Origin of the sequence: Nonomuraea sp. NPDC050556 (assembly GCF_044457355.1) — a bacterium.
Classification (GTDB): Bacteria; Actinomycetota; Actinomycetes; order Streptosporangiales; family Streptosporangiaceae; genus Nonomuraea.
Genome location: NZ_JBITGU010000001.1, coordinates 1,120,826 through 1,175,969, shown reverse-complemented (window position 1 = coordinate 1,175,969; position 55,144 = coordinate 1,120,826). Strand labels below are relative to the sequence as shown.

The window sequence follows — 55,144 nt, the reverse complement described above, 5'->3', positions numbered from 1 at the left end:
TACGCGCTCGCCATGACCATGGGGCCCCTCGCGCTGCTCCTGGTCGCCCTGCTCGGCGTGGCGCTCTTCGTGCGCGTCGAGGGTCGGGCGGCGTCGCCGCTGGTCAGGCTGTCCATGTTCGGCGACCGGGTGCTGGGGGCGAGCCTGGTCATGAGCGCGCTCGTGTCGACCGTGCTCATGGCGACGCTGGTGGTCGGGCCGTTCTACCTGTCCAGAGCGCTCGGGCTCGACGCAGCCCTGGTCGGGCTGGTCCTGTCGGCTGGGCCGCTGGTCGCGGCGCTGACCGGGGTGCCCGCCGGGCGGGTCGTGGACCGGTTCGGCGCGCGCCGCATGACCCTTCTGGGACTCGCCGGGATCGCGACCGGCTCCGCCGTACTGGCTCTGACCTCCGGGCTCCTGGGTTACATCCTGCCTATGGTGGCCATCACGGCCGGATACGCGTTGTTCCAGACGGCCAACAACACCGCCGTGATGGCCGGGCTGCCGCCCGACCGGCGCGGCGTCACCTCCGGGCTGCTGAACCTGTCGCGCAACCTCGGGCTCATCACCGGCACCTCCGTCATGGGCGCCGTGTTCGCGTTCGCCTCGGGGACCGCCGACGTCGCCACCGCGCCTCCCGGCGCCGTGTCGACCGGCATGCGGGTCACCTTCGCCCTGGCCGTGCTCCTCATCGCGGTCGCCCTATGTGCAACCCGCAGGTTGCGCGTTAGGGTGGAGATGTGCAACCCTGAAGTTGCACGTCTCGACGACAGTGAAGGAGTATCCCCATGAGTGTGGATCGGATCGAGCGCGAGACCCTGATCGCGGCGCCGCTGGAGCGCGTGTGGACGCTGGTGACCCAGCCGGGCTTCTGGGTGACCGACGACGAGGCGCGGCTGGAGGGCACCGTGGCCAGGGAGGGCGAGTCGACGCTGGGCAAGCACTCCCAGTACGGCGAGTTCCCCGTGCGGGTGGAGAAGGTCACGCCGCAGACCTACGTCGCCTACCGCTGGGCGAGCGCCTTCCCCGGGCAGGAACTGCGTGAGGACAACACCACCCTGGTGGAGTTCACGCTGACCGAGGAGGGCGACCAGACGCGGCTGCGCGTGGTCGAGAGCGGGTTCTCCACGCTGGCCGGGCCGGAGGAGGTGCGTCTGCAGGCGCACAAGGACAACACCGGCGGCTGGCCCGAGGTGCTCGACGCCTTCAAGAAGCGCGCCGAGTCATCCGTGTGACCGAGACCGACCCGGTCGACAGCGTGCTCGTGGCGCTGGCCGACCCCATGCGGCGGCGGGTGCTCGACCTGCTCGCCGCGTACGGCGAGGCTAGCGCGACGGCGCTCGCCGAACGCCTGCCCGTCACCCGGCAGGCCGTGGTCAAGCATCTCGCCGTCCTGGACGCGGCCGGGCTGGTGTCGGCCAGCCGGGTGGGGCGCGAGGTGCGCTATGCCGTACAACCCGCAGCCCTGGACACGACGGCGCGGTGGATGGCCGCGCTCGCCGCCGACTGGGACCGGCGCCTGGCGACCATCAAGCGGCTCGCGGAAGGCGATTCGGCCTAGCCTTCGCCCCGATTCTTGTTCGATCGGACAACGCTTTCGAGGTGCGGCCACCCCAGAGTGGTCGCATGGACAAGCCCCTGCGGTGGTATCCGGTCACCGCGCTCGGACTGCTGGCGATCACCGACATGATCGCCAGCCAGGCGCTCAGCGTCCTCGCCCCGGACATCACCCGCGCGCTCGGCGTCTCCGCCGGGGCGTTCGCCTCGCTGCTCGCCGTCCAGCTCGTGGCCGCCGTGCTGGCGCCCATCCTCATGGCGGCCATAGCCGGCGGCAGGGCGGTCAGGGCGGTGATCGCGATCTCCACCGGGTTCGTGTGGAGCGTCTGCGTGGCGGCGCTCGGGCTGGTCCAGAACATGTGGATGCTCGGCGTCCTCATCCTGATCAACGGCCTGGCCAACGGCAGCGTCAACGCCCTGCACACGCCGCTGCTCACCGACCTGTACCCGCGGGAGGTGCGCGGCCGGGTCCTGTCCCTGTACGGCGCGGCCGGGCCGACGGCCAGCGTGCTCGGGCCGCTGGCCGTGGCCGGGCTCACCGGATGGCTCGGCCTCGACTGGCGGGTGGTGTTCTTCGTGCTCGGCGCGGTCTCGCTGGCCGGATGCGTGGTCGCGCTGCGCCTGCGCGACCCCGGGGTCGGTGCGCGCTCCGAGGGGATGTCCGGGTCATCCATGGCGTTGTTCCGCGTCCCCACGATCCGGCGGATGCTCGCCGGGTTCGCGGTGTTCGGCATGATGCTGCTGCCCGGCGCCACGTTCATGGCCATCCACCTGGAGCAGCGCTGGGGGCTGCAGGCGGAGGCGCGCGGCCTGTTCATGACCAGCTACGCCATCGGCGCCGTCGTCATCCTGCTCACCCTGGGACGCAGGCTCGACCGGCTGTTCCAGAGCGACCCGCGCAGGGTCGTCGTGGTCTGCGCCGTCATCGTGGCCACCTCGGCCGGCGGCATCGCGCTCGGCGCCGCCGCGCCGTGGCTGGTGTTGTGCCTGGCGGCGTTCTTCGTGGCGATGGCGGCGACCTCGCTCATCGTGCCCGTCGTGGCGCTGGTCGGGCTGTCGGTGGCCGCGCCACGCCAGCGGGGGCACTTCGCCGCGGTGTTCACCGTGACGCTCGCGGGCGGCGGGCTGCTCGGCGCGGGCCTGCTGACGGTCATGGAGCGGGCCTTCGGCCCCTCGGGCGCGATAGCGTCGGTGGCCGTGCCCGGAGCCATCGCCGCCTGCGTCATCCTCACCGCGGTCAGGACCGTGCGCGCCGACCTCGAGCCCGCCTATGTTTGAGACCTTGCCGGACGGCCGGCGCCTGCACTACGTGAGCCGCGGGGCGGGCGAACTGGTCGTCGTCTTCGAGTCGGGGCTCGGCGGCACGCGGCTGGACTGGGGGCTCGTCCTGGACGGCGTCGCCGTCCACACCAGGGCCGTCGCCTACGACCGGGCGGGGCTGGGCCGCAGCGACCCCGACCCGTCCCGCCGCGACGTCGCCCGGCTGGCCGAGGACCTCGGCCACCTGCTCGACGGGCTCGGCGGTTCCCGCTTCGTGCTCGTGGGGCACAGCCTGGGCGGGCCGATCATCCGCGCCTGCGCCGCCCTCCGTCCGGAGCGGATCGCCGGGCTCGTGCTCGTCGACCCGGCCGACGAGAGCCTCGACATGTACTACTCGCTGACGCACCGGCTGCTGGTGCGCGGCATCTGCCTGGCCGCCGAGCTGCTGTCGCGCGCCGGGTATCGCACGGTGCCCGGCGGGCCGCGCCCGGCGGTCCCCGCCGCCCAGTGGGCCGGGGCGGAGCGCGAGCTGACCAGCCCGGCCGCGCTGCGCGCCGCCCGCCGCGAGGCCTCCGCGCTGGCCGGCGGCCTGCGCTCGTTGCGCGACCACCCCGTGGCGCTGCCGCCGGTGCCGGTCACGGTCATCAGCGGCACCCGCAGCCGCGCCCCGCTGGTGGCCGCCCACCGCGCCTTCGCCGCAGCCCTCCCCCACGGCCGCCACGTGCTGGCCCAGCGGTCGGGCCACATGGTCCACCACGACCAGCCTGACCTCGTCCTCGCCGAGATCGCCAAGCTCACCGGCCAGTGACGACCAGGGCGGCCAGCATCCACCGGACCAGCTCGATCCACGCCCGCCCCACCCTGCACCCTCCACCCGCTGGAACCTCGAGCCCCACCCTTTGGGACCGTCCGTCTGCACCGGTTTCGGCCCTTTTGGAGCGTGCCATTTCTTGTGTTCCCGCGGTCCATGGGAGAGAAGTGAGGTCGGCATCGAAGGAGGCGCCCATGAAGCGCAGCAGGACGGACATCGTCGTCCAGTCCACGACCGGCGACAAGACCACAGGACTCCAGCCCCGCCAGCACCCCGACCTGCCCAAGGGGGCGATCGTCCACCTCCGGCCGGCCGTACTCCTCAGCGGGGACAAGTCCCGCGTGACCCGCGTCGGCATCAGCCCCAAGCCGCGCACGCCCTCGCCCTTCGGCAACCGGATGGGCGACCACACGATCGCCTGGCAGGTGCACCTCGACGCGATCAAGGCGATGTTCTTCGGCCAGACCCCCAACGCGGCCCACGACCTGCTCAAGTCCCTGCACACCGAGGCCACCCACTGGATGCCCGACGTCAACTCCGACCAGGCCGTACGGCTGAGCTGGCTCGACGACGCCGACGCGCGGGCCGAGCTGCTGGAGGACGCCTCCTACCACACGCTCCACCACCTCACCGACGCCGAGCGCGAGCTGCTGAACGGCCACGCCGACCAGGGCGCGGCCGCCCTCAGCGCGGCCATCGCCCACCACCTGGCCTACGTCAACTACCTGCCGTTCTCCACGGTCCGCAACCTGTCCTCGCGCGGCTCCATCGGCTCGGCCGAAGGCCACCAGCGCAGGATCGTCATGACCTACGAGCGCCACGTCCTCGCCCAGGAGACCAAGAAGCCCGACGAGGGAATGGTCGTGGAGGCCAAGCCCAAGCCCACGCTGCCCAGGAGCGACACGGTCGTCATCACTCCGGAGCAGCAGCCGCCCGTGGAGCTGCCGCCGCAGCCGCCGACGGCCGGCGAGGTGAAGCAGGCGCTGTGGCGGCTGTTCTCCTTCGACGCCGCGCTGCGCGAGACCGGCCTCGACTACCTGCTCGTCCCGACCAAGGTCGCGGCCATGCGGGCCGAGTACGACGAGCTGTCCAAGATGAGCGAGAGCCTCACCAAGCACATCAGCAAGCGTCTGTCCTTCATCCTGGACGTCGACGCGATCAGCACCAAGGCGGACATGATCTACAACGCCTACAAGGAGTCGACCGAGAACGAGCACATCTTCGCCGCTGCCAGCGCGATGCGGAACGCGATCAGGGCGCTGAGCTTCCGCGCCCTGGAAACCCCCGCCCAGCGCCGCACCGCCACCTCCAGCGAGCAGCGCTCCATCGGCGTCCATCTGGGCCTGGCGCTCACGGCCGTCACCGACGCCGAGGACCTGGTCAAGCAGGGCGACAAGCGGGTCGTCTCGGTCATGGCGGCGCTGCTGCACGAGCACCAGCGGCTGTGCTGCATCGCCTACCCGCGCAGCGTCGTCCACTCCGGCTTCGTGCAGCCCTCACCGGCCGACGCGGGCGTCGAGGCGCTCAGGGCGTACCTGGCCACGCGCCATCCGGCGCTCATGGCGGGCGATACGGTGAAGAACCTGCTCACCAACCTCAAGACCGAGCTCGACCGCGCCCCCGCCCTGCCGGGCACCGGCCACTCCAACGCCTGGGTGGGCGTCGACACCGGCGACCCGCTCGTCGTCACCTTCCAGCCGCCCCAGGCCATGGTGATCAACGGCCGCGCGCCGGCGCCGGGCGGCGTGGCGGGCATGGGCTGCCACACCACCGCGTGGATCATCCAGAGCACCGCGGTCAAGAGGCTCCTGGTCCACGCCGCTGACGAACCGAGCGCCCTGGACATCCTCCAGCAGGCCGTCACGGCGGACCTGGCGTCAGAGGTGATGAAGCTCGACGCGCTGCTGCCGCTGGCCCAGATCGAGGCGGGCCAGCTCGACGCCCTCTTCGACGCGGCGGCCGCCACGATGGCGGCGACCTCGGCGGGCGAGGGCGCGACGGCCTACCTGACCTTCCGCAACCTCCTGCCGTACGCCACGGTCGACGCGGGCGACCGCGGCGGGCACGGCGAGACCCTCCAGGCCACGCTCAGGGAGACCTTCGACGACGACGCGCTCGACCAGACCATCGGCCTGCACGTCGCCGACCTGGCCAGCAGGAAGGACGTCTACGTCAAGCGCCTGCGCACCGCCGCTGCCGCCCTGAGGAAGCAGATCAAGGACGGCAACGAGGACTGGACCGCCTACGGCGTCGTACGGCAGGCGGTCCTGGACTCGGCCAAGCGGCTGGCGGCGACGGCCGTGAAGATCGACAAGGGGACGGCCGGCGACGTCGGGGCCGCCATCAGGAAGGCGCGCAAGGACGAGCACGCCGTCCTCTTCGCCAGGGCTCACTCGTAGTAGCGGTAGATCGCCTGGGTGACGCAGGCCGGCTTGTCGCCACCGTCGACCTCGACGGTGAAGTCCATGGTGACCTGCACCCCGCCCTTGACCTCCTCGACCTCGCTCACCCGCCCGGCCAGGCGGATGCGCGAGCCGACCGGGACGGGGGCGGGGAACCGCAGCCGGTTCAGCCCGTAGTTGACGCCCATCGCGATGCCGCGCACCTCCAGCAGCTCGTTGAAGAGCGGGATGAGCAGGGCGACGGTCAGGTAGCCGTGCGCGATCGTCGTCTTGAACGGGCCGTCCTTGGCGCGCTCAGGATCGGTGTGGATCCACTGGTGGTCGTGGGTGACCTCGGCGAAGCCGTTCACCTGCTCCTGCGTGATCTCCATCCAGGCACTGGTACCCAGGTCGGTCCCGGCCAGGGCCTTGATCCCGTCGAGGCCTTCAGCGGTCACGGTCATTTCGCATCCAATCCGAGCAGTCGGGCGGCGTTCAGTTTGAGGATCTTGGGACGGACCTCGTCCTTGATCGGCAGGTTGGCGAAGTCGGCCAGCCAGCGGTCCGGCGAGATCAGCGGGTAGTCGGAGCCGAAGAGCACCTTGTCCTGCAGCAGGCTGTTGGCGTGCTGCACGAGCTGCGGCGGGAAATACTTGGGCGACCAGCCGGACAGGTCGATGTGCACCAGCGGCTTGTGCAGCGCCACCGACAGCGCCTCGTCCTGCCAGGGGAACGACGGATGCGCCAGGATGATCGGCAGGTCGGGGAAGTCGACGGCCACGTCGTCCACGCACATCGGGTTGGAGTACTTCAGCCGCACCCCTCCCCCACCGCGCACCCCGGCCCCGATCCCGGTGTGTCCCGTGTGGAACAGGGCGATCAGCCCCTCCTCCTGGATCACCTCGTAGAGGGGGTAGGCCATCCGGTCGTTGGGGAAGAAGCCCTGCACGTTGGGGTGGAACTTGAAGCCGCGCACCCCGTGCTCCTCGATGAGCCTGCGCGCCTCCCGCACCCCCGCCCTGCCCCGCCAGGGGTCCACGCTGGCGAAGGGGATGAGCACGTCGGCGTTGGCCGCACACTCGGCGGCGACCTCGTCGTTGGGCACCGGCGGCTGGCCGGTCGCGGTCTCTGCGTCCACGGTGAACACCACCGCCGCCATGTTCCGCTGCCGGTAGAAGGCTGCCATCTCGGCGATGGTAGGACGATCGCGCGCGGCTTTGAAGTAGCCGTCCGCGCCTTCCTTCAGCTCCTGCGACAGCGACTCGCCCGTGGAGGAGACCTCGGCGTGGGTGTGGACGTCGATCGCGACGAGCTCCGACAGGTCCATCATGCCGGGATCCCGTACGTCTCCGGCCGCGCGCCCACCGACGTCGGCCAGGCGGTGGCGATCGCGTCGGCGCTCCAGCCGCCGTCGGCGTAGGCGGCGCTGATCTCCTGCGGGTGCGACCACAGGGTCAGCTTGTCGCCGCCGATGCCGATGCACTGCCCGGTCACCTGGGCGGAGGCGTCCGAGGCCAGGTAGACGACCAACCCCGCGACGTCCTCCGGCGCGCCGAAGCCGTGGCCCTTGCGCAGACTGTCGGGATAGGGGTGACCCGCCTCGATGTACGGGGCGAAGGCGGGGATGGTCTTGGTCATCTCGGTGGCCGCGTTGGGCACGACGGCGTTGACGGTGATGTTCGCCCGCGCCAGCTCCATGGCCCAGGTGCGGGCCATCGCCGCGATGCCCGCCTTGGCGGCGGCGTAGTTGGTCTGCCCGAAGTTGCCGCGCTGACCGGCGGGCGAGCCCGCCAGGATGATCCGCCCGCCGTCCCCCTGCTCTCTCAGCTGTTGTACGGCTGCGCGCACGCAGGTGAACGTGCCGCGCAGGTGCACGTTGATGACGGCGTCGAAGTCGTCGTCGGACATCTTCCACACCACCCGGTCGCGCAGGATCCCGGCGTTGGTCACCATGACGTCCAGCCGTCCGAACTCCGACACGGCCCGGTCGACCAGCGCCTGGGCCGTCTCCGCCGACCCGACCGCGCCCGGCTGGGCCACCGCCCCGACTTCCTCGGCCGCCGCCTCGGCCAGCTCCGCGTCCACGTCGTTCACCACCACCGACGCGCCCGCCGCCGCCAGCGCCCTCACGTACGCCAGGCCGAGCCCGCGCCCAGCGCCGGTGACCACTGCAACCTTGCCGTCAAGCCTCATGTGAGCTTCCATTTCGTGATTTTTCCTGAAGCCGTGCGCGGTAATTCCGCCACGAACTCCACATATTTCGGGATCTTGTAGCGGGCCAGCCGCCCGTCCAGGTGGGCCAGGACCTCGGCGGGTTCCACCGGCCGCCTGGCGACCAGGAAGGCCTTGCCGACCTCGCCCCACCTGTCGTCCGGGACGCCGACCACCGCGCAGTCGACGATGTCGGGGTGGGTGAGCAGGGCGCTCTCGACCTCGGCCGGGTAGATGTTCTCCCCGCCCGAGATGATCATGTCCTTCACCCGGCCGACGACCCGGTAGAAGCCCTCGTCGTCGCGTTCCGCCAGGTCGCCGGAGCGGAACCAGCCCTCGTGCGGCGGCTGCCCCCAGTAACCGGCGAACACGTTGGGGCCGCGCACGAGGATCTCGCCCTCGTCCAGGGTCACGTCGGTGAAGAAGGCGGGGACGCCTGCCGTACCCGCCTTGCGTACGGAGTCCTCCGCGCCGAGGTAGAGCACGCCTGGAGCGGCCTCGGTCATGCCGTAGCCCTGCAGGAACGTCAGGCCGCGCGCCTGGTAGGCGTGGATCAGCGGCTCGGGCACCGGCGCGCCGCCGCACTCCAGCAGGCGCAGGCTCGTCAGGTCCGCGCCCGCCCAGTGCGGCGACTGGGCGATGAAGGAGAACATCGCGGGCACGCCGAACATCGCGGTGACCCGCTCGCGCTCGACCGTCTCCAGCACCCGGTCGGCGTCGAACGCCGGGAGGATCACCGACCTGGCGCCCTTGATGAAGGCGGGCAGGAACGACTGGGCGAGGGCGGCGATGTGGAAGAGCGGCGCGGTGACCAGCACCACGTCGTCGCCGCGCAGGTCGATGTCGATGAGGTGGTTGAAGACGTTCCACGTCAGGTTGGCGTGGGTGAGCATCGCGCCCTTGGGACGGCCCGTGGTGCCCGAGGTGTACATGATCAGGCAGACGTCGTCCGGCGGCTTGACGCCTCGCTCCACCGCGGGGAGGTCGAGGTCCTCGTAGCCCGGCCCGGTGACCAGCGCGGACGGGGTGGCGTCGGCGAGGATGTGGTCCAGCTCGGCCCGCGTGAGGCGGGCGTTGAGCGGGAGGTAGACCGCGCCGGCGAGGGCGGCGGCGAAGAGGGTCTCCACCGCCGCCGGGTGGTTCTGGCCGAGGTAGGCGACCCGGTCGCCCGGCCGTACCCCTTGCTCGCGCAGCCGTACGGCCTGCTCGTTGACGCGCTCGGCCAGCTCGGCGAAGGTGACATCGACCCCCTCGTAGGTCAGAGCGACCTTGTCCGGGGACATGCGGGCACGCCGGGCCGGCCACGATCCGATGCCTTGGTTCACCCCTTAAGTTAGGCACATTCATGACTGCCGACACAAGAGTGTCCAATACTTTATGATGGTTCCCATGAGCGACCCGCGCCCCCAGACCCTGCTGCTGACCTTCCTCGGCATCCACCTGCAGGGCAGGCCCGTCGCGGTCGCCTCCTCCAGCGTCATCGACGTGCTGGCGGGGCTGGACATCTCCGAGGAGGCGACGCGCTCCACGCTGGCCAGGATGACCAACAAGGGGCTGCTGGTACGGCACCGCCGGGGGCGTCAGGCGTACTTCGAGCTGACCCCGCGCTCGCGGCTCGTGCTGGAGGAGGGGGCGCGGCGCATGTGGGAGTCCAGCCCGGTCAACCGCGACTGGGACGGGCGGTGGACGCTGATCGGGTTCTCGCTGCCGGAGTCGTGGCGTCAGCAGCGGCACGATCTGCGGTCGCGGTTGATCTGGGGCGGGTTCGGGCCGCTGCAGAACGGGTTGTGGATCGCTCCCGCGGTCGTCGACGTGCCCGAGCTGCTGGCTGACCTGCGGCTGGACGAGCACATCAGGGCCTTCGTGGCGGAGACGGTGAAGCCGACCGAGGCCAGGCAGTTCGTGCGCGAGGCCTTCGAGCTGGAGAGCTTGGAGGCGGGTTACCGGGGGTTCCTGGAGCGGTGGGACCGGCGGCGGCCGCTGCCGGCGCTGCGTGACGATCTGGTGCGGGAGCTGTTGTTGCAGGCGGAGTGGCTGCAGTTGCTGCGTCTTGACCCGCGACTGCCGCTGGAGCACCTGCCTGCCGACTGGCCGGCGCCGCAGGCGGAGGAGGTCTTCCACGATCTGGCGGCGGCGTTCCGCGAGCCCGCCGCCCGTGCGGCGGGCTCGCTCCTGGACCTCATCGAGATCACCCCCTGACCTTCTGGGTTATGGGGTTATGGGGTTGCGGCGGTTGTTGCCGGTTCCTCCGCCAGCGTGGTGCGGCTGGTCTCGCTGGTCAGGACGATCGCCACGACCGTCAGCAGGCAGCACCCCGCGATCACCGCGGACACGGCGACCGTGCCCGCCCCACCCGCGATCAGCCCGGCGAACACCACCGGCGCGAACCCCGCCCCCGTGGCCGAGATCTGGTACCCCAACGACGCCCCCGTGTACCGGGTCCGCGTCCCGAACAGCTCGCTGTACAGCGCCGCCAGCGGCCCGAACATGGCCGGATGCGCGATCGACTGCCCCAACACCACCGCCACCGTGAGCAGCACGAACGACCCGCTGTCCACCAGCGGGAACAGCACGAACGCCACTAAGGCCATCAGGACCGCCCCACCGAGCACCACAGGCCGCCGCCCCACCCGATCCGACAGCGCCGCGAACAGCAGGATCCCCGCGATCGCCCCAGCGGACGAGATGGTCAGCGCGTTGAGCACGGTAGGCCGCGGAAAGCCCGCCCCCGTCGCATAAGCCAGCAAAAACGTGGTGAGCGTCGCCTGAGCGACGAACGCCCCGAACCCCACCCCGACCGCCCGCAGCAGGTTCCCCGGATGCCGGCGGAAGACCTCCACCAGCGGCACCCCCTCCCTCTCTGCGGCCGACGCCTGGGCGAACACCGGCGTCTCCGCCACCTTGGCCCGCACGAACAGCCCCACCGCGAGCAGCACGACGCTCAGCAGGAACGGCACCCGCCACCCCCACGCCAGGAAGCCCTGCTCCCCGGCGACGGCCGCCGTGACGGTCATGGCCACCGTGGAGAGCAGCTGCCCGCTGGGCGCGCCCGCGTTGGTGAAGCTCGCCCACAACCCGCGCCGCGAGGTCGCGTGCTCGGCCGACATCAGGACGGCCCCGCCCCACTCGCCGCCGATCGCGATGCCCTGCAGCACCCGCAGCGCCACCAGGAGGATCGGCGCCAGCACCCCGACCTGCGCGTACGTGGGCAGCAGCCCGATGAGTGCGCTGGCCAGGCCCATCACCGTCATGGTGATGACCAGCATGCGCTTACGGCCCAGCCGGTCGCCGAAGTGGCCGAACAGGATGCCGCCCAGCGGCCTGGCCAGGTAGCCGGAGGCGAAGGTGCCCAGGCTGGCCACGGTTCCCGCAGCGGGGTCGAGGCTGGAGAAGAAGACCTTGTTGAAGACGAGGGCCGAGGCGGTGGCGTAGAGGAGGAAGTCGTAGAACTCGATCATGCTGCCCAGGTAGCTGGAGAGCACGGCGCGTTTGAGCTGGGGGTTGGACATAGCTCTGCCTTGTCTGTGGCTCAGGTCACACTGTTGCTTGAAAGCTAAGCACTTTCCATACTGTCGTCAACAGTCTGCCGAATATTGAGTGCCCCAGAGAGGGTACGGCGGCGCATGTTCGGTCGGCAGATCAGTGCCGGGCGTCGATGATGTGCTTGAGCCGGGCCGTGTCGTCCCGCGTCCAGCCGGGTGGCGGGATGATCGCGACCCACCCGTCCACGACGTTCGACCCGAACCGGTGGCCGTGTCCAGGCGGCACGTCGTCGGAGAACATGAGGTCGACCACCACCTGCCAGAACGTCACGACGGGAAACCACCGCATCGCCGGGGTGACGTCGGGCCCGTACGGGTCGTCGAGCCACCCCGGCCGCCGGTAGAGGAGCTGCGGGTTCCACCAGGTGATGGGGTCGGAGGCGTTCTGCAGGTAGACCACCCGGCACCCGGGCCTGGCCAGGTCGGCGGGGAACTGGGCGAAGCACACGTCGGCGCCGCCGTTGTAGACGGGCCGCCACATCGGGCTGCCCGGGTCGCGGCGGGCGGTGAGCGCCGACCAGATGGGGTTCATGTTGGGCGGCCCGACCAGGAGCGCGCCGTCGACGGTGGCCAGGACGTCGGTCACGTCGGTGAAGGCGGCCTCGGCCGCGTAGGAACCGAGGCTCTCACCGAAGAGCACCAGCTTGGGGCGGTCACCTGCGGGAAGCGCCGCCCAGCGGGCGTGCACGGCGTGCACGAGGGCGGTTCCCGCCTGGGCGGCCTTGGTCCTGTCCACCAGGAACGACACCCAGCTCGGCAGGTAGGAGTACTGCATCGCGACCATGGCGGTGTCGCCGCCGCGCAGGTATTCGAGCGCGTCCGCGACGTTCTCGTTGACCCACCCGGTGCCCGTCGTGCCCATGATCGCCAGGACCGACCGGTCGAAGGCGCCCGTACGCTCCAGTTCCCGCACCGCCAGCCGCGCCTGCTCCTCGAACGAGCCGGCTGACCGCAGCCCGGCGTAGACGCGGATCGGAGCCAGGGCGGGACGTCCGGCGAACGCGCCGATCGCGGCGGGCGTCAGCGCCGAGCCGACGAAGTCGCGTCCCTTGCTGCCGAGGCCGTCCCAGTCCATCAGCGAGCCTGGCCCGCCGGACAGCAGGTCCGAGGCGGGCCGCGTGATGCCCTCGCTGGTGCCCCTGTCGGTCAGCGCGGCGGTCTCGTTCATGAGGCCCAGGAACCTGGAGTAGAGGAAGTCGTTGACGAACAGCAGCGTGAGAAGGGCCGCTACCACCAGCCCGGCTGCGACGGCCGCCCACCGGGGCACGAACCGCTCCAGCAGGCCGATGAGCTTGCGCGTCCCCAGCCGCATCGACCGCGCGAGCAGCAGCAGGAGCGCGAAGGTCACGACGGCGACGATCACGATGAGCGGCAGGTGCCACTCGACGTCGGTGTCCATGCCCATCAGGCGGCGGATGTCGCGCTGCCAGCCCGCGCTGGCCAGCAGCGCGACCGCGCACAGCGCCGCACCTGCCACGGCGAGCACCCGCCACGCGATCCCGCGTCCGCGCGGCGTGAGAACGGGGCCCGCCCAGGCGCTGAGCAGCGCGGCCACGCCGTACCCGATGGCGGCCGTGACGCCGGCGACGACGCCCTGCAGCAGCCAGTGCCTGGGCACCAGCGACGGCGACAGCGCCAGGCAGAAGAACACCACCGCGCCGGCCAGCCCGCCCAGGCTCGGAGCCCGCCGGACGACTCGGCTCACGACGGCTCTGGCGTGCTCACCGGCAGGACAGGCACCCGTACGGTCACCGACCCGGCGGTCGGGAAGCGGAAGGTGACCGCGATGGGCGCCGCGCCGAGCTGCCGGTTGACCCCCACCAGCTCCAGATACGGGCGGCCCTGCCCCTTCTGCAGGGACAGCTCCCCCTTGGGCGGGATGGTCAGCCGCATCTGTTCCACCGGGGGCGCGGACCCGTCCCGGTAGACGACCTTCCTGGCCTCGACCGTACTGACCGCGTCGAGCACCTGCTCCACGTCGCTGCTGTTGAACAGCGTGACGTACAGCGGCAGGGTGCCGCCGGCCGCCTGCTCCTTCATCGGCGGCGCCTCGATGTTGACGTGCGCGAGCCCGACCGGGCCCACCTGCGCGTCGGTCTGGTTGGTGCGCCACCAGTCCGGGCGGTTGCCCGACGAGCACGCGGTCAGTACGGCCAGGCACAGCACCGCGGCGAGCACGGCCCTCATGAGACGGGGTCGCGTTCGATGGGACAGGTCATGCAGTGGGCGCCGCCGCGGCCCTTGCCGAGTTCGAAGCCCTCGATCTCGATGACCTCCACCCCGTGGTCGCGGAGCTTGCGGTTGGTGAACTGGTTCTTGTGGTAGCCGACCACCACGCCGGGCGACAGGGCGAAGAAGTTGTTGCCGGAGTCCCACTGCTCGCGGGCCTGCTGGTAGTCGTCGCCGCCGGTCGGGATGACCTCCAGGCGCGACAACCCCAGGGATTCCTCCAGTGCGGTGACGAACGAGGCGTCCTGCCGTACGTCGAGGGTGGCCGGCTTGTCGCCGGGGCGCAGGGAGTAGGTGGTGGCGGTGTCCAGGAAGGGCGGGTAGGCGGTGGCCTTGTCGGCGTCCAGGAAGGTGAAGACGGTGTCGAGGTGCATGTAGGAGCGGCGTTTGGGGATGTTGACCGCGATCACCCGCTCGGCCGCTCCTGCGGCGAACAGCGACAGGGCGATGTGCTCGATGGTGCGGGCGGTGGTGCGCTCGGACAGCCCGATGGCGACGCTCTTGTTGCCGATCGGCATCATGTCGCCGCCCTCCATGGCGGCGGTGCCGTAGTCCTCCTCATGGAAACGGTCGTCCTCGCCGGAGTCGGGGTACCAGTAGGCGAACTCCTCGCCGGCGAACATGGGGTGGTGGTGGTAGATGGTGGACTGGTTCATCGTCTCCAGCAGGCGGGCGTGGTAGAACATCGGGTTCAGCGACACCCCGCTGTACAGCCAGGCCGAGGGGTCGCGCTGGTAGAGGGAGTTGGGCAGAGGCGGCAGGACGAACTCGCTGGGACCGCCGGAGGCGGCCACCAGGGAGCGGCCGTCGAGCTCCGCCACGCCGTACTCCTGCTTGGTCAGCCCGCCGATCAGGTGCTCGGCCAGTTTCGCCCCGCTCCATCCGGCGAGCGTCTCGCGGATCGTGTCGACCAGGGCCGGGCCGACGGTCAGATGGGTGACGGCCTGCTCGATGGCGTGCTGCTTGGCCTCGAAGCCGGAGTCGAGCGCCTCGGCCAGGAGTTGCTGGTGGTAGAGCACCTCGATGCCGCGCTCGCGCATCATGGCGACGAAGGCGTCGTGCTCGCGCTGGGCCTGCTCGACCCACAGGATGTCGTCGAACAGCAGCCTGTCGTTGTTGGTCGGGGTGAGCCGTTTCATGCTGAGCTCGGGCCGGTGCACGATGACCTTGCGCAGCGTGCCGACCTCGGAATGTACTCCCAGAGCCATGATCTCTCCTCAGATGGTGATCCAGCCGGTGGCCAGGCCGATCACGCCCACCACCGCCCCGGCGGCTACCACGGCGAACAGCGCCAGCTCGGCCGGTGAGAACACGCGCCGTCCGTGCTCGCGGCGGGTGATGGCGAACAGGATCGTGCCCGGCGCGTAGATGATGCACGACAGCAGTAGGAACTCCAGCCCCGCCGCGAAGATCAGGAACGCCGTGTAGACGACCGCCAGCGCCGCGACCACCCCCTTGGTCAGCTTCAGCGCGTAACCGGCCGCCAGCAGATACGGCACCAGCGACAGCGAGCTGCACAGCTTGAGTGTGAAGGTGAACGCGTCGTCGGAGAACAGCGTGACCGCGAGCACCGCGGTGATGAGCACGCTGGTGATCACCAGCGCGGCGACCGGCGCGCCCTGGCGGTTCTCCCTGCGCAGGAAGGCGGGCATGTCGTTGTCGCGCGCCGCGACGAACAGCACCTCGGCCGCCATGAGCGTCCAGGCCAGGTAGGCGCCGAGCACCGAGACGATCAGCCCGACGCTGATGAACACCGCACCCCAGGAGCCGACCACCGACTCCAGCACCCCGGCCATGGACGGCTGGCGGATCTTCGCGAGCTCCGCGCGGGGCAGCACGCCGTACGACAGCAGGGTGACGGACGCGAAGAGCGCCAGCACGCTGACGAAGCCGAGCACGGTGGCCTTGCCGACGTCCTCGCGCCGGCGCGCGTAGCGCGAGTAGACGCTGGCCCCCTCCACACCGAGGAAGACGAAGACCGTCACCAGCATCGTGGCTTTGACCTGGTCGAAGAGGGCTTCGTCGCCGCCGTACCAGTTCATCGAGAACACCCCGCCGCGCATCGCCACGGCCAGGATGACGATGAACAGCACGATCGGGACGAGCTTGGCGACGGTCACGATCCTGTTGATCGCGGCGGCCTCCTTCACCCCGCGCACGATCATGAAGTGGAACGCCCAGACCCCGACCACGGAGACCAGTACGGCCAGGATCGTGTCGCCCTCGCCGAACCCCGGCACGGCCGCGCCGAGCGTCGACTTGATCAGCACCCAGTACGACACGTTGCCCACGCAGGCGCTGGCCCAGTAGCCGAAGGCGGAGTAGAAGCCGGGGAACTCGCCGAACCCCGCCTTGGCGTAGGCGTAGACGCCCGCGTTCAGATCGGGTTTGCGTACGGCGAGCGTCTGGAACACGAACGCCAGCATCAGCATGCCGACCCCCGCGATCACCCACGCGATCAGCGCGCCGAACACCCCGGTGGCCTGGGCGAAGTTGCGCGGCAGCGAGAAGACCCCCGCGCCGACCATCGACCCCACCACCATGGCGGTGAGCGTCGGCAGCGACAGTTTTCCCGTGCTCATGAGTCCACCTTCTCGATCTTGAATCCGGTGAATCCGTAGACGACGCTCAGCAGGGGGCTGAAGATGTTGAAGAAGCAGAACGGCAGGTAGGCCAGGGTCGAGACGCCGAGCACCGCGCCCATGAAGGCGCCGCACGAGTTCCACGGCACCAGCGGCGAGGTGACCGTCCCGCTGTCCGCCGTCAGCCTGGACAGGTTCGTCGGCGCCAGGCCCCGCCTGGCGAACTCGGCACGGAAGACGCGGGCGGGCAGCACCAGGGCGATGTACTGGTCACCCGCGATGACGTTGAGCCCGAAGGCGGCGGCGAACACCGTGAGGAACAGCCGCCCGGTGCCCTTCGCCGCCGCGACCATCGGGTCGATGAGCCGGCTGATCAGCCCGAACTCCTCCAGCAGGGTGCCGAACGTCACCGCGCCGATGATCAGCCACAGCGTCAGGAGCATGCTGTCCATGCCGCCGCGCGACAGCAGAGCGTCGATGTCGGCGATGCCGGACGACTTCTGGAAACCGGTGGCCATCGCCTGCCAGATCGCCTTGATGCCGCCTCCGGAGAAGGTGCTGTAGACGGCGGGCTGGGTGAAGATCCCCAGCACTCCGGCGAACAGCGCGGCCGCCATCAGCGCCAGCGAGGCCGGCGCCTTGCGCACTGACAGGAACACCAGGAGCACGAGCGGCAGCAGGTTCAGCGGGGTGATCCAGTAGATGTCGCCCAGCGCCTTCAGCTCGATCGCCTGGGTGGCCTGGGTGGCCTGGCTGGCCGGTGCCGGGCCGTTCAGCCCGAGCAGCAGGAAGATCACGAAGCCGAGCAGGAAAGCCGGGATCGACGTCCAGGCCTGTCGCTTGATGTGCTCGTACACGTCGACCTTGACCAGCTGCGCGGTCAGCACCGTGGTCTCCGACAGCGGCGAGAGCTTGTCGCCCAGGTAGGCGCCGGAGATGACGGCTCCGGCGGTGATCGCCGGGGAGACGCCGAGCATGGTCGCGATGCCCACCAGTCCCACGCCGATCGTGCCAGCGGTGGTCCACGAGCTGCCGATCGACATGGCGATGACACCGCAGATCAGCGCGCAGGCGGCGTAGTACCAGCCCGGCGACAGCACCTGGATGCCGTAGTAGACGAGCGTCGGGATGGTGCCGGACAGGTTCCAGGTGCCGATGAGCGCGCCGACGGCCAGCAGGATGAACAGCGCGCTGGTGATCGAGGAGATGGCCCGCTGGCTACTGGCCTGCACGTCGGCCCAGGTGTTGCCGTTCTTCAGGACGACCAGCGCGGCGACCATGGCGCACAGGACCAGGGCCACCTGGATGGGGCCGTCCAGCGCGTCCAGCCCGAACAGGGCCAGCGAGCCGCCGATGAGCACGATCAGGGTGACCATCGGAAGGACGGCGTCGCCCAGCGATGGTTCCCTTGGCTTTCGCACCCCGGTCATCACGACGACCCCCAGCGCTCTAGAGCGACATATGCCATCTTTCCGCCCATAGGCGTGGAAAAGCGGTCATAGGCACATCCTTTGTCGGGGGCTGGCGATATGCGGGGGTGGGATCAGCCGTCCGTACAGGGTCGTGATGGTTCGCGGGCCTCGCTTTGGGTCCCGACCGACATACCGAGCGGTATGACAATGTAGGGTCGGCGCATGAACGCCGGTGACACCGTCGAGGACTTCGAGCTGCCCGACGAGACGGGCACGCCACGCAAGCTCTCCGAATTCCTCGCCCACGGCCCCGTGGTGCTCTTCTTCTACCCCGCCGCCATGACGCGCGGCTGCACCGCAGAGGCGTGCCACTTCCGCGACCTGGCCGCGGAGTTCGCCGAGCTGTCGGCGCAGCGTGTGGGCATCAGCACCGACGAGGTCGCCGCGCAGCAGCGGTTCACCGGCGCGCACGACCTCGGCTACCCGCTGCTGTCGGACGTCGGCGGGGCCGTCAGCAGCAGGTTCGGGGTGCATCGCGGCTTGGGCCCTGATGCCCACCAAGCGCCAGACGTTCGTCATCGGCACGGACTCCCGCGTGCTCGGCGTCGTCAAGTCGGAGGTCCGCATGGCCGTCCACGCCGACAAGGCGCTGGAGATCCTTCGCTCAGGCGTCCAGTCCTAGCTGGGTGAGGTAGGCGACGACCGAGGCGCGCATGTCGACGTTGTCCGGGTCCAGCAGCCATTGGGTCTGCAACCCGTCGACCAGGGCGATCAGCTGCTGGGCCACCGCGTCGGGATCGTGCTCGACGGGCGGCGTCGCCTGCGCGAACAGGGTACGCAGCAGCTCGGCCGTACCTGCTCGCAGTGTCCTGTAGCGCTGCACGAAGTAGTCGTGCGCGGGGTGCGCCGGGTCGCTCGCCTCGCCGGAGACCTTCACGAACAACCCGACCAGGCCGGGCGTGCGCATGTTCAGCGCCAGCTGGTCCAGGTGCTTGGAAAGGGTCAGCGCCGGCGGGTCGTCCGGATCGTACGCCTGGGTGAAGGCCAGCTCCTCGCGGCGGGTGAGCACCTGGATGAGCAGCTCGTCCTTGCCAGGGAAGTGGTGCAGCAGGCCGGCGTGCGTCATGCCCGCGTGGGCGGCGATGTCGCGCAGCGACACGGCGTGGAAGCCGGAGCGGGAGAACAGCTCCATGGCGGAGTCCAGGATGCGCGTACGCGTGCGCTCCCCCTTGGTCCCCTTGCGGACAGACACGGCGCTAAATCTACCACCTGGTTAGATTTGCTCAGGAGGAACGGCGCTGAAGCCACTCCTCGAACCCGGCGGCGACGATGCGCTCGTCGTGCACCCCGGCGGCCTCCGGCGAGGCCAGCCACACGATGGGCGGGCCCATCACCTCGGGCTGGAGGAACGCCGGGTTGGTGAGGCCGGGCGGCATCATGCCGGTGACGGTCGCGCCGCCCGGGAGCAGCAGGTTCACGGTCACGCCCGTGTCCCGCAGCTCGGCCGCCATGATCCGGGACAGGGACTCGCTCCCGGCCCGCGACGGCCCGTAGGGGACGAATCCCGCCCGCCGCATCGTCGCCTCGCTCACCGCGACGTTCACGACGCGGCCGCCACCCGCTGCCAGCATCCGGGGCACCACCTCGCGCGCCACCAGGAAGTACCCGGTGAGGTTCGTGTCGACCACCGCGCGGAACGCGTCGACCGGCACCTCCCAGAACCTCGCGGGGTGGGTCATGAACGCGGGATTGACGTCGATCATCCCCATCCCGGCGTTGTTCACCAGCAGGTCGATGCCGCCCATCCGCGTCCACGCCTCGTCGACCGCCCTGCGCACCGACGCCTCATCACGCACGTCCAGCTTGATCCCGATCGCCCTCGGCAGGGTTTTGGCGATGTCGTCCGCCCTCGACCTCCCGGTCAGCGCGACCGTAGCTCCCGAAGCGGCCAGGGCCGACGCCATCGCGCGCCCGAGCCCGCTCGTCCCGCCCGTCACCAGTGCTCTCATGCGGTTGACGCTAGGAATCAGAGCGCACTCGAAGTCAAGAACTCCGCGATCAGCGGCGCGATCTCGGGCAGGTGGGTCTCCAGGGCGAAGTGCCCGGCCTCGAACAGGTGGAGCTGCGCGTCGGGCAGGTCGCGCAGGAACGCCCGCGCGCCGGCCTCGGTGAAGAACAGGTCGCCGGTCCCCCACACGACCAGCGTGGGCGGGGTGTGCTCGCGCAGCCACGCCTGCCAGGCCGGGTAGCGTTCGACGTTGGAGTGGTAGTCGAACGCCAGCGCCACCTGCGCCTCCTTGCGGCCGGGCAGGTCGAGGAAGTGCTGGTCGAGGGTCCAGGCGTCGGGGGCGAGCAGCGAGAGGTCGGCGACGCCCGTCTCGTACTGCCCTCGGGTGCCCTCCAGGGTGAGCAGGCCGCGCACGATGTCCTCGGCGCCCTCGGTCGCCGGGCGCAGGGCGACGAAGTCGCGGGCCATCGGGGACAGGCCGTCCTCGTAGGCGTTGCCGTTCTGTACGACCAGGCCGGTGATCCACTCGGGGTGGCGCTCCGCGAGGCGGAAGCCCACGGGCGCGCCGAAGTCGAAGACGTACATGGCGAACCGCGACAGCCCGAGGGCCTGCACGAACCCCTCGGTGACGTCGGCGAGGCGGTCGAAGCTGTAGGTGAACCCGTCGGGCGCCTGCGTGTGCCCGAACCCCGGGTAGTCGGGGGCGATCAGGCGGAAGCGGCTGCCCAGCGCGTCCATGAGGCGGCGGAACTGGTGCGAGGCCGTCGGAAACCCGTGCAGCAGCAGCAACACCGGAGCGTCCGCGTCGTCCGGCACCGACTCCCGGTAGAAGACCTGCACACCGTCGACGTCGACCTGGTTGTGGGTGATGCGAGCTACATGCGTCATGGCGTCAGTTGTAGTGGGTCATGCCTAATGCGTCAAATCCACGATGTACCATTAGGTCCATGAACGACGCAGTCCCCCTGACCGGGGAGCCCTTGGCCCTGGACCTGGTCAACACCCGCCCCCAGCAGGGAGACCTCCTGGCCACGCCCGCCGACCTCGAAGCATGGCTGGCCCTGGAGCCGCTCCCCCCGGTGGGGCCCCTCGTGGCGGCCGACCTGGCCGCCGTGCACGCCGTCCGCGAGCACACCGCACGAGCTCTCGGTGCTGTACGCCAGGGCCTGCGCCCTGCGGCTGCCGATCTCGACGCCCTCAACCAGGCCCAGCTCGCGGCCCCTGTTCTGCGCGAGCTGAACTGGACGGGCTCCGCCCTCACCGCGACCCGCACCCGCACCGGTCCTGCGGGGGCGCAGTTGGCCGCCTGGCTGGCCGAAGCGGCGGCCGAGCTGCTCACCGACCCGGGCGTGACCAGGATCAGGGAGTGCTCTGCGGACGACTGCGTGATGGTGTTCCTGCCCGCGAATCCCCGCCGGATGTGGTGCTCCCCCACCCGCTGCGGCAACCGCGCCAGAGTCGCCCGCCACTACCAGCGTCACAGGTCCGGCTGAATGTTGTGGTTGAGGTGGAAGACGTTGTGCGGGTCGTAGGCCCGCTTGAGTGCGACCAGCTTGGCGAGCTTCTCCGCTGAGTAGGCCCGGCGGACGCCCTCCGCGCCCTCGTCGGACAGGGCGTTGACGTAGACGCCGCTGGCGAACGGCGCCATCGCGGCGGCGCTGCGCCGGGCGGCCGCGATCCTGACCTCGTCCTCGGCGCGGTCGGTCCAGCTCGTGCCGGTGCCGAACTCGAAGAGCGTCGCCCGATGGGAGAACGCCGCGTCCTCGTCAGGCACGTCCGCGATGGCTCCGCCGTACGCCTGCAGCCCCACGCTGGGTCGCGGGCCTGACCCGCCGCGGTCGGCGAACGCCTCGATGGCCTCGTCCGGGAACTGGCGCAGGTAGTGGCCCTTGGAGTAGCGGCGCAGCGAGTGGCGTTCGACGGTGTCCTCGCGGCTCTGGAGCTCCACATAGGACATCTCGCGGACGCTGGTGGCGCTCGGCCGGCCGAGGGTCTCGAACCGGCGCAGGAGGCCGCCCGCCCGCTCCGGGTCGCCGACCCACACGAAGCCGAGCGTGGCCACGTCGTCCTTGCCGATGCTCGCGGTGAACGTCGCCTCGCGCGGGGCCTCAGCGTTGAGGTCGCGCCACGCCTTGAGCGCGGGAACGACCCTGTCCAGGGGGAAGGTGTACTCGGCGACCAGGGTCCTGGTGCCGACCGGGTGCAGCACGAACTCGAACTCGGTGACGACGCCGAAGTTCCCGCCGCCGCCACGCAGGCCCCAGAACAGCTCGGGGCGCTCGGTCCTGCTGGCCCGCACGACCTCGCCCTCGGCGGTGACCATCGTGTAGGAGGCCACGTTGTCGCAGGCCAGGCCGTACTGGCGGGCGAGCCAGCCCATGCCGCCGCCGAGCGTGAGGCCACCGACGCCGGTGTGCGAGACGTTGCCCGCCGTGGTGGCCAGGCCGTACTTCTGGGTGGCCCGGTCGAGGACGCCGAGCAGCGCGCCGCCCTGGATCCACGCGCGCCGGGCGGCCGGGTCGACGCGGACGCCGGACAGCGGTGTGAGGTCGATCATGAGGCCGTCGTCCGGTACGGCGTGGCCGACGCTGCTGTGCCCGCCGCAGCGCACGCCGATCTCCAGGCCGAGCTCGCGGGCGGTGCGTACCGCCGTCACCACGTCGTCCGTGCTCTCCGCGCGGACGATCATGCGGGGGTGGTGGTCGATCATGCCGTTCCACACGGTCCGGGCGTCGTCGTAGCCTGCGTCGCCGGGGAGGAGCACCCGGCTCCCGGTCAAGGTCGTTGTCGTCATGAGTAGAGACTGGCAGCGAATCGGTACCCGGGATAAGGTCCGATTCGATGGTAGAAATCCAGTCCAATTCCCTGCTGATCGAGCTTCGGCGGGACGGCGGGGCGGCGCTGCACCGGCAGATCGAGGCCGCGATCAGGGACGCCGTCCGGGCCGGTCGGCTGCGGATCGGCACCGCGCTGCCGCCGACCAGGACGCTGGCAGGGGACCTCGGGGTGTCCAGGGGCGTGGTCGTCGAGGCGTACCAGCAGCTCGTCGCCGAGGGATACCTGACCAGCAGGCCCGGCGGCTACACCGAGGTCGCCATCGGCCAGGAGCCCGCCGCGCCGGCCGTACCCTCGGAGCCCGCGCCGCCGCCGATGATCGACTTCGCGTACGGCAGGTCCGACGTCTCCCACTTCCCCAGGGCCGTGTGGATGCGGTCGATCCGCCGGGTACTGGCCGACGCTCCCAATGAGCGTTTCCTCTACCTGAGCGGTCGTGGCATGCCCGAGCTGCGCGAGGCGCTCGCCGGTTACCTCAACCGGGTGCGGGGCGCGTCGGTCGACCCGGACAACATGGTGATCGTCAACGGGTACGCCCAGGGCATCGCGCTGACCATCGCCGTGCTGGCCCAGTCGGGGGCGCGACGGCTGGCGGTCGAGGACCCGTCGGCCGACGACGACGCCCGGCTGGTGGCGGCCGCCGCCGGGATCGAGGTCGTCGGCGTGCCGGTCGACCGGGACGGCATCCGGGTCGACCTGCTGGAACGCACCGACGCCGACGCCGTCGTGCTGACCCCGTCGCACCAGTGGCCGACCGGCGGCGTGCTGTCCGCCGAGTCGCGGGCGGCGGTGCTGCGCTGGGCCGCGCGGCGCGGGGCGCTGATCGTCGAGGACGACTACGACGCCGAGTACCGCTACGACCGCGCGCCGATCGGGGCGATCCAGGGGCTCGCGCCGGACTCGGTGGTGTACGCGGGGTCGGCGAGCAAGACGCTCGCTCCCGGGCTGCGGCTGGGGTGGCTCGTCGTGCCGCGGCGGCTGGCCGACGCCGTCGCCACCGCCAAGGTCGTCGCCGACCGGGGGTCGCCCGCTCTGGACCAGCTGGTGTTCGCCGACTTCCTCACCCGGGGCGAGTTCGACCGGCATCTGCGCCGGATGCGGCCCGTCTACCGCCGCCGCCGCGACGCCCTCCTGGCCGCTCTCCGGGAGAAGGCGCCGATGCTGGAGCCGGTCGGCATCGCCGCCGGGCTGCACCTGGTCACGTGGCTGCCGCCCGAGGTGGACGAGGCCGCCGTCGTCTCCGCCGCCGCGGCCCGTGGCGTCGCCGTCAACGGCGTCACACCGTACCGGTTGACCAGCACGGGGCCCGGCGGGCTCATCTTCGGGTACTCGTCGCTGTCCGAGCGCGCCATCGTGGACGGCGTCACCGTCATCGGCGAGATCCTTTCCCGCGGAGGTGTCGGATCGGGCCGGGCGCGTTCGTAGACAAGACATGAAGCTGACGACCCACACGCAAGTCTCCGTCGATGGCGTGATGCAGGGGAACGGCGGGCGCCATCCGATCCTCGACCCCGGGTTCGAGCGCGGCGGATGGGCCAGGCCGCTGTTCGACAGCGAGGCCATGGCCTTCGTCGACGAGACGTACCAGCGCGCCGACGCCTTCCTGTTCGGCCGGCGGACCTACGAGCTCTTCGCCGGATACTGGGGAGCGATGCCGCAGGGCAGCGGACCCATCGCGGACGCCTTGAACGCGCGGCCCAAGTACGTCGCCTCCAACACGCTCACCGGCGCGCCGTGGCCGGACACGACCGTCCTGTCCGGCGACCTCGCGGCGGCCCTCCGCGAGCTGAAGGCCAGGCCGGGGGGTGAGCTGCAGGTGCACGGGAGCGGCAACCTGGTCCGCTGGCTCCTCGACAACCAACTGGCCGACGAGATCACCCTGCTCGTCTGCCCGGTGATCGTCGGCCAGGGCACGCGGCTGTTCCCCGGCAGCGGGCCGGACCTGGCGCTCGACCTGGTGGAGTCGCGGGCCTACCCGAAGGGCATCACGGTCCAGGTGTACCGGCCCGCAGGTCGCCCGCGGTACGCGTGACGTCAAGTGCCCGGCAGATACCGGCCAGGCCGTACTCGAAGGCCCGATCGACGTCGCCGCCGAGCCGGAAGGCACCGATGAGCTCCATCTCGATGAAACCGGTCGCCCACGCCGTCACCAGCCGCGCGGCTTCGAGCGCGTCCCGCTCGCCGACGAGCCGCCTGGACGCGTCCAGCACCGGGGCGGCCGCGCGGGCGAGCGCCTCGGGCGACGCGTCCCCTGACAACATCAGCCGGAACCCCTCCGGCCAGTCGTGCGCGAACCGCCGGTAGCCGCGCGCCAGCCCCTCGATCGAACCGTCGAGCGACTCCATCCGCTCGGCCAGGTCGTCCACGGTGGCCTCGGCGACGGCGGCCAGCAGCGCCGCGCGGTTGCCGACGTGTTTGTACAGGGACGGGGCGCGCACGCCCACCCGTTCCGCGATGTTCTGCATGGTCAGACCCTGCGGACCCGTCGCCTCCAGCAGTTCACGCCCCGCGGCGACGATCCCGCTCAACGAGGTTTTCTCAGGCGTCGGCACCGTCCGTCCTCCCGGAACGAAAGCTATTGACGTTAGCCATCATGGCTAATTATGTTAGCTATCGACGATCTCCGTCCAGGCCCTCGAAAGAAGTACCATGAAACTCGCACCCCACCTGCACCGCCTCGGCAACGATCTCGTGGCGTGCTACCTCGTCGACACCCCCGAGGGCATCACGCTCATCGACGCGGGGCTGCCCGGCCACTGGCGGGATCTGCAGGACGAACTCGGCTCCCTGGGCAAGTCCGTCGACGACATCCGCGGGCTCGTACTGACCCACGGCGACTCCGACCACATCGGCTTCGCCGAACGTCTGCGCAGCGAGCACGGGGTGCCGGTGTTCGTGCACGCCGCCGACGCCGTACGCACCCGTACGGGCGAGAAGCCCAAGGTCGCCTTCGGTCCCATGCGCCTCGGCCCGACGCTCGGCTTCTTCGGTTACTCCATCCGCAAGAACGGCCTGCGCACGCGTTATGTCAGCGAGGTCACCGAGATCGGTGACGGCGACGTCCTGGACCTGCCGGGGAGCCCGGTGATCGTGGGCATGCCCGGACACTCTCCGGGGAGCGTGGCGGTGCACGTCCCGATCGCGGACGCGGTCTTCGTCGGGGACGCCCTCACCACGCGGCACGTCCTGACCGGGCGCGGCGGCCCGCAGCCGGCGCCCTTCACCGACGACCCGGCAGAGGCGCTCTCCTCGCTCGACCGGATCGCCGGGCTGTCGGCGTCGTGGGTGCTTCCCGGCCACGGCGCCCCCTGGCGTACGTCACCGGCCGAGGTGGGCAAGGCGGTCAGGAGCGCCTGACCTGCAAGATGTAGCTCGCGGTGAGCGCGACGGCGCGGTCCTCGTCCTGCGCCAGGTCGGCGAGGGCCCGTGAGGCCACGGGGCCCGGGATGTCCGCCAGCGCCTGGGTCAGCCGCAGGCGTGCGGGCGGCTCCGCGTCGGTGAGGCGGTCGACGAGCCCGGCGGTGATCCGCTCCACCAGGGCGGGACGGCTCGCCAGCGCGCTCAGTGCGTCGGCGGCGTCGACGTCGTTCGTCCCCTCGGCGACGATGTCGATCAGCGCCGGGATCGTGTCTGCCACGCCGCGCGCCCCGAGCGCCAGCGCCGCATACCTGCGGACCACGGCGTCGGGGTTCGTGAGGGCTTCCTTCAGCAGTACGGTGGCCTCGCCGTTCTGGATCTCGGCGATGGACTGTACGGCACGCCCGCGCACCTCGGCCACCGGCGAGCCGAGGCCCCGCGCCAGCAGCGCCAGGCCGTCCTCTCCCGACTGGGCCAGCGCCCAGCGGATGGCTCCGGCGACGTTCGGGTCCGATTCGCTCAGCGCCGCCTCGACCAGCGCTTCGACCGGCATCGCACCCTCGTCGACCGAGGACAGGGCCGCGCGCTGGCGCCTGCCGGGGCTCTTCGACCCCAGCGCCTGGAGGAGGGCGACGATCTGGAGGACGTCCTCCCAGCCGTCGGGCTCCACGGCGTCGATCTGGCGCAGGCGGGTGAGCAGCTCCGTCTCTGCCGCAATGCGCTCTCGCGTCTGGCGGATGAGGTCGTCGACGAGCTCCGAGGGCGTGAAGCCTGGGTCGTCGAGTGCGCGGCCGACGTCGCGCAGCGACAACCCCAAGGATCGCAGGCTCTCGATGTGGAAGATCCGCTGGACGTCCTCGCTGGAGTACTCCCGGTAGCCGGAGCCGCTACGTCCGGTCGGCCGTACCAGGCCCAGGGAGTCATAGTGGCGGAGCATGCGGGCGCTGACCCCGGACCGCCGTGCCACATCACCGATCAACACTGCCTGTCACTCCTCCTGGACGCCGAGCGCAGCTACGCGCTTGGCCGCCTCGATCGAGAACTCGAAGCCGGCGTCGGGGTCGCGCAGCAGCCTTTCCGTCGCTACCGCGTGCGCGCGGACGCGCGGGTCTTTGTTGGTCGTCGCGGTCTCCAGCGTGGGCACGATCACCTCGCCGAGCGCGACGAGCGCGCGGCTGAGGCTCAGCTGCGTCTCCCTTTGGCCGCGGCCGAGCTGTGTCGACAGTACTTCGGCCAGCTCGGGCTCCTCTCCCTCGGGTACGAGCACGACCGCGGCGCGCCAGGCGCTCCTTGCCACGTCTTCATCTTCGTCGGTCAGCAGGGCTCGGGTGATGGCGGGCCACGCCTGGCGGTCCCCGATCTTCGACAACGTATGCAGGGCCTGGCTTCGTGCCTGGGGGTGCTCTTTGCGGAGCTCGTCCAGGAGGGCTGGGACTGTCATCGTGGCCGGGTGGCGGGTGAGGGCCCAGGTGAGCATGTCGCGTACGTAGAACTCGGGCTCGATGGCGCAGCGGTGGATGAGTTTTTCGACGAACTGGGGCTTTGGGGTGGTGCCGACTGCCATTGCGGCGCGCAGCCGTACTGATGAGCTGGTGTCGTCCAGCTCCTGGAATGCTCGAGTCGTGTCCATGCCGTGTAGTGAAAACCTTGTCACCGTGTCAAGGTCAAGCGACACCAACCACCGCCACCACAACCTTCGACCTCAAACGGCGACAACCACCCCGGCCATGGGCGACAAGTGGCGACGCCCACCACCGCGGCCGTGGGCGTCAAGCGGCCACGACGGCCGCCGACGGCCATGGGGGTCAAGCGGCCACGCCCACGACCCTCGGCCCTCGGCATCAAGCGACGACCACCACCACGGCCTTCGTCAAGCAGCGACAACCGCCGTCACCGCCTCCCGCTTCAGGCCGCCGCGGCCTTCCCCGGTCGATCGACCCTGCCGAGACGCCGTGGCCAGCCTCCTCCGGTCACGAGTGAGCTGAAGCCGCTGCCCCGGAGTAATCGTCAAGACCTCTGGATCAAGTTCTTCGATCATTGCTCCCACCCGCTGTGGTGCCCGTTCCATGACCACGCGGCCCGCCAGAAGGTCAACATATAGGGTCGGATCTTGTGCAACCCCTCACACCGGGAGATCCCGGACAACTTGGCGAGTATCGGTTGACGGGTGTCCTGGGCCGGGGCGGCCAGGGCACTGTCTATCTCGGACAGGGGCCCGCTGGACAGCAGGTGGCGGTTAAGGCCCTGCACATTGAGGCGCTGGCCGATGACAACGCGCGCCAGCGGTTTCTGCAGGAGGCCGAGTCGGCGCGGCGGGTGGCTCCCTTCTGTACGGCACGGGTGCTGGATGTCGGGATCGCGGATGAGCGGCCGTATATCGTCAGTGAGCACATTCCGGGGCCTGCGCTGGATGAGCTGGTCCTGAAGGAGGGGCCGCGGTCGGGGAGTGGGCTGGAACGGCTTGCCGTGACGACGTTGACCGCGTTGGCGGCGATTCATCGGGCCGGGATCGTGCATCGGGACTTCAAGCCGAGCAATGTGATCTTGGGTCCCGAGGGGCCGGTGGTGATCGATTTCGGGATCGCTCGGGCGTTGGATCGTAGTGCCACGCACAGCGTCATGGGGACTCCTGCGTTCATGGCGCCGGAGCAGTTCGAGGGGGGTTCGCCCACTTCGGCGATGGACATGTTCAGCTGGGCCACGACGATGATCTACGCGGCCAGTGGGCAGCAGGCGTTTCGCGGGGATACTTTTCCGGCGATCATGCATGCGATCATGACTCGGGAGCCGGATCTGTCCGCTGTGCCCGATGAACTGCGGCCGATGCTGGCTGCCTGTCTGTCCAAGAACCCCGCGTCCCGACCCAGTGCCGCCAACCTGCTGCGGCGGATCACCGGGGAGGAGCTTCCGGCTGCGTTGGCCGAACGGCCCACCCTGCTGTCAGGGCCACCGCCCGCGACCCTGCTGCTGCCCGACGCCGACCAGCACACCGTTCGGCCAGCCGCGGCCGCGCATGGGGCCGGGGCCCACGGGGGTCCGCCTGTCCATTCCGGCGGACAGCAGCCAGGCTGGGGTTCTGGGGGCCAACAGGTTGGCGGGGGTTCCGGCGGGCAACAGCCAGGTTGGGGTTCTGGAGGGCAACAGGGCGGCTGGGGTTCTGGTGGGCAGCAACCTGGCTGGGGTCAGCCCATGCCTGGAGCCCAACAGCCGGGTTGGGGGTCACCGCCCATGCACCCGCACGCTCGCCCAGCCAAGCCGAACACGGGAGTGCCGCAGGCGACCACCGCGCTGGCCCTGACCCTGTTGTCCGGTTTGTTCATCCTGGTCCTGACCATCATCGTTCTCGTCTGGGGCAGGAAGGAGCTGCGGGAGATCATGCTGGCGGTGTGGGTGATCAGCGACATCACCCTGGTAGCAGCGCTGGTCACCCTCGCCGTCGCCCTCCGGCGAACAAGCCTCGGCGCAACCATCACCATCCTTCTGACGGCTCTCGTGAGCGTGACGGTGTCGATCACCATGGTGACAGGATTCGACCAGCAGGCAGTGATCGCCGTTTCCGCGGTCCAGGGGCTGCTGGTCGTGCTCACGGCATTGCTGGCCTGGCGAGCAGGCTGGATCCCCGCGGTGCTCGGCACCTTGACCGGGCTCATCTCCATGGCGACGTACGTGCTCTGGTTCGCGATAGAAAACCGCGGTGTCGGCTGGGACGACATCACCGTTTGGGACGCCATCAGCGCACTGGGCTTCGCGCTGTGGCACGTCGCCCTCGCAGCGAGCCTGCTCGTGCGTGCCGTACGGGCTGGAAAAGCACCTTCACCGGCAGGCGTCGCCGCCTGAGAGCAATTGTGGATCAGGCTGAACGTAGCCATTCGTCGAGGGTGGTGATGTCTGTGTTGGTGAGGCCTCGGGATGCTACGACGGGGTGGAGGAGGGCGCGGCCGTGATGGTGCTCGGCCACCCAATCGCGGTCGGCGCGGGTGATCTCGTCGTCGACCCACGCGCGGCTGGTGGTGGCCGTTGCGTACGACCAGGCGGCGACCGTTCTCATCGCGCTCATCGCGCTCATCGGCGAAGGCGGCGATGTAGGCGTCCACCTCGGCCTGCAGCGCGGCGGCGAGCATCTTGCGTGCACCCTCACGGAGGATCTGGTCGATCAGCGAGGAAGAGCCCGTCGGAGAGTTGTCGTCAGCGGGCAGCTCGGGTACTACGGTGAGCGGCACGGGTGTGCCTTCCCGACCGACGTTGGCGCGTTGGCCTATCTCGAAACCTTGATCAGATGATTTGGGAAGGTACACACCTTCCCGTCAGATCCACAGGTTTCGGTCATTGCTCTGCCCCGTCCTGCAGCCGAGAGACCATCAGCCAGCGAGTGATTGCTCACCACTGAGCTGAGCCGCCAAGATACCGGCGCAGAGCTTCTCGCCCACCTGGAACGAAGGGCCCCCGACTGACCACCTGCCGCAGCTCAAGCTCCGTGAGCCAGGCGTGCCAACCGATCTCAGCCGGATCCGGAGCCACTGGCTCGCCGATCAGGGCCTCGTGCACCCCGAACCAGACAGGGCCGATCCCGCCCTGCCAAAGGAACTTGAACAGAAACCCGACCGAGACGCCAACCCCCAGTTCCTCCACCAGCTCACGCGCCGCCGCACCCTCATACGATTCCCCCACCCCCACAGCGCCGCCGACCATCACGTCGTAGTGGCCGGGAAAGCGAACATGCCCCTCGGCCCGGCGCAGCACAAGGATCCGCCCCAGCGGATCGCGGCAGATCGTCGTCGCAATCCGATGCACCCACCTCCGACGCACCGCCTCCGCGCGCTCCACGACTCCCAGCACGCGATCGTGTTCATCCACCCGCTCGACCAGCTCACCCACGCACCAAACGATCGCAGACACCACCGACAACCTTGCTCGTCAAGCGGCTGTGGTGACGCTCACCAGTGGAGCGACGCGTCTTCCAGAGAACAAGCGTCACCTGCTCGGGGCTCGCCTTCGGATCGACACCACCAAGGGGTCAGGAGCTCCGCGCAGTCAAGGTGATGCCGTGCGAGCTCGCGCCCGTGTTGGGGTTGATGACACAGCCGTGAACGTCACCCACGTAGAGCGACCATCACGCCCCTCCGTTGAGCGGCGACAGCCACTGTCACACCCTTCAGTACCAAGCGGCCACAACCTTCCGCGTTACGCGGCGATAACCACCGTCACCCACCCTCTGGGCTATGCCGCGATAACCGCCGTCACAACCTTCCGTACGGCCTCCGCGGTCGGCGGATCGCCCGTCCGGTCGGCGAAGAGCAGGTGTGCGGCGCCGATCAGGGTGGGTGCGAGGGTGTCCACATCGGCGTCAGCGGGGATGCGGCCGAGGTGCCGCTCGACCGCGAGATACGACCCGATCATCGCCCCCGCCTCCGTCATGAGCGGAATCCCGGTCGGCCTGGCCTCGCGCAGCCGCGCCCGCAACCCGTCTCGCGAGATCACCAGCCCAACAATCGCCACGGCCACAGAACCGAACAACTCCGTCAGAGCGTCAGTGAGATTGTCCACCACGGTGCGAGTTCCCGCCGCCGCACGGAGGGCGTCCGCCTGCTGGTCAAGCTTGCGGATACGGTCCAGAACGAGCTCGGCCAGGAACGCGTCGAAGTCAGCGAAGTACCGGTGCAGGACCCCCTTGGCGCAACCCGCCTCCGTGGTCACCGCCCGGCTGGTCAGCGCGCTCGGCCCCTCGCGGAGCAGCACCCGCTCCGCGGCATCGAACAGCTGCTCGCGCGCATCCCGCAACGCAACCCCAGTCGGCACCGTACACCCCGTCCTTCCACCACCGTGGGCACCCGCCCACTCCTCCACGACCGTATGGGCGCTCGCCCAATCCTTCCATCGCCACATGGGCGCCTGCCCACTCCCATCCATCACCTTGAGTGCCCACCCCGTTCCCTCCACCACCACGCGCGTGCCAGCCCACTCCCTCCACCATCACCGTGGGTGCCCGCCCCACCCCGCCACCCTCGAGTGGGCGCCCGCCCGATCCCATCCATCGCCTTGAGTGCCCGCCCGATCCCTCCACCACCACGTGGGTGCCCACCCCCGTTCCCTCCGCCGCCACCGCCGCGGGTGTCCGCGCCACCCCCTCACCGCCGCATGGGCGCCTACCCACTCCCCTCCACCACCGTGTGCCCGGCCAGCCCAAGCCGTACTGGCCCATATGGCGCGAAGACCTCATCGACTCCGTGTGGGCGGCTGCCCATTCCTTCGCCACCGTATGGGCACCCGCCCACTACCAACCCTGCTCACCGCTGAGCGTTCGATCGTGACCCGCTGGGTTGTCGGATCGGGGTGGAGCCGTTCGTAGAAGGAGTGGAAGGCCGCCCACCAGGGGCGCTACGAAAGGGAGCCACGATCATGAAGCTGACGACCACCACCAGGATCTCCGTTGACGGTGTGATGCAGGAGGACGACATGCCGGGCTGGTCCATGGTGCACTCCGACGACGAGTCCAGGGCGTTCATGGAGCAGACCTACCAGCGCGCCGACGCCTACCTGTTCGGGCGCAGGACCTACGACATCTTCGCCGAATACTGGAGTGCGATGGACCCCGCCAGCAGCCTCTTCGCCGGGGCCCTGAACACGAAGCGCAAGTACGTGGCGTCCAACACGCTCACCGACCCGCAGTGGGCGGATACGTCCGTCCTCTCCGGCGACCTTGCGGCGGCCGTCGGGGAGTTGAAGGCCAAGCCGGAGGGTGAGCTGCAGGTGCACGGCAGTGGCGCCCTGACCCGGTGGCTGCTTGCGAACGAGCTGGTTGACGAGATGAACATCCTCATCGTCCCGGTGGTTGTCGGCCGGGGCGCCCGGCTGTTCCCTGACAGTGGGCCGGACATCGCCCTTCAGCTGGTCGAGTCGCGGGTCTTTCCGAAGGGCATCACGCTGCAGGTCTACCGACCGGCGGGCCGCGCGCAGTATGCCTGACACCTGAGGGACCTGGTGATCGACGACACGAACGGCCGGGCCGCCATCGACGTGTTCAACGACCGGATCCAGGCCTGTGTCGCAGGCGGGTTCGCGGCGTCCGTTACAGCAACCCGCGGCGGCGAGGCGTTGTTCGCCTACGGACCGTTCGTGGAGTCGACGGAGCTCCGGACCCTTGAGGGTGCCGATGAGGGGCTCCCTGACCGTTGAGGCGGCGGACCCTGGGGGCCCCGAACCGTTGAGGCAGTCGACCCTGGAGGCTCCCGAACCGTTGAGGCGGCGGGCTTTCGGGCCGTTGAGGATCCCATCCTTCCCTGGGCGGCCGGGATGGCCGCCGAGGGGTGAAGTCCTGCGACAGACAAGCGCGTCTGCTCACTCGGCGGGTGTGATCTGCGGGATGTGCCACTCGCCGGTCAGGACCTCCGGGGCCGGGCCGTACAGCCTGATGACGATCGAGAACGGGCCGTCGGGTGCGGGCAGCCAGTTCGACTCCCCTGCCGCCAGCCGTTCGCGCTGCACGTGCAGCGTCAGCCCGCCGTCCTCGTCGTACACCACACCAGGGGTACGGTCACCGATCGAGTAGCGGTCGATGGGGTTGTCCACCAGCAACCGGTCGGGCAGCCGGTACATGGTCGCCGACCAGAAGAACCTGGCCGGTGGCAGTTGCCCGGCCGGGAAGTGGATCGTGTAGTTCGTGCGCGAGGCGTCGGGCCGGTTGCCGTCGCTGTCGGTGACCCATCCTGCGTAGAAGGCCTCCTCGGACGGCAGGCCGTACAGACCCTTGTCGACCCCGACCGCCTTCGTGAGGTAGTCGTCGCCGTGCTCGGCCCGGGTGCCGAACAGGCCGGTGGAGCTGCCTGCGCTTTTCTCGGCCTCGGTCAGGCGGGCCCGAGCGTCGGCGATGCCCGCCTCCAGGTCGGCGCGGAGCTCTGGCGAAGGATAGAAGGAGCCGCTGCCGTCGAGGCCGATCGAGGCGAGCCGGTCGCGCACGCCCTTCTCCTGCGGAAGGACGGGGAAGAAGCCGAGCAGGAAGTCGAGGTAGGTGAAGAAGTCTGCGGAGTCGAGGACGTCCTCGCGCCATACGGGCCAGTACGGTTCGGGCTGGTCGGGTGGCGCGTCGGTGCCGAGGTGGGTGTGGAGTGGCTGGATGTCGTAGCTTTTCTGGATCTCGCGGAGGGTGTCCACGTCGTCCGGTCCACCCAGGTAGGTACGGCCGAGCATGCCGACGAGGGAGGTGTCGGCGCGCAGCACCCGCGTGATGCCCGCCGGGGGCTCGCCGTCCCAGCCCGGTCCGGCGAGCAGGTACGTGCCGGGGCCGTCACCCGTCGTACGGGCGCCGACATAGCCGACGTAGCAGGTGTCGAGGTCGTGGAAGGGCAGCACGTAGTAGCGGTCGACGGCGGGGACGGAGATCACGTACGGCTCCGCGCGCAGGTCGAACCAGCCCCACGAGTACGGGGTGTCGTTGTTGGGGGTCACCACGTCGGTGTTGGCCGGGGTGAAGGGCTGTGAGTAGTGGCGGACGTGGCCGAAGCCGCCGACGTAGCGGGGGTCGCCGGAGTCGATGGCCTGGGCGTACATGGTCCGGTAGTTCATCAACAGGGGGAAGCCGTAGATCCAGCCCTCGGCGGCGATCTTCCGTACGTCGGTCATGGCAGGAGACCTTTCCCGCCCGCGGCCTCCGCATCCGGGCAGATCCAAGCCTTTGCCGCAGGTAGGGATATATGTAGCTAGGCGTGCTCGCTTCGCTGGGCGAGGCGGTGACGCTGCCCGGCGTGCACGTCGCTCACCCATTCCCAGCCCGGTTTGGCCGAGGGGCCGATCCGCGGGTCGCTGGGGTCCTTGCCGTCGCGCAGCGCGATCACGTACGCCCTGTCCTGCTCGATCCGCGCGTGCACCTCACCAGCTCCGCCGACCGACCCGTGGCCGGGAACGACAGCGCCGACGTTGCCCGCCACGCCCTCCAGCAGCCGCAACGCGGTGAGGTAGTCCTCGATCGGGTCTGCGGTGCCGTTCAGGTCGAGCATCGGAACCAGGACGTCGGAGAGCATGTCGCCGGCGACGAGAACCCCGAGCTCTTCGATGAACAGCGCCGCGTGGCCGGGAGCGTGCGCTTGGTGCTCGATGATCCGGACCTGCGGGCCGTCCCACGGAAGCTCCGCCGTACCGGCGGGCAGGGCAGTGATGAGGCCATACAGGTCCAGCGGGACCTTTCCGGCGATTTCCGTCTCGAGCAGGTGGGCGGCGATCTCGTCCTTCGCGCCCGGGTCGGACAGTTGCTCCCGGACGGCGGTCGCGCATCGGGCCGTGCCGTACCGGGGAGCCGTGCCGAAGCGGGGGTGCCAGAGCAGGTGATCCCAGTCCGGATGCGTCGAGAAACCCGCCACAACGGTCTGCCCCAGCTCGGACAGGTCGGTGGCGAGGCAGGCCATTTCGTGGTCCTGCACCCCGGGATCGATGAGCAACACGCCGGTACGGCCCCGCACGACGATCGCGTTGCTCTGCACGAACTCGCTCTCGTGCACCAGCACACCCTCTGCGACCTGCTTCAACATGGTCTCGCCTCCTTCGCGTCTTGGAGGGCGTAGCGGTGCATCGTGACGCCCTGCTTGAACGATCGCTGCTCGATCAGATCGAGGTCGATCGGCATGTCGTAGTCGTCGAACAGCGGCCTGCCGAAGCCGAGGATCGCGGGGTGGGTCCAGAGCAGCAGCTCGTCGAGCAGGTTCGCCCGGAGGAGCTGCGTCGCGAGCGCCGCGCCGCCCACGCTGATGCCGCCGTCGGTCCCGGCCCTGAGGGCGGCGAGCTGCTCGATCGCGTCGTCGCCGCCGATGATCCGGGTGTTGTGGTCAGCGGTGCGCCGAGTGCGGGAAACGAGCACCTTGGGCTTGGCCGTCCAGAGCTCGCCGTATTCGTGCATGAAGTCCGGCAGTGAGGCGTCCTCGTGCGCTCGTGGCCAGAACTCCTCCATGACCTCGTAGTAGACCCGGCCGTGGACCATGAGTGCGAGCGCTCGCGTCTGGGCGTTGGCCTCGCGGTGCAGTTCCTCGTCGATGCGCAGCCACTCGCCGGCGCCGTTGTCTCCGGGAACCTGCTCGATCCGCAGGTCGAGGGACACCTGCATCGAATAAACGAAGCGTCCCATCATCCCCTCTTCCCTAGTGCTTGCATTTTGCAATCACTATAGTGAGGGCGAAATGCCTGTCAAGGAGGGAATCGTGGAACCACGGTCCGGGTGTCCGATCAACGCCGCCGTCGAGGTGCTCGGCGATCGGTGGACGTTGCTCGTGCTTCGCGACGTCATCTTCGGCGACCGGCGCTACTTTCGGGCGCTGCTCACCGGGTCGATCGAGGGCATCGCGTCGAACATCCTCGCCGACCGCCTCGTACGGCTCGTCGAGGCGGGACTCCTCACTCGTGGTACGGCTGCGCGGGGGCAACGCGCTCGCTACAGCCTCACTGAAGCCGGTATCCAGACTCTTCCGATCATTTACGCCCTGGGGAACTGGGGCCTGGACTGGCGCTCCGGCAGCGACGAGCTCCGCATCAGGCAGCAGGTGATGCGGGATGAGGGTCCGGCGTTCATCGAGGACCTCATGGACGACCTCCGCGTCCGCCACCTCGACGCCCCGCCGAAGCCGCGCGACGGCCCAGGTCCACTGGAACGCCTCGACGCGGCTTATGCGGCGGCCGTCAAGCAGGAATCCGTCGATTGACGGGCCTGTGGGTGGTTACGGGCAAAGCGCTTTGGCGGGCTACAGGCAAGGCCGTTGGTTGGCTATGCCAAGGCCTTTCGGTGGCCGTCCATTGTCGGAGTGGGCATGTGCCCACTAGAGTGGGCACATGCCCACTTCACCTTCGGAGCAGTCTCACCAGGCCAGACAGATCGCCGAGTCGTTCGGCATAGACCCGGAACGGTACGACCGCGCCAGGCCCCGCTACCCCGCCGACCTGATCGACCAGATCGTCGCGAAGAGCCCAGGGAAGAGCGTTCTCGACGTCGGGATCGGCACCGGGATCGTGGCCCGCCAACTCCAGGCCGCAGGGTGCACGGTCCTCGGCGTGGAACCCGATGCCCGCATGGCCGAGTTCGCCCGTAAGGGGGCCGAGCCCACCGTCGCCCAGGAAGGCGGGGTCGAACCTGGGTCTGCCGCGACCGATTTCGCGCTGCGGGGTGGCGGGGCGTGGACGGATGGTCTCTCGCGGGGCGAACGGGATACGGGCGGGACCGATCTCACACCTCACGGTGAAGCTGGCCATGTTCTGGCTGGTGGGGTTGAGGTTGAGGTGACCACGTTCGAGGAGTGGGAGGCGGCTGGGCGCACCTTCGACGCGGTGGTCGCCGGGCAGACGTGGCACTGGGTGGAGCCGGTCGCTGGGGCGGTGAAGGCGGCCGCGGTCCTGCGAGCGGGAGGGCTGTTGTCGGTGTTCTGGAACGACGGCAGGCCCTCCGATGAGTTGGCTGAGGCGTTTGCCGCTGTTTATCGACGGGTGCTGCCGGGCTCGCTGGCTGAGCGGATGTGGGCGGCTGGGTCGGTCGGGTACGGGGCGCTGTGCGACAAGGCGGCCGAGGGGATTCGGCAGGCGGGAGGGTTTGCGGAGCCTGAGCGGTGGCGGTTCACCTGGGAGCGGGTCTACACGCGGGATGAGTGGCTTGATCAGCTACCTACCACCGGCGCACACACCCGGTTGACGCCTGAGGTGATGGACGAGGTGTTGGCTGGTGTTGGTGCCGCCATCGACACCGTTGGTGGCAGCATCGTCGTCGGCTATACGACGCTCGCGGTGACTGCTGTGCGCGAGTGATGGTGGTCTCAGCTCGTCGGAGAAGATCGGACTTACAGGCGTGTGGACCAACAGGCCTGGGGCGGGCGGGCCCGTGAGCGGGGCCAGGGCCTGGGGCGGGGCTGGGGCGGGGCTGGGGCCAGGGCGGTGGACCGGGTCCGGGCACGGGCCGGGCCGGGCTGGGCGACGCGACGGGCTGGGCCGGGCTGGGCGACGCGACGGGCCGGTCAAGGCGACGGGCGGAGCCAGGAGGTCGGCTAGACGATCGGCCGGGGACAGAGCGGGCTGGGGGCGGGCTGGGCCAGAGCGGCTGGCCGGGGTCTGGGGGCCGAAGTCTGGGGGCGGGGCCGGAGGGCTTGGGAGGGCTTGGGAGGGCTGGGCGTTTAGAGTGCGTTCAGACAGTGCGTCGCGGTTTCGGTGGAGCTGGGTGGCTGGTTGTGAGCTGGTCAGGTTGGGCGGCGGCAGCGCCGGATGAGCAGGGTCACCCCGGCGACCAGGAGCGATACCGCCGGGCCGATCAGCAGGGCCGTGGGACCGCTGCTTGGGATGAGACGTCCGCCGAGGTAGCCGAGCCCGATGGTGCACGTGACGAAGATGACCTCCGAAAGGAAGACGGCGAGCAGGAAACTGCGGAACGGCAGGCCGAGGATCCCTGCGGTGATCGTGCCCATCGCCCTCCCTCCTGGGACGAAGCGGACGCCGATCACGGATGACACTCCGTACCGCTGGATGTGGTCCGTCATCCACGCCCACGTCGAGCTTCGCCTGGGGCTGCGGGACAGCCATGTCGTGGCACGTCCGCTCCACCTCCTGCCCACCCCGTAGACAGCCAGATCGCCCACAACCGTCCCGAGCAGGGTGATCGTCGCCAGTGTCGGGAGATGGAGGCCGCCCGTAGCGGCGAGCGCGCCCGCACCTGCCAGCAGTGCGGAGTTCGGGATCATGGGTGGGATGGTGACGAGAAGGACGAGCGCGTAGAGGTGGAGCGCGCTTTCCATGCCGCCCAGACTCCCAGCCCCGCTAACACGGCGGCAACGGCCGCGCCCCAGACCCAGGGGAATCTCCGAGATCACCCTTAGGGGTCTGCCGTGGGATCACAGACGGGCCGGATGGACGCAGGCGTTGAAGGCAAGGCGCACCCACCGCTACTCGGCGGGATCGTTGACGAACCGCCACCCCCGCTTACGGCGGGCGGGGTGAGCTGTGGTCCAGACACCCCTGGGGTGGTCGTCGTGGGGAACCCAGGTGAACGGCTGCTGCTCGTCCATCTCAGGATCGACGTCGTCGTCCCAGGGGAGATTCCCCTTCGTGTCCGGCCAGACCATCTGCAGAAACGGCGGCAACGGGGTGCCCTCGTAGAAGCTGTACACCGAGCCCCGCGTCCCGAACAGCGAGATCCGCCAGCTCGGATGCATGGCCCTGATCAGCACGGACACCCCTTTGAGCATGCCCTCCCTGCTCTCCCCGTCCGCAACGCCCCGTCCGTCCCGAACCTGCTCGCCTATCCCCTCCAGGCAAGACCACCGCAGATCGTCGTTCAGACCGAAGATCACCACCTCCGGATGCCGGAAGGTGTGCCACAGGCCCACGGTGTAGGCCCAGCCAGGGGCCGAGTCGTCACCGAAGACGTCGTTGACGCCCCAACCGGAACGCCGCACGTACTTCACCATGTGAAGCTGGAACCTGGTGAAGCGCTCGTCGACGCCGCGGCCACGGCAGACGATGCACCGACATTCCCCGTCCATGAGCACCATGGGCAAGGACGGTAGCAATACCCCGCCGAACATTGATCAACACCGCGCACGCACCTAGGGTCGGGACCCGTGATGAGTAACGTGCGACGGCTAGCAGCCGTAACGACTACCGCCCTTGCGCTGGCGCTGGCCGGAGCTGGTACGGCGAGTGCCAGCGGCTACACCTACGTCCGCTCCTACTTCCCCGCCAACTCCACCACCCTGGCGCAGTGCAACGCCGACGGACAGGAGTACGCCGACGGCAGCACCGGCTACTACTGCCAGTACTACCCCAGCAGCTGGCAGACCCACACCCCCCACTACGAGCTCTACGTAGGCCCCTGACCCTCAGGCCCGCTGGATGCGGTCGTTGAGGTGGTGCCGCGCCGACTCGACGTCGACGACCGTGTCCGCCACCAGGGTCGCCGTCAGCTCGGCACACGCCTCGGCTGCGGCCCTGGCGCGGGGCAGCATCAAGTTCTCGTAGGAGCGGACAGCCGCGTCCAGGTCGTCGTGGCTGATGATGGCGGTGGCCAGGTCGGTGCCGTCGAGCATGGCGAGGTTGGCGCCGATCCCGTACGGCGGCATGAGATGGGCGGCGTCCCCCAGCAGGGTCACGCCGGGAACGTGGTCCCACCGGTGCCCGACCGGCAGGACGTACAGGGGACGGTTGACGAAGTCGCCGTCGGCCTGCCGGATGAGGTCGAGCAGGCCGTCGTGCCAGCCCTCGAACACCTCCAGCAGGTCGACGCGACTGTCCGCCGGGGCGGGAAGTCCGGCGTAGACGCGGATGTGGCCCCGGCTGTTGCGTTGCGCGGACAGCATGAGGCGGCCCGACTTGGCGGCCAGCGTGCCGTTGCCGACCATGAGCGCCACCTCGGGATGCCGGTCGGCGTCGAGGAAGGTCTCGACGAGCAGGTCCCCCGTGTAGATGGGGGTCGCGGTGGAGAGCGCCGGGCGGATCCGTGACCAGGTGCCGTCGGCGCCGATCACGAGGTCGAAGTCCTCGGTCAGCGCGTCGGCCGAGGTGACCGGGTGTCCCCAGCGGATGGTGTCCGGTGCGAGGGCGTCGAGGAACAGGTCGCGCAGCTGGCCCCGGTCGATCTCGGGCGCGTTGCCCGCGCCTTCCACGGGCAGCTCGTGGTGGATCAGCGCCCCGGTATAGGGGTCCAGGCCGCGCATCTCCTGACCTTCGGGGCGGGCCACGGCGCTGAACTCCTCGAACAGGTTCGCCGCGCGCAGAGCGGCCTGGCCGGTGTCCACGTGCAGGTCAAGCATGCCGCCCTGCCACCGCGAGCGAGGCGAGGCCTCGCGCTCGAAGACGGTGACCGAGCGGCCGTGCTGCTGCAGGGTGCGGGCGCAGGCCAAGCCGCCGATACCCGCGCCGACAATAGCAATATTTGGTGAAGTCATGCCAAAAGCGTATCGGATAAAAAAGTGTACTGACTACCCTTTTTGAGTGAATGCTTCCAAGGCGTCCTCTGAAGGGGTCACGCCGATGCCCGGACCGTCGGGGACGGCGATGGAGTCGCCGTCCAGCACGACAGGGTCCGTGGCGGAAATGTCGCCCGGCAGGGTGAAGCCCGGCAACGCGGCCAGGGCCAGGTTGGCCGCGCGGCCCAGCCCGGTCTCCAGCGTCCCGCCGCACCACACCGGCACGTCGGCCGCCAGGCAGAGGTCGTGGATCCGGCGCGCCTCCAAATACCCGCCCACCCGTCCGGGCTTGATGTTGATGATCGAGCAGGCCCCGGCGCGCAGGGCGGCGATCGCGGCCCTGGCGGAGGTGATCGACTCGTCCAGGCAGATCGGCGTCTCCATGCGAGCGGCGAGCATGGCGTGCCCGTGCAGGTCGTCGGCGTCGTACGGCTGCTCGAGCAACGCCAGCCCGTAGGCGTCGAGCCTCGCCAGGTGCCGAGCCGAGGCCGGGGTGTAGGCCATGCTGGCGTCGGCGGTCAGCATGAGCCCGCCGCCGAACGTCTCCCGCACCACCCGCACCGGCTCCAGATCCCACCCCGGCTGGATCTTCAGCTTGATCCGCGCGTACCCCGCGCTCACGTGCCGATCCACGGTGTCCAGCAGCGAGTCGAGCGAGTCGGCGATCCCCACGGACGCGCCCACCTGGACGCTCCGCCGTACCGCGCCCAGATAGGACGCGAGCGACAACCCGCGAGCCCGCAGCACCGCGTCGAGCACGGCCATCTCCATCGCCGACTTGGCCATCGGCTGCCCGCGCAGGTGCGCCAGCGCGGGCGCCACCCCTGCCGGGTCGAGGTCGGGCACGGCGAGGAGGGCGGGCAGCAGGAAACGCCGGATGACGTCGGCCGCCCCCTCCAGGTATTCGGCGCTGTGGGTGGGTTCGTCGTCGGCCACGCACTCACCCCAGCCCTCCTCGCCCAGAGAGCCCGTCACCCGCACGAGCAACGACCTCCGCACGGTGGTGCGGAACGTGCGCAGCTCGGCGGAGACGATCCTCACGCCGCACGCTCCAGCACGTAGAAGCCGTCCTTGGTGAAGGCGGAGATCCGGTAGCCGGAGGCGAGCGCCCCGCCCAGCGCGTCACGCACCACGGCACGCCACCGCCTGGCCTCGGCGGGATCCTCCCGCCGCAGGTGCGAGATGTCGGACGGCGTCCCGCAGTGCAGTACGGCGGCGCCGTCAGGAGGACGCACCACGCCGGCAGAAGAGACGATCACCACGGGCGGGTCCAGCGGAAGGGGCGCCGCGGCCACCGGGGATACCGGCCAGTGGACGAACAGCCGGTCAGAGGCGTCCCCGTCGTTGATGCCGTCCGTCAGAGGTCCGTAGAAGTCCGGCACGTACTGCGACACCCGCGCCCCCAGCCTGGTCAGGTTGAGATGCGCGTTGCGCCGCACCAGCGGGTCGAAGGTCCAGGAGACGAAGGTCAGCCCGCGCGAAGCCGCCCACGACCGCTGGTGCGCCTTGATCGCCTGCCCGATCCCCCTCCCCTGCATCTCGGGCGCCACCCCGGCCACGTGGGAGTGCAGCCCGCCGCCCGCGGCCAGGAACCCGGAGGCCACCCCGACCAGCACCCCGTCGAGGAGCGCCCCGCCGACGTAGCCGCCGGTGTGGGCGAACGCGCACATGAGGTCCACCGCCAGCGGCGGATCCTCGCCCGCCTTGGTGTTCCACACGCGGCGGAGCAGCCGGTCGGCTTCGAGGATCTGGGTGGTTCCGTGCAGGGTGCGGAGTTCGACCATGGGCATCAGCATCGCGCCGGACCCTGGGCCGGGGCGTTGGCGTGGAAGCCGAACTTCACGCGACGCCCTTTGTCGCCAGGCGCAGTTGGAGGGCGAGCACGAGCCGCACGTCCGGCTCGTCGAGCGCGATCAGCTCGCCGATGCGGCGCAGCCGGTACCTGAGCGTGTTGGGGTGCAGCGACAGCGTCTCGGCCGCCTTGGGCACGTCGTAGTGCGCGGCGACCCAGACGCGCAGGCTGTGCACGTAGTCGGTGCCGTGCCCCGCGTCGTGTTCCGTCACCCGCGACAGCGGCTCGCCCAGCAACGACGGGCTGGTCCGCATCGAGGTGGCCACGTCCATGAGGAACATCGCGGCGGAGAGCTCCTCGTGCGCGCCCACCACCCCCAGGCCGTACGGCCCGCACATCGCGCGCAGCGCCTCCTCGGCCTGCCTGGCGCTGACCGGCGCAGAAGCGACCGACGGCACGCTCCTGCCGAGCCCGGCCCGCCAGTGACCGCCGAGCCGGTCGGTGATCTGCCCGAGCGTGTCCGCGGTGATGCGCCGCAGCAGCGGCGCTCCGGCGTCGGCCGCGACGACGGCGTAGGTCCTGCCGTCGACCGCGCCGACGGCCGCCCTGATCCGATAGGCGGCATAGGCCGTACGCAGCAGATCCCCCGCATGCGTGGCGGCGAAGACATCGGTGCCGTCACGGGCGCCGATCGCCACGACCGCGACCGGCTCGTCCTGGCGCAGCCCGAAGGAGGTGGCCAGCTCCCCCACGGGTCCGACCCCGCGCAGCAGCCAGCCGAGCCACTCGTCCCTGGTCCTGCGCGCCTTGTCGGCCGCCAGGCTGATCCGCGCGAGGTGCGGCGCCGCCGACTGAGCTGCCTCGGCGAGTACGGCTGCCGCGTCCGGTTCGAGCGGCTTGTCGCCTTCGATGGCCCAGATCGTGCCCAGCGCCTCGCCTCTGGCGCGGACCGCGATCGCCAGGCGCGGCAGGAACTCCTTCGGCTCGACGCTCCACACCGCCTCGTCCGAGCGCAGCACCCCGGCGTACTCCTCGGCGTGGGTGGGATGCGCGGGCACCCGCCTGCCCAGGATGCCCTCCCTGCGCAGCTCGTCGATGCGCTGCCCGTCGATCGTGGAGTAGGCCAGGACGCGCATGGCGAGGTCCTCGATCGCGACCGCGCCGCCGACCCGCGCCGCCACCTGGTTGGCCAGCGCGAACAGGTCGGCCGCCTGCGCCTCCCCCAGGTCGGCCGCCGGGCCGACGACCGCGAGCAACGCGTCGACCAGCGCGTAGAGCTGGCCCCACGACAGCCCGGGAGCGGCCGCGAGCAGCGCGACACCCGCGCGTGAGGCCGACTCAGCGAGCAGTTCTGGATCGCCGATGCCGGCCCGCACCACGACGGCCGCCGCACCCGCTTCGGCTGCGCGCTCCAGCAGCGCCGGGTCCGGTTTGCCGGTGACCAGCAGCAACGCGCCGTCGAAAGCGGTCATCGGCTCGTCCGAGCCGTAGATGACGGGCGCGCCGACCAGCGTCTGGCGGCCGGACGGCACGCTGAGCGCGCTCACCGTCTCGGCGCCGAGGCTGTCCAGCAGCACGCCGAGCGTCACCCGGCCGCGCGCGCTCATCGCCCCGACCGCAGCAGGCGCCCGTGCCGCCCGCCGGTGAACTCGCCGCCGTCGATCACCACGCGCCCGCCGAGCACCACGAACTCCACCCCGGCGGGCCGTATGTCCGGGATGTCGTAGGTGCCCTCGTGCCGGATCGCCGCCGGGTCGAACACGCACACGTCGGCGACCGCGCCGGCGCCCAGCCAGCCCCGGTCGGCCAGCCCGAACTGGGCCGCGGTCGCCGAGCTGACCTTGCGCACCGCCTCGGCCATCGGCACGACGGAACGGTCACGGACGTAGGAGCCGAAGAAGGTGGGGAACGTGCCGTAGGTCCGGGGATGGGTGGGGCCGCCGGGCGCGTCGTTGTCCGACCCGATCGACACCAGCGGGTGCCGCATGATCCGCGCCACGTCGTCCTCGTGCATCGTGTGGAACACCCCCATGGCCTGCGGGTCGGCCATGAGCAGGTCGCACAGCGCGTCCCAGCCGGACAGCCGCTTGCCGTACCCGAGAAGCTGCACGTCCGAGGGGTCCTGCGCGACCTCGCGCCAGATCCCGACGCCCGTGCCCTGGGCGGGGTCCTCGGCGAGGGCGCGCAGAGCGGCCCGCTGCGCCGGGTCGGCGAGCCTGCGCAGCAGCTCAGCCTCGCCGCCCTCGCACGCGGCGGGCGGCAGCAGCGCGACGAGCAGCGTGCAGAACGCCTGGTAGGGGTAGACGTCGGCGCGCAGGTCCACCCCGCGCGCCCGCGCCGCGACCAGCTTGTCCAGCAACATCGTCGAAGCCCCGTGTACGGCGCGGCCGGACGCCTTGCAGTGCGACACCTGCAGCCGGATCCCGGCGCCGAGCGCCACCTCGATCGCCTCGTCCAGCGCCCCGGCCAGCCCCTCGCTCTCGCTGCGCATGTGCGTCGCGTAGACGAGGTTCCACCGCCTGGCCACCCGGGCCAGCGCGACCAGCTCCTCGGTGTCGGCATAGGCGCCGGGCACGTACTCCAGGCCGCTGGACAACCCGCACGCGCCCGCCTCGAACGCCCGCGCCGCCAGCTCGCCCATCCGCTCCAGCGCGCCGGGCGCGAGCACGGCGTCCAGGCCGCCGACGGCCGTGCGCAGCGTGTTGTGCCCGACGAGCACGGCCAGGTTGTTGGTCGTGCCAGCCGCCTCCACCGCGTCGAGGTAGTCGCCGAAGGAGGGGAAGGTCTCGGGCGAGAACCCGCAGTTGCCCGCGATCTCGGTGGTGACCCCCTGGTAGAGCTTGAACGGCTGCTCGCCGTCCATGAACGGCACGGTGTCGGAGTGGCTGTGCGGGTCGACGAAGCCCGGCGCGACGACCAGGCCGTCCACGTCGACGACGCGGGCCGCTGGCCCCAGGTCGCGGCCGACCGCGGTGACCCGGTCGCCGTCGATCGCCACGTCGGCGGTACGGCCGGGCGAGCCGAACCCGTCGTGGACCGTGCCGCCGCGCAGGATGAGGTCGTGCATGGAGGAAGCCTTCCTGAAGTGAGTCGTGTCCGCTTCGTCCGTTCGTACGAACTTCACGGCACTGCTTTCACCAGCCGCATGGTGTAGTCGTGCGTGGGGTGGTCGAGCACGTCGGCCGTCGGCCCGGTCTCCACGACCTCCCCGTTCAGCATGACCACCAGCCGGTCGGCGACCTGGCGGACCACGGCCAGGTCGTGGGTGATGAACAGCAGGCTGGTCCCGAGGTCGCGGTTCACCGACCGCAGCAGCGCCAGGATGTGCGCCTGCACCGACACGTCGAGGGAGGCCACCGGCTCGTCGCAGATCAGCAGCGCCGGCCGTACGGCCAGAGCGCGGGCGATCGCGATGCGCTGGCGCTCGCCTCCGGACAGCCCGGCCGGCCGCCTGGCGGCGTAGTTGACCGGCAGTCCAACCAGTTCCAGCAGGTCGGACGGGGTGGGACGGTCCTCGGCCGGGCCTTGCGCCGCCGCCTCTGCCAGCGTGGCGCCGATCGACCTGGCGGGGTTGAGCGAGGTGTAGGGGTCCTGGAAGACGCACTGCACCAGGCGGTGCCTGGGCCGGTCGCCGGCGCCGAGCGCGATCCGGCCGCCGCTCGGCGTCACCAGCCCCAGCACGCAGCGGGCGAGCGTGGTCTTGCCCGACCCGGACTCGCCGACGATCCCGACGCTCTCCCCCGCCGCGACGTCGAGGCTGACCTCGCGGACGGCCCGCACCGCCCGGTAGTCCTTGCGCAACCCCTCGACCTTGAGCAGGGTCGCGCCGAACGAACGCGCCTCCCGCTCGGCGTCCGGAGACGCGTCCGCCCGCCGTACGGGAAGCAGGCAAGCCGTCTCCCGCTCCGCGCCGACCGGGCGCAACGGGGGCCGCGCCGATCCGCAGTCGGGGACCGCCTGGTCGCACCGGTCGAGGAAGGCGCACTGCTCCTGGACGGCGTCGGCGCGCGGGACGCCGCCCGGGATCCAGGAGAGCGTGGACAGCGCGCGCAACAGCCCGGCGGTGTAGGGATGCGCGGGATCCGCCCCGATCTCCCGGCCAGGGCCGCGCTCGACGATCCGCCCCGCGTACATCACGGCCAGCCGGTCGCACCGCGTGAAGGCGACCCGCAGATCGTGCGTGATGAGCAGCACCGACATGCCGCGCTCCCGCTGGATCCGGCCCAGAAGGTCGAGGATGTCGCGCTGGATGGTCGCGTCCAGCGCCGTCGTCGGCTCGTCGGCGACCAGCAGCTCGGGGTCGCGGGAGAGCGCGGCGGCCAGCGCCACCCGCTGCCGCATGCCGCCGGAGAGCTGGAACGGGTAGCGGCCGGCCACCGACGGGTCCTCGATGCCGACCTCGCGCAGCCGTTCCCGCACGTCGCCGCCGGACTCGGCGATGGTCTGCCCGGCCGTGCGCAGCGGGTTCAGCATGGCGAACGGATCCTGCATGAGCAGCGCGATCCGCCGCCCGCGCACCGAGCGGAACGCCCTTTCGCCGGAAAGCTCCAGGGAGCGGAACCGCATCGACCCCGACGCGGTGATGCCCCGCGGCAGCAGCCCGACCAGGGCGCGGGCGGTCAGCGACTTGCCGCTCCCCGACTCGCCGACCAGCCCGAAGGTCTCCCCCTCGCCGATCGACAGGTCGACGCCGTCGACGATCAGCCGGGAGCCGTGCCTGATCCGCAGCCCCTCAATCTCCAGCACGCTGCACTCCTTTCGCGGACAGCCGGTCGAAGATCCCGTCGCCGAGCAGGGTGGCTGCGGTCGCGGCGAGGGTGATGAGGATCGCGGGCGCGAGCGACGACCACGGGTTGAGGTCGAGCAGGCGGCGGTTCTCCTCGATCATCAGCCCCCAGTCGGCGGTGCCCGGCGGCAGCCCGATGCCGAGAAAGGACAGCCCGGACAGCGCCACGAGCGCGGTGACGAAGCTCAGCAGCAGGTTGGCCAGGACGGTCGGGGCCAGGTTCGGCAGGATGTGCCGGAACATGATCCGCCGCGACCGCAGGCCCAGCGTCTGGGCGGCCTCCACGTAGGCGAGGTCGCGCTGGGCCAGCACCAGGCTGCGGACCACCCGCACGTCGCCGGGCGCGGCCAGGATGACCAGCGCGACCACCGACCACACGTAGCCGCCGCCGACGATGCCGACGAGCACGATCAGGACCAGCAGGTACGGCAGCGCGATCATCAGATCGGTGACCCGCATGAGGACCGCGTCGATCCACCCCCGGTAATAGCCGGCGACCAGCCCGAGGGCAGCGCCGAGCGCGGTGGTCCCGACCGCGCCCACGACCGGCCCCCACAGCGCGGTCCCCGCACCGGCCAGCAGCCGCGACAGGATGTCCCTGCCCAGCTCGTCGGTGCCGAGCCAGTGCGCGGCCGACGGACCTTCAGGGCCCAGCTCCAGGTTCTGCAACCCCGCGTCGTACGGCGCGGCCAGCGGCCCAAGCAGCGCGGCGAGCACCATCAGGGCGAGCAGCGCCGCCGCGCCCCAGAAGACGATCCGCTGCCTCATGCCTCGATCACCCCGTGCCGCACGCGCGCGTCCACCGCGAGGTAGGCCAGGTCGACCAGCAGGTTCACGCCGACCACGACCGCGCCGCCGAGCAGCACGAGCGCCTGGACGACCGGGATGTCCTTCTGCCCGACGGACTGGATCAGCAGCGAGCCGAGCCCTGGCAGGCTGAAGACCTGCTCGACGAAGACGGCGCCGGTGAGGTTGGCGGCCAGGAGCAGCCCGCCGATGGTCAGGACCGGCAGCGAGGCGTTGCGCAGGGCGTAGCTGACCCAGATCCGTCGGCGGCCGAGGCCGCGCGCCCTGGCGAAGGTCAGGTAGTCCTGGTTGGCCAGGTCGAGCGCCGCCGCCCTGGTCTGCCTGACGACGTACGCCGTCTGCCCGGTCGCCAGCGCGACGGCGGGCAGCGTCAGGTGGGCCAGGTCGCCCGACCCGTACATCGGGAACCAGCCGAGCGCGACGGCGAAGCCGTACAGCAGCAGGATGCCCAGGGCGTACGACGGGACGGACGTGGCGACCAGCGAGACGGAGGTGATGCCCTGGTCGAGCCCACTTCCACCGCGCATGCCCGCGACCAGCCCGGCGGGGATGGCCACGACGAGGGTGAGCACGATCGCGTACCCGGCGAGCCCGGCCGTGACGGGGAGCCGCTCGCCGATCACGCTGCTGACCGGTTCGCGGGAGTAGACGGAGTTGCCGAACTCGCCTTGGATCGCGCCGGACAGCCAGTGGCCGTAGCGGACGACCAGCGGCCTGTCGAGCATGAACTCGGCGCGGATGGCCGCACGGGTCTCCGGGGTGGAGGGCTTGCTGCCGAGCAGCACCTGCTCGGGGCTGCCCGGGGCGGCGGCCAGCAGGCAGAACGTCAGCACCGACAGCACGCCGAGCAGGAGGATCGCGGCGCCGACGCGGCGCGCGAGGAATGCCAGGACCGGCACGTCAGCGGCCCACCGGGCGGATCGCACTGAAGACGTTGAGCGTCCATGCGTTCAACTCGGCGGTGAACCGGTCGCTCAGGGCGTAGCCCTGGTCCGGGTAGTAGAGCGGCACGTAGGGCACCTGGTCGGCGACCTCGTTGAGCACCTTGGTGACGAGCGGGAGCCTGGCCTCGCCCGACATGGAGCTGATCTTGTCGAGGGTGGCGTCGAGCCCGGCCGAGGCGTACATCGCGAAGTTCCAGCCCTGGGGCTTGGCCGACGCCCTGGTGAGCAGGTCGGGCAGGACCTCCGCCGGGTCCGGCGTGCCGTACCCGAGGGTGTGCAGCTGGATGCCCATGCGGTCGTGGTCCATACTGCGCGCCCGGTAGGCGTCCGCCGGCATGTTGTCGATGGTGATCCTGATCCCGATCTTGGCGAGGTCGGCGGCGATCGCCTGCATGATGAGGGTGCCCTCGCCGCCGGAGGCGTACGGCAGGCTCAGGGCGAAGCCGTCCGGGTAGGCGGACTGGGCGAGCTCGGCCTTGGCCTTGGCCAGGTCGTGCGGGTAGGTCCGGGTGACCGGGCTGCCCTTGTCGCCGTACTGCGTCGTGATCTGGGGGCCGGTCAGGAGCGCGTCGGCCGGGGTGCCGTGCCCGCTGGTGCCGAGCTTGACCAGCGCCTCCTTGTCGAGGGCGTAGGCGATGGCGCGGCGGACGTGCACGTCCTTGAGGTATTTGTCGGTCACGTCGAGCGACAGGAAGGCGATCTGGTCGGAGGCGTAGAAGCCGGTCTTCACGCCGGGGATGCCGGCCCACTTGCGCGCGTCGCGGAGCGACAGGTCGGCTGTGCCGTCCACGCTGCCCTGCTTGATCGCCAGGCGCAGCGCCTCGGGGTTGGTGATCGTCTTGAACTCGACCTTGGCGAGCTCCGGCTTGGTCCCCCAGTAGCGGTCGTTGCGCACCAGGGTGACGCCGTCGGTGAGGGAGAACCTGGCGACCTTGAACGGTCCCGTGCCGAGCGTGCCGACCTCCGGGTTGCCCAGGTCCTTGGGGTGCGCCTCGGCCAGCTTGCGCGGCACGACCTGCCAGGCCAGCGCGGCGGTGGCGAGGAAGGCGGTGTTCGGCTGGGACAGCGTGACCCGGACGCCGTCCGGTCCCGTGGCCTTCACGCTCTTGACCAGCGCCACGTAGCTGGCCGCCTCGGAGGCGACCTCGGGGTCGGTGTGCCGCTCCAGCGAGTAGGCCACGTCGTCGGCGGTCACCGGGGAGCCGTCGGAGAACGTCACCCCCTTCCTCAGCCTGAAGTCGTAGACGCCGGGTTCGGTCTCCGTCCAGGACTCCGCCAGCGCCGGGACGACCTGGCCACTCTTGTCCAGGGTCACCGGTCCTTCGAGGACGGAGAACTGGGCGGCGGTCGAGACGTCGAAGCCGTGCGCGATGTCGAGGGTGTGGACCGGAAGGGAGGTGGCCCACACCAGCGTGTCCTTGGATACTGCCGGCTGGGTGCCCGCGCACCCGGCCAGCATCAGTAAGGAGACGACGGCTGCTGCTCTTCTTGCCATGGGGGGTCTCACTTCTCTCGGGGGGTGTTCCCCCTGGCCTGCACGTCCCATGGCGGAAAGCATCACAGCGCGGTCCGCGTTTGCCGTTGGCCCCTACGCAGAAGTTTCGTCCGCCCGGCTAGTCGCGCAGGCCAGGGGGAATGCCGACGGGCGCGGTGCCGATCGGCTGGCGGACGAAGCGCATGTCGCGCAGGCCGTGCGCGCTGATCAGCAGGTCGCCGCCGCCGTCGAGGCGCAGCGTGGCCGACCCCGCCCGCCACTCCCCCGCCGGTCCGGGCGCGACCGTTTCCGCCAGCGTGAGGCCTACCGACAGGACCCCGTCCTCGTGTACGGCCAGCACCCCGAGCTCGTCGCTGAGCCACGACCCCTCGGGCAGCGCGGCGTCGCCGGGCGGGGCGCAGGACGTGAACTCCGTCGGCCACCGGATCGACCCGACGTGCCCCAGCAGCAGCCGCTCGCCCTCCAGCGCCACCCAGTAGCCCCGCGCGTCGCCCTGCCCGTGCCAGCGGCCGTCCTCGCCGAGCGCCAGCACACAGGAGGGTACGGCAGGCCCGCTCATGGCGATCTCGCCCAGGTCGGAGGGTTCGAGCGTCAAGGTTGCCCGGCTCGCCGGGTCCTGCCAGCAGCCCAGGAGCGCCACCCGCTTCTCCTCTCCGTCGGAGCTCAGCACCGGCTGCGGCGCGGGTTCCTGGCCGGTGAGCGCGCGGGCCACGCCGACGCTGCGAGGGACCGGGTCCAGCCCGCTGTGGTTGGTCAGCAGCGCGACGCCCACGCCGGGGCCCGGCAGGTAGACCAGGTTGGAGACGTAGCCGTGCATGCCGCCGGCGTGGCCGTACCCCGCCAGGTCGCCGACCGTCTGGTGGCAGATCCCCAGCGCGTAGCGCAGCTCGGTGCCGTCGGCCAGGACGGTCCGCTCCAGCAGCGCCTCCAGCAGGTCCGCGCCCAGCGGCCCGCCGTCCTTGAGGAAGCCGAACCAGGGGGCCAGGTCGCTGACGCTGGTCACGACGCCGCCGTCGCCGACCGCGCTCTCCTCGCTGTCGGCCCTTCGTCCGGCGCCGTTGTAGCCGTAGGCCATGCGCGGCGCGGGCAGGGAGGTGTCGTCGCGGAAGAAGGTGTCGTGCATGCCGAGCGGGCCGAACAACCGCTCCTTGGCGAACTCGGCCAGCGACTGCCCGCTGACCCGCCTGACCACCACGGCGGCCAGGACGTAGCCGGTGTTGGAGTAGGAGAACTCGGTGCCGGGTTCGAACGTGGTCCTGCGCAGGCGGCTGATGATCCGCATCAGCCTGTCCTCGCTCAGCTCCTTGAACGGGACGCCGGTGAGGGCCTGCAGGGAGTACCACTCGGGCAGGCCGCCGGTGTGCTGCAGGCACTGGCGCAGCGTGACCGGCACCTCCAGGGCCAGCTCGGGCACGTGCGTCCTGACGTCGTCCGACAGGCTCAGCTTGCCGTCCCTGGCCAGGAGGAGCAGGCAGGTCGCGGTGAACTGCTTGCTGATCGAGGCGATGTCGAAGCGGGTGTGCTCGTCGATCGGGACGCCGAACTCGACGCTGGCCGCCCCTCTCGCCGCGGTACGGAGCACCTTGCCGTCGGAGTAGACGCCGACCGCCAGTCCTGGGGCGTCGGGCGAGAGGTCGGCGAGGGCCTGTTCTACCAGCTCAAGATCCATGCTCCCAGTATCTGGAAGCCCGCGGGCGAACTGATTGGCCTGGACGGAAAAGATACGCCCCACCCGCTTGGCGGCCAGGCCTAGCGGCGGCCGAAGAGCGCCATTCTGGCGATCATGGCTTCTGCGGCTAGGTGGTAGCAGACGGTCACGCAGCCCAGCAGCTTCTGGGGTGTGGTGAAGGTGGCGGCGAGCGTCTTGTCGGCGATCCGGCGCACGCCGGGGATCTGCGCGCCCAGTTCGGCCGCCGGGGTGCTGGGCATGTCGATCTCCAGCTCCAGCACCTCGGGCAGCTCCAGCGGCGCCAGCTCCGAGGCGCCGCGCACGGTCTGCGCCGCCGCCTCCCTGATCAGCCGCTGCCCCTCGGCCGGGGAGAGGCTGTCGGCCGCGGTGTGGCCGTGGGCGACCTTGACGGCGACCGTACGCACGCCAGGGAAGGCCTTCTCCGCGACGCCGCAGATGACGTCGTCGCCGGTGAGCAGCCCGATCGGGACGCCGACGGCGGCGGCCTGCAACGCGTTGACCTCGGCCTCGGACACCGGCCTGCCGTTGACCCGCACCTCGTAGAAGTGCGAGGAGTAGGTGTGCGCCAGCACGCCGGGCGAACCGGCCGCCGCGTGGTAGCCGAGGAACATGGCCACGTCGTGCTCGGCCGCCACGCCCTCGGCCATGCAGTCCAGCTTGGGGGTGCCGAAGATCAGGCGGGCGCGGGGGTCGAGCTCCTCGTGCAGGAGGTTGTCCATGGTGCCGTGGCTGTCGTTGATCAGGACGCTGTCGGCCCCGGCGTCGAACGCGCCCTCGATGGCGGCGTTGGCCTCTGCGGTCATCAGGCGTTGCGAGCGCGGATAGCCGTGACCGCCGCGGACGACCTGGTCCATGGTGGCGATGCCGGTCACGCCTTCCATGTCGATGGAGATGTATACCCTCATGCCTTCAGGCTTCCAGCCCGTGCCGTGCCGGGCTTTGTCGCCGAGGCCGAAACCTGGATCAGCGCCTGGGCGGCTTCGACAAAGAACTCCTCCGACGCGTCGTGCACGCCGAGCACCAACCCCTGCCCCAGGCCGGACAGCAGGGCCTTGAGCGCACGGGCCAGCCGCACGTCGCCGACGAGCTCGGCGAAGCGCGCCTCGGTGGAGCGGATCGAGGTGCTGAGCTTGGCCAGCAGCGTCGGGTCGTTGAGCGCGAGGTCGAGCACCCGCGTCTCGAACAGCAGCTCTCCCGCGGCCTCCGGGTCGGCCGACATCCGGCGGAACCTGCGGGCGATCTCGGCCACGACCTCCTCGACCGGCAGCCCGGAGTCGATGTCCGCCAGGTCCAGCGGGCCCGCGTAGTCGTCGACCATGGCCACCATCAGGTCGTTCTTGCCGCCGAACAGCGAGTAGACCGCGCCCGTCGTCAGCCCCGCCAGCTCGGCGATGTCCTCCAGCTTGGCCTGCGAGCCGTACCTGCCGACGACGTCGCGTGCGGCGTCGATCAGCGCCCGCCTGTTGGCTGCCTTGCTCTCAGCTCTCGTCACCACTGATAATCTCCGTTATTAGGATAATTCATATTATCAGCACTGGGAGGAAGCTTGTTTCCCACGGTCGACCAGATGCACGCCGAGCTCGACACCCTCGCCGCCACCGGCCTGGTACGGCTGCGCCGTATCGGCACCTCGCGCCTCGGCGAACCCCTGCGGGTCGCCACCATCGGCTCCGGCCCGCGCGACGCGGTGATCATCGGCGGGCCGCACCCCAACGAGCCCATCGGCGCGCTCACCGTCAGCGCCCTGCTGCACCGGCTCGTCGCCGACCGCGCGCTGCGCGAGGACTTCGGCTACCGCTGGCACCTCATCCCGTGCATCGACCCGGACGGCGCGCGGCTCAACGAGGGCTGGTACTCCCGTCCGGGCGACCGCCGGGCCTACGCCGAGCACTTCTACCGGCCGTGCGAGGCCGACCAGGTCGAGTGGACGTTCCCGCTCACCGGCGAGGACTACTTCTTCGACCGCACGCTGCCGGAGACCGAGGCGCTGATGCGGCTCATGGACGAGGTCAGGCCCGCCTTCGTCTACTCGCTGCACAACGGCGAGCTCCAGGGCGCGTTCTACTACCTGAGCCAGGACGACCCCGCGCTCGCCGCCCGCCTGGCCGACCTGGCGACCGCGCACGGCCTCCCTCTGCACAAGGGGGCGCCCGAGGTGCCGAGCGCGACCCCGCTCGCTCCCGGCGTCTACCGCACGCCGCGCGGTTCCGTCGTGGGCCCGATCTACGGGATCGGCGGGGCGAGCGTCGACTACGCCGACCGGTTCGGCGCGCTCCACCTGGTGACCGAGCTCCCTTACTGGTCCGACCCCCGCTTCGCCGACGAGACCCCGACCTCCGAGGGGTACGGCGACGCCATCAGGACCGGCCTCGCCGCCCAGCGCGAGCTCGGCGAGTCGTTGTCCCAGTCCATGACAGCGGTCGTGGCCGACCTGACCCTGCACACCCCGTTCCGCCGAGCGGTGCAGGACTTCCTGGACGCCCACGCCTCGTTCATCGCCGAATGGGAATCCATGCCAGGCACCGACCGCCCGGCGACGGTGGCAGAACTG

At 70.5% G+C, this 55,144-nt stretch carries 55 protein-coding genes and 1 pseudogene (2 of these 56 cut by a window edge); 19 read left to right on the top strand and 37 right to left on the bottom strand.

What is annotated here, in order from left to right:
- The 6 genes from ACIBG8_RS05850 to ACIBG8_RS05825 form a co-directional block, all read left to right on the top strand.
- Positions 1-771 carry the 3' portion of an MFS transporter gene (locus ACIBG8_RS05850; RefSeq protein WP_397341387.1) on the top strand. Its footprint begins 618 nt before the window's first position, so only the last 771 of its 1,389 coding nucleotides appear in the window; its start codon lies off the left edge, out of view; the stop codon is at positions 769-771.
- On the top strand, positions 768-1,214 hold the full coding sequence (locus ACIBG8_RS05845) for an SRPBCC domain-containing protein (RefSeq protein WP_397341386.1): 447 nt from the start codon (positions 768-770) through the stop codon (positions 1,212-1,214). The genes ACIBG8_RS05850 and ACIBG8_RS05845 overlap by 4 nt, the downstream gene beginning before the upstream one ends.
- Complete coding sequence (locus ACIBG8_RS05840) at positions 1,211-1,540, top strand: ArsR/SmtB family transcription factor (protein ID WP_397341385.1); 330 nt, start codon at positions 1,211-1,213, stop codon at positions 1,538-1,540. The genes ACIBG8_RS05845 and ACIBG8_RS05840 overlap by 4 nt, the downstream gene beginning before the upstream one ends.
- A gap of 65 nt (positions 1,541-1,605) precedes the next feature.
- Entirely contained in the window at positions 1,606-2,814 is a 1,209-nt protein-coding gene (locus tag ACIBG8_RS05835; RefSeq protein WP_397341384.1) for an MFS transporter, read from the top strand.
- A gap of 4 nt (positions 2,815-2,818) precedes the next feature.
- The gene (locus ACIBG8_RS05830; protein ID WP_397341383.1) at positions 2,819-3,604 is read left to right on the top strand and encodes an alpha/beta fold hydrolase; all 786 of its coding nucleotides are present in this window, start codon (positions 2,819-2,821) and stop codon (positions 3,602-3,604) included.
- A gap of 197 nt (positions 3,605-3,801) precedes the next feature.
- Positions 3,802-6,006: a hypothetical protein gene (locus tag ACIBG8_RS05825; protein WP_397341382.1), complete on the top strand. Its 2,205-nt coding sequence runs from the start codon at positions 3,802-3,804 to the stop codon at positions 6,004-6,006.
- Here ACIBG8_RS05825 and ACIBG8_RS05820 read toward each other — a convergent pair.
- Genes ACIBG8_RS05820 through ACIBG8_RS05805 form a run of 4 tightly spaced genes read right to left on the bottom strand, consistent with a single transcriptional unit; the run spans position 5,997 to position 9,482 of the window.
- Entirely contained in the window at positions 5,997-6,452 is a 456-nt protein-coding gene (locus ACIBG8_RS05820; RefSeq protein WP_397341381.1) for a MaoC family dehydratase, read from the bottom strand. The two genes, ACIBG8_RS05825 and ACIBG8_RS05820, sit on opposite strands and share 10 nt — an antisense overlap.
- Positions 6,449-7,318, bottom strand: coding sequence for an amidohydrolase family protein (locus ACIBG8_RS05815; protein WP_397341380.1), 870 nt, complete (start codon positions 7,316-7,318; stop codon positions 6,449-6,451). The genes ACIBG8_RS05820 and ACIBG8_RS05815 overlap by 4 nt, the downstream gene beginning before the upstream one ends.
- Positions 7,315-8,181 carry an SDR family oxidoreductase gene (locus tag ACIBG8_RS05810; protein ID WP_397341379.1) on the bottom strand — a complete coding sequence of 289 codons (867 nt, stop codon included), beginning with the start codon at positions 8,179-8,181 and terminating at the stop codon, positions 7,315-7,317. The genes ACIBG8_RS05815 and ACIBG8_RS05810 overlap by 4 nt, the downstream gene beginning before the upstream one ends.
- Positions 8,178-9,482, bottom strand: a complete 1,305-nt coding sequence (locus tag ACIBG8_RS05805; RefSeq protein ID WP_397341378.1) for a long-chain fatty acid--CoA ligase — start codon at positions 9,480-9,482, stop codon at positions 8,178-8,180. The genes ACIBG8_RS05810 and ACIBG8_RS05805 overlap by 4 nt, the downstream gene beginning before the upstream one ends.
- A 106-nt stretch (positions 9,483-9,588) precedes the next feature.
- Between ACIBG8_RS05805 and ACIBG8_RS05800 the strand changes: the two genes are divergently transcribed.
- On the top strand, positions 9,589-10,398 hold the full coding sequence (locus ACIBG8_RS05800) for a PaaX family transcriptional regulator C-terminal domain-containing protein (RefSeq protein ID WP_397341377.1): 810 nt from the start codon (positions 9,589-9,591) through the stop codon (positions 10,396-10,398).
- A 17-nt stretch (positions 10,399-10,415) separates the two neighbouring features.
- Here the strand turns inward: ACIBG8_RS05800 and ACIBG8_RS05795 are convergent, their stop codons facing one another.
- From ACIBG8_RS05795 to nhaC, 6 genes are all read right to left on the bottom strand, one after another.
- Complete coding sequence (locus ACIBG8_RS05795) at positions 10,416-11,708, bottom strand: MFS transporter (RefSeq protein ID WP_397341376.1); 1,293 nt, start codon at positions 11,706-11,708, stop codon at positions 10,416-10,418.
- 130 nt (positions 11,709-11,838) lie between these two features.
- Complete coding sequence (locus ACIBG8_RS05790) at positions 11,839-13,446, bottom strand: alpha/beta hydrolase (RefSeq protein ID WP_397341375.1); 1,608 nt, start codon at positions 13,444-13,446, stop codon at positions 11,839-11,841.
- Positions 13,443-13,919: a hypothetical protein gene (locus tag ACIBG8_RS05785; RefSeq protein ID WP_397341374.1), complete on the bottom strand. Its 477-nt coding sequence runs from the start codon at positions 13,917-13,919 to the stop codon at positions 13,443-13,445. The genes ACIBG8_RS05790 and ACIBG8_RS05785 overlap by 4 nt, the downstream gene beginning before the upstream one ends.
- A gap of 5 nt (positions 13,920-13,924) precedes the next feature.
- Complete coding sequence (locus ACIBG8_RS05780) at positions 13,925-15,178, bottom strand: arginine deiminase (RefSeq protein WP_397341373.1); 1,254 nt, start codon at positions 15,176-15,178, stop codon at positions 13,925-13,927.
- Positions 15,179-15,187: 9 nt separating this feature from the next.
- Positions 15,188-16,552: a basic amino acid/polyamine antiporter gene (locus ACIBG8_RS05775; protein WP_397341372.1), complete on the bottom strand. Its 1,365-nt coding sequence runs from the start codon at positions 16,550-16,552 to the stop codon at positions 15,188-15,190.
- A complete protein-coding gene (gene nhaC, locus ACIBG8_RS05770; protein ID WP_397341371.1) occupies positions 16,549-17,973 on the bottom strand; it encodes a Na+/H+ antiporter NhaC in 1,425 nt (474 codons plus the stop codon). Before nhaC ends, ACIBG8_RS05775 begins: the two co-directional genes overlap by 4 nt.
- Positions 17,974-18,186: 213 nt before the next feature.
- On the opposite strand from nhaC, the gene ACIBG8_RS05765 reads away from it, so the two are divergent.
- A complete protein-coding gene (locus tag ACIBG8_RS05765) occupies positions 18,187-18,654 on the top strand; it encodes a peroxiredoxin (protein WP_397341370.1) in 468 nt (155 codons plus the stop codon).
- On the opposite strand, the gene ACIBG8_RS05760 is transcribed toward ACIBG8_RS05765, so the two are convergent.
- The 3 genes from ACIBG8_RS05760 to ACIBG8_RS05750 all read right to left on the bottom strand — a co-directional run bounded on the left by ACIBG8_RS05760 (position 18,629) and on the right by ACIBG8_RS05750 (position 20,860).
- Positions 18,629-19,156: a TetR/AcrR family transcriptional regulator gene (locus tag ACIBG8_RS05760; protein WP_397343896.1), complete on the bottom strand. Its 528-nt coding sequence runs from the start codon at positions 19,154-19,156 to the stop codon at positions 18,629-18,631. The two genes, ACIBG8_RS05765 and ACIBG8_RS05760, sit on opposite strands and share 26 nt — an antisense overlap.
- A gap of 91 nt (positions 19,157-19,247) precedes the next feature.
- A complete protein-coding gene (locus ACIBG8_RS05755; protein WP_397341369.1) occupies positions 19,248-19,973 on the bottom strand; it encodes an SDR family NAD(P)-dependent oxidoreductase in 726 nt (241 codons plus the stop codon).
- Positions 19,974-19,990: 17 nt separating this feature from the next.
- Entirely contained in the window at positions 19,991-20,860 is an 870-nt protein-coding gene (locus ACIBG8_RS05750) for an alpha/beta fold hydrolase (RefSeq protein ID WP_397341368.1), read from the bottom strand.
- 59 nt (positions 20,861-20,919) lie between these two features.
- On the opposite strand from ACIBG8_RS05750, the gene ACIBG8_RS05745 reads away from it, so the two are divergent.
- Positions 20,920-21,465, top strand: a complete 546-nt coding sequence (locus ACIBG8_RS05745; RefSeq protein ID WP_397341367.1) for a CGNR zinc finger domain-containing protein — start codon at positions 20,920-20,922, stop codon at positions 21,463-21,465.
- Here the strand turns inward: ACIBG8_RS05745 and ACIBG8_RS05740 are convergent.
- Positions 21,450-22,766, bottom strand: a complete 1,317-nt coding sequence (locus tag ACIBG8_RS05740) for an FAD-binding oxidoreductase (RefSeq protein WP_397341366.1) — start codon at positions 22,764-22,766, stop codon at positions 21,450-21,452. The two genes, ACIBG8_RS05745 and ACIBG8_RS05740, sit on opposite strands and share 16 nt — an antisense overlap.
- Before the next feature lie 47 nt (positions 22,767-22,813).
- Between ACIBG8_RS05740 and ACIBG8_RS05735 the strand changes: the two genes are divergently transcribed.
- Positions 22,814-24,232 (top strand): PLP-dependent aminotransferase family protein, encoded by a 1,419-nt coding sequence (locus ACIBG8_RS05735; RefSeq protein WP_397341365.1) that lies wholly within the window; start codon positions 22,814-22,816, stop codon positions 24,230-24,232.
- 7 nt (positions 24,233-24,239) lie between these two features.
- Positions 24,240-24,839 carry a dihydrofolate reductase family protein gene (locus tag ACIBG8_RS05730; protein WP_397341364.1) on the top strand — a complete coding sequence of 200 codons (600 nt, stop codon included), beginning with the start codon at positions 24,240-24,242 and terminating at the stop codon, positions 24,837-24,839.
- Here the strand turns inward: ACIBG8_RS05730 and ACIBG8_RS05725 are convergent.
- Complete coding sequence (locus ACIBG8_RS05725) at positions 24,793-25,359, bottom strand: TetR/AcrR family transcriptional regulator (protein WP_397341363.1); 567 nt, start codon at positions 25,357-25,359, stop codon at positions 24,793-24,795. The genes ACIBG8_RS05730 and ACIBG8_RS05725 overlap by 47 nt on opposite strands.
- Positions 25,360-25,456: 97 nt before the next feature.
- Between ACIBG8_RS05725 and ACIBG8_RS05720 the strand changes: the two genes are divergently transcribed.
- Complete coding sequence (locus ACIBG8_RS05720) at positions 25,457-26,164, top strand: MBL fold metallo-hydrolase (RefSeq protein WP_397341362.1); 708 nt, start codon at positions 25,457-25,459, stop codon at positions 26,162-26,164.
- Here the strand turns inward: ACIBG8_RS05720 and ACIBG8_RS05715 are convergent.
- Positions 26,151-27,146 carry a HEAT repeat domain-containing protein gene (locus ACIBG8_RS05715; protein WP_397341361.1) on the bottom strand — a complete coding sequence of 332 codons (996 nt, stop codon included), beginning with the start codon at positions 27,144-27,146 and terminating at the stop codon, positions 26,151-26,153. The genes ACIBG8_RS05720 and ACIBG8_RS05715 overlap by 14 nt on opposite strands.
- A gap of 6 nt (positions 27,147-27,152) precedes the next feature.
- Positions 27,153-27,794 (bottom strand): HEAT repeat domain-containing protein, encoded by a 642-nt coding sequence (locus ACIBG8_RS05710; protein ID WP_397341360.1) that lies wholly within the window; start codon positions 27,792-27,794, stop codon positions 27,153-27,155.
- A gap of 530 nt (positions 27,795-28,324) precedes the next feature.
- On the opposite strand from ACIBG8_RS05710, the gene ACIBG8_RS05705 reads away from it, so the two are divergent.
- Complete coding sequence (locus tag ACIBG8_RS05705) at positions 28,325-30,001, top strand: serine/threonine-protein kinase (RefSeq protein ID WP_397341359.1); 1,677 nt, start codon at positions 28,325-28,327, stop codon at positions 29,999-30,001.
- Between the two features lie 161 nt (positions 30,002-30,162).
- Here ACIBG8_RS05705 and ACIBG8_RS05700 read toward each other — a convergent pair.
- The 3 genes and pseudogenes from ACIBG8_RS05700 to ACIBG8_RS05690 form a co-directional block, all read right to left on the bottom strand.
- A pseudogene (locus ACIBG8_RS05700) lies at positions 30,163-30,384 on the bottom strand (IS256 family transposase); the annotation flags it as partial.
- 157 nt (positions 30,385-30,541) lie between these two features.
- Positions 30,542-31,039, bottom strand: coding sequence for an NUDIX hydrolase (locus ACIBG8_RS05695; protein WP_397341358.1), 498 nt, complete (start codon positions 31,037-31,039; stop codon positions 30,542-30,544).
- Positions 31,040-31,381: 342 nt separating this feature from the next.
- Positions 31,382-31,960, bottom strand: a complete 579-nt coding sequence (locus tag ACIBG8_RS05690) for a TetR/AcrR family transcriptional regulator (protein WP_397341357.1) — start codon at positions 31,958-31,960, stop codon at positions 31,382-31,384.
- Positions 31,961-32,560: 600 nt separating this feature from the next.
- Between ACIBG8_RS05690 and ACIBG8_RS05685 the strand changes: the two genes are divergently transcribed.
- Together ACIBG8_RS05685 and ACIBG8_RS05680 are read left to right on the top strand one after the other, a co-directional pair.
- The gene (locus tag ACIBG8_RS05685) at positions 32,561-33,127 is read left to right on the top strand and encodes a dihydrofolate reductase family protein (protein ID WP_397341355.1); all 567 of its coding nucleotides are present in this window, start codon (positions 32,561-32,563) and stop codon (positions 33,125-33,127) included.
- 15 nt (positions 33,128-33,142) lie between these two features.
- The gene (locus ACIBG8_RS05680; RefSeq protein ID WP_397341354.1) at positions 33,143-33,337 is read left to right on the top strand and encodes a hypothetical protein; all 195 of its coding nucleotides are present in this window, start codon (positions 33,143-33,145) and stop codon (positions 33,335-33,337) included.
- 162 nt (positions 33,338-33,499) lie between these two features.
- Here ACIBG8_RS05680 and ACIBG8_RS05675 read toward each other — a convergent pair whose 3' ends face one another.
- From ACIBG8_RS05675 to ACIBG8_RS05665, 3 genes are all read right to left on the bottom strand, one after another.
- Entirely contained in the window at positions 33,500-34,780 is a 1,281-nt protein-coding gene (locus ACIBG8_RS05675; RefSeq protein WP_397341353.1) for a DUF1254 domain-containing protein, read from the bottom strand.
- Between the two features lie 77 nt (positions 34,781-34,857).
- Positions 34,858-35,682, bottom strand: coding sequence for an MBL fold metallo-hydrolase (locus ACIBG8_RS05670; RefSeq protein WP_397341352.1), 825 nt, complete (start codon positions 35,680-35,682; stop codon positions 34,858-34,860).
- Complete coding sequence (locus tag ACIBG8_RS05665; protein ID WP_397341351.1) at positions 35,676-36,275, bottom strand: dihydrofolate reductase family protein; 600 nt, start codon at positions 36,273-36,275, stop codon at positions 35,676-35,678. Before ACIBG8_RS05665 ends, ACIBG8_RS05670 begins: the two co-directional genes overlap by 7 nt.
- A 70-nt stretch (positions 36,276-36,345) precedes the next feature.
- Here ACIBG8_RS05665 and ACIBG8_RS05660 point away from each other — a divergent pair, with 70 nt between their 5' ends.
- On the top strand, positions 36,346-36,843 hold the full coding sequence (locus tag ACIBG8_RS05660) for a winged helix-turn-helix transcriptional regulator (RefSeq protein ID WP_397341349.1): 498 nt from the start codon (positions 36,346-36,348) through the stop codon (positions 36,841-36,843).
- A 127-nt stretch (positions 36,844-36,970) separates the two neighbouring features.
- Entirely contained in the window at positions 36,971-37,933 is a 963-nt protein-coding gene (locus ACIBG8_RS05655) for a class I SAM-dependent methyltransferase (protein ID WP_397341348.1), read from the top strand.
- A 425-nt stretch (positions 37,934-38,358) separates the two neighbouring features.
- Here the strand turns inward: ACIBG8_RS05655 and ACIBG8_RS05650 are convergent, their stop codons facing one another.
- Together ACIBG8_RS05650 and ACIBG8_RS05645 are read right to left on the bottom strand one after the other, a co-directional pair.
- The gene (locus tag ACIBG8_RS05650) at positions 38,359-38,910 is read right to left on the bottom strand and encodes a DedA family protein (RefSeq protein WP_397341347.1); all 552 of its coding nucleotides are present in this window, start codon (positions 38,908-38,910) and stop codon (positions 38,359-38,361) included.
- Positions 38,911-39,057: 147 nt separating this feature from the next.
- On the bottom strand, positions 39,058-39,666 hold the full coding sequence (locus ACIBG8_RS05645) for a DUF4262 domain-containing protein (protein WP_397341346.1): 609 nt from the start codon (positions 39,664-39,666) through the stop codon (positions 39,058-39,060).
- 72 nt (positions 39,667-39,738) lie between these two features.
- Between ACIBG8_RS05645 and ACIBG8_RS05640 the strand changes: the two genes are divergently transcribed.
- Positions 39,739-39,990, top strand: coding sequence for a hypothetical protein (locus tag ACIBG8_RS05640; protein WP_397341345.1), 252 nt, complete (start codon positions 39,739-39,741; stop codon positions 39,988-39,990).
- A 3-nt stretch (positions 39,991-39,993) separates the two neighbouring features.
- On the opposite strand, the gene ACIBG8_RS05635 is transcribed toward ACIBG8_RS05640, so the two are convergent.
- The 12 genes from ACIBG8_RS05635 to ACIBG8_RS05580 form a co-directional block, all read right to left on the bottom strand.
- Positions 39,994-41,058, bottom strand: coding sequence for an FAD-dependent oxidoreductase (locus ACIBG8_RS05635; protein WP_397341344.1), 1,065 nt, complete (start codon positions 41,056-41,058; stop codon positions 39,994-39,996).
- A 33-nt stretch (positions 41,059-41,091) separates the two neighbouring features.
- On the bottom strand, positions 41,092-42,120 hold the full coding sequence (menC, locus tag ACIBG8_RS05630; protein ID WP_397341343.1) for an o-succinylbenzoate synthase: 1,029 nt from the start codon (positions 42,118-42,120) through the stop codon (positions 41,092-41,094).
- A complete protein-coding gene (locus ACIBG8_RS05625) occupies positions 42,117-42,875 on the bottom strand; it encodes a GNAT family N-acetyltransferase (RefSeq protein ID WP_397341342.1) in 759 nt (252 codons plus the stop codon). Before ACIBG8_RS05625 ends, menC begins: the two co-directional genes overlap by 4 nt.
- 43 nt (positions 42,876-42,918) lie before the next feature.
- Positions 42,919-44,478 (bottom strand): PucR family transcriptional regulator, encoded by a 1,560-nt coding sequence (locus ACIBG8_RS05620; protein ID WP_397341341.1) that lies wholly within the window; start codon positions 44,476-44,478, stop codon positions 42,919-42,921.
- Positions 44,475-45,938, bottom strand: a complete 1,464-nt coding sequence (locus ACIBG8_RS05615; protein ID WP_397341340.1) for an amidohydrolase family protein — start codon at positions 45,936-45,938, stop codon at positions 44,475-44,477. The genes ACIBG8_RS05620 and ACIBG8_RS05615 overlap by 4 nt, the downstream gene beginning before the upstream one ends.
- A 53-nt stretch (positions 45,939-45,991) precedes the next feature.
- Entirely contained in the window at positions 45,992-47,617 is a 1,626-nt protein-coding gene (locus ACIBG8_RS05610) for an oligopeptide/dipeptide ABC transporter ATP-binding protein (protein WP_397341339.1), read from the bottom strand.
- Positions 47,604-48,425 carry an ABC transporter permease gene (locus ACIBG8_RS05605; RefSeq protein ID WP_397341338.1) on the bottom strand — a complete coding sequence of 274 codons (822 nt, stop codon included), beginning with the start codon at positions 48,423-48,425 and terminating at the stop codon, positions 47,604-47,606. The genes ACIBG8_RS05610 and ACIBG8_RS05605 overlap by 14 nt, the downstream gene beginning before the upstream one ends.
- Positions 48,422-49,363, bottom strand: coding sequence for an ABC transporter permease (locus ACIBG8_RS05600; RefSeq protein ID WP_397341337.1), 942 nt, complete (start codon positions 49,361-49,363; stop codon positions 48,422-48,424). The genes ACIBG8_RS05605 and ACIBG8_RS05600 overlap by 4 nt, the downstream gene beginning before the upstream one ends.
- Before the next feature lies 1 nt (position 49,364).
- The gene (locus ACIBG8_RS05595; protein WP_397341336.1) at positions 49,365-50,903 is read right to left on the bottom strand and encodes an ABC transporter substrate-binding protein; all 1,539 of its coding nucleotides are present in this window, start codon (positions 50,901-50,903) and stop codon (positions 49,365-49,367) included.
- A 118-nt stretch (positions 50,904-51,021) separates the two neighbouring features.
- Positions 51,022-52,572 carry a serine hydrolase domain-containing protein gene (locus ACIBG8_RS05590; protein WP_397341335.1) on the bottom strand — a complete coding sequence of 517 codons (1,551 nt, stop codon included), beginning with the start codon at positions 52,570-52,572 and terminating at the stop codon, positions 51,022-51,024.
- An 80-nt stretch (positions 52,573-52,652) separates the two neighbouring features.
- Positions 52,653-53,498 carry a M55 family metallopeptidase gene (locus ACIBG8_RS05585; protein WP_397341334.1) on the bottom strand — a complete coding sequence of 282 codons (846 nt, stop codon included), beginning with the start codon at positions 53,496-53,498 and terminating at the stop codon, positions 52,653-52,655.
- Positions 53,495-54,085: a TetR/AcrR family transcriptional regulator gene (locus ACIBG8_RS05580; RefSeq protein WP_397341333.1), complete on the bottom strand. Its 591-nt coding sequence runs from the start codon at positions 54,083-54,085 to the stop codon at positions 53,495-53,497. The genes ACIBG8_RS05585 and ACIBG8_RS05580 overlap by 4 nt, the downstream gene beginning before the upstream one ends.
- Before the next feature lie 54 nt (positions 54,086-54,139).
- On the opposite strand from ACIBG8_RS05580, the gene ACIBG8_RS05575 reads away from it, so the two are divergent.
- On the top strand, positions 54,140-55,144 hold the 5' portion of the coding sequence (locus ACIBG8_RS05575) for a M14 family zinc carboxypeptidase (RefSeq protein WP_397341331.1). It continues 258 nt past the right edge of the window; 1,005 of the gene's 1,263 nt are visible here — the first part of the coding sequence; it begins with the start codon at positions 54,140-54,142; its stop codon lies beyond the right edge, outside the window.

Coding starts and splice junctions, on each gene's coding strand:
- ACIBG8_RS05740 (WP_397341366.1), bottom strand. CDS start 22,766: ATGACGACAACGACCTTGACCGGGAGCCGGGTGCTCCTCCCCGGCGAC.
- ACIBG8_RS05795 (WP_397341376.1), bottom strand. CDS start 11,708: ATGTCCAACCCCCAGCTCAAACGCGCCGTGCTCTCCAGCTACCTGGGC.
- ACIBG8_RS05745 (WP_397341367.1), top strand. CDS start 20,920: ATGAACGACGCAGTCCCCCTGACCGGGGAGCCCTTGGCCCTGGACCTG.
- ACIBG8_RS05825 (WP_397341382.1), top strand. CDS start 3,802: ATGAAGCGCAGCAGGACGGACATCGTCGTCCAGTCCACGACCGGCGAC.
- ACIBG8_RS05685 (WP_397341355.1), top strand. CDS start 32,561: ATGAAGCTGACGACCACCACCAGGATCTCCGTTGACGGTGTGATGCAG.
- ACIBG8_RS05755 (WP_397341369.1), bottom strand. CDS start 19,973: ATGAGAGCACTGGTGACGGGCGGGACGAGCGGGCTCGGGCGCGCGATG.
- ACIBG8_RS05765 (WP_397341370.1), top strand. CDS start 18,187: ATGAACGCCGGTGACACCGTCGAGGACTTCGAGCTGCCCGACGAGACG.
- ACIBG8_RS05650 (WP_397341347.1), bottom strand. CDS start 38,910: ATGGAAAGCGCGCTCCACCTCTACGCGCTCGTCCTTCTCGTCACCATC.
- ACIBG8_RS05835 (WP_397341384.1), top strand. CDS start 1,606: ATGGACAAGCCCCTGCGGTGGTATCCGGTCACCGCGCTCGGACTGCTG.
- ACIBG8_RS05735 (WP_397341365.1), top strand. CDS start 22,814: ATGGTAGAAATCCAGTCCAATTCCCTGCTGATCGAGCTTCGGCGGGAC.
- ACIBG8_RS05845 (WP_397341386.1), top strand. CDS start 768: ATGAGTGTGGATCGGATCGAGCGCGAGACCCTGATCGCGGCGCCGCTG.
- ACIBG8_RS05805 (WP_397341378.1), bottom strand. CDS start 9,482: ATGTCCCCGGACAAGGTCGCTCTGACCTACGAGGGGGTCGATGTCACC.
- ACIBG8_RS05750 (WP_397341368.1), bottom strand. CDS start 20,860: ATGACGCATGTAGCTCGCATCACCCACAACCAGGTCGACGTCGACGGT.
- ACIBG8_RS05605 (WP_397341338.1), bottom strand. CDS start 48,425: ATGAGGCAGCGGATCGTCTTCTGGGGCGCGGCGGCGCTGCTCGCCCTG.
- ACIBG8_RS05620 (WP_397341341.1), bottom strand. CDS start 44,478: ATGAGCGCGCGCGGCCGGGTGACGCTCGGCGTGCTGCTGGACAGCCTC.
- ACIBG8_RS05615 (WP_397341340.1), bottom strand. CDS start 45,938: ATGCACGACCTCATCCTGCGCGGCGGCACGGTCCACGACGGGTTCGGC.
- ACIBG8_RS05625 (WP_397341342.1), bottom strand. CDS start 42,875: ATGCTGATGCCCATGGTCGAACTCCGCACCCTGCACGGAACCACCCAG.
- ACIBG8_RS05595 (WP_397341336.1), bottom strand. CDS start 50,903: ATGGCAAGAAGAGCAGCAGCCGTCGTCTCCTTACTGATGCTGGCCGGG.
- ACIBG8_RS05655 (WP_397341348.1), top strand. CDS start 36,971: ATGCCCACTTCACCTTCGGAGCAGTCTCACCAGGCCAGACAGATCGCC.
- ACIBG8_RS05710 (WP_397341360.1), bottom strand. CDS start 27,794: ATGGACACGACTCGAGCATTCCAGGAGCTGGACGACACCAGCTCATCA.
- ACIBG8_RS05645 (WP_397341346.1), bottom strand. CDS start 39,666: ATGGTGCTCATGGACGGGGAATGTCGGTGCATCGTCTGCCGTGGCCGC.
- ACIBG8_RS05730 (WP_397341364.1), top strand. CDS start 24,240: ATGAAGCTGACGACCCACACGCAAGTCTCCGTCGATGGCGTGATGCAG.
- ACIBG8_RS05780 (WP_397341373.1), bottom strand. CDS start 15,178: ATGGCTCTGGGAGTACATTCCGAGGTCGGCACGCTGCGCAAGGTCATC.
- ACIBG8_RS05820 (WP_397341381.1), bottom strand. CDS start 6,452: ATGACCGTGACCGCTGAAGGCCTCGACGGGATCAAGGCCCTGGCCGGG.
- ACIBG8_RS05720 (WP_397341362.1), top strand. CDS start 25,457: ATGAAACTCGCACCCCACCTGCACCGCCTCGGCAACGATCTCGTGGCG.
- ACIBG8_RS05665 (WP_397341351.1), bottom strand. CDS start 36,275: ATGATGGGACGCTTCGTTTATTCGATGCAGGTGTCCCTCGACCTGCGG.
- ACIBG8_RS05585 (WP_397341334.1), bottom strand. CDS start 53,498: ATGAGGGTATACATCTCCATCGACATGGAAGGCGTGACCGGCATCGCC.
- ACIBG8_RS05640 (WP_397341345.1), top strand. CDS start 39,739: ATGAGTAACGTGCGACGGCTAGCAGCCGTAACGACTACCGCCCTTGCG.
- ACIBG8_RS05810 (WP_397341379.1), bottom strand. CDS start 8,181: ATGAGGCTTGACGGCAAGGTTGCAGTGGTCACCGGCGCTGGGCGCGGG.
- ACIBG8_RS05635 (WP_397341344.1), bottom strand. CDS start 41,058: ATGACTTCACCAAATATTGCTATTGTCGGCGCGGGTATCGGCGGCTTG.
- ACIBG8_RS05760 (WP_397343896.1), bottom strand. CDS start 19,156: ATGGAGCTGTTCTCCCGCTCCGGCTTCCACGCCGTGTCGCTGCGCGAC.
- ACIBG8_RS05670 (WP_397341352.1), bottom strand. CDS start 35,682: ATGTTGAAGCAGGTCGCAGAGGGTGTGCTGGTGCACGAGAGCGAGTTC.
- ACIBG8_RS05590 (WP_397341335.1), bottom strand. CDS start 52,572: ATGGATCTTGAGCTGGTAGAACAGGCCCTCGCCGACCTCTCGCCCGAC.
- ACIBG8_RS05775 (WP_397341372.1), bottom strand. CDS start 16,552: ATGAGCACGGGAAAACTGTCGCTGCCGACGCTCACCGCCATGGTGGTG.
- ACIBG8_RS05800 (WP_397341377.1), top strand. CDS start 9,589: ATGAGCGACCCGCGCCCCCAGACCCTGCTGCTGACCTTCCTCGGCATC.
- ACIBG8_RS05815 (WP_397341380.1), bottom strand. CDS start 7,318: ATGATGGACCTGTCGGAGCTCGTCGCGATCGACGTCCACACCCACGCC.
- ACIBG8_RS05675 (WP_397341353.1), bottom strand. CDS start 34,780: ATGACCGACGTACGGAAGATCGCCGCCGAGGGCTGGATCTACGGCTTC.